Raw genomic sequence first — 55418 nt, 5'->3', positions numbered from 1 at the left:
CCGGCCAGGAGGTCGTCGAGGTCCACGCCGTCGGCTCGGTCGACCCCGACGCCGCCCCGGAGATGTACGCCGACAATGGCGACTTCTCGAGCGTCTCGGCGCTGCTCACCCTCTCCGACGGCACGATCGGCGTGGTGTCCGACACCCGCACCAACGGCGCCGGGTATGACGTCCGCCTCGAGGTGCACGGTGTCCGCGACGCGGTGGCCGCCGGTCTCGACGAGGGTCTGCCCCTGCGCTCGACCCAGCCGGGCATCTCCTGGCCGGGCGGCCCGGCGCACGGGTTCTTCATGGACCGCCTCGCGCAGGCCTTCCGCGTGGAGCTCGGCGTCTTCACCCAGGTCGCGGCCGGGGAGGTCGACAACCCGTGCACCGTCGCGGACGCGATGGGCACGGCGTGGACGGCCGAGGCGGCGACGCTGTCGGCCGCGCAGCGCCGGCCGGTGACGATCGCGGAGGTTCGCGCCGCCGCGGGCGCCTGAGTCACAGCAGCGAGCGAAGGGGGACCCCCGGGTCCTCGAGGTCGCTCACGTCGGGCCTCGCGCCCGCCGCGATGAGCTGCTCCGCGACGCGGATGTCCTTGGCCACCACCGGTCCTCGCCCCAGCGAGGTCGCATCGAGCACGCGCCCGTCGGCGGCCAGGCCGAGGTGGAGGAGCGAGCCGTCCTCGCGCGCGCGGACGACCTCGCGCTCCCCGGGGCCGGGCACCCCGGCGGTCTGCAGCATCTGGTCGTACTGGTCGGACCAGAACCACGCGACGGCTGCGTGCGGCTCGGTCTCGCCGAGCATCGCCGCGGCCGCGCTCGCTGCCTGGTCGTGGGCGCTGCGCCAGGACTCGATCCGCACGCGCCGGCCGCTGCGCGGGTCGGGGTAGGACGCGCAGTCCCCCGCCGCCCAGACGTGCGGGTCGCTCGTGCGCAGCAGCTCGTCGACGACGATCCCGTCCTCGACGAGCAGGCCTGCGGCAGCGGCGATCTCTGTGACCGGCTCGGCGCCGACGCCCGCGACGACGGCGTCGGCCACCACGGTCTCCCCGGTGGAGAGGGTGGCCCGCAGATGGCTCCCTTCGTCCTGCACGGCGGTGACGGTCGTCCGGGTGCGGACCGTGACGCCGTGGTCGGCGTGGAGGGCGACGACACGCTCCGCGACGACCGCGGGGACGGCCCGGGCCAGGGCACGGTCGGCGGCCTCGATGACGGTGACCTCCATGCCCCGCTCGCGCGCCCCGGCAGCGACCTCGAGCCCGACGAACCCCGCCCCGATGACGAGCAGGCGCCCACCCTCGCGGACGACGCCGCGCAGCGCGTCCGCGTCCTCGCGGGTGCGCAGGTAGTGCAGGTGCTCGAGGTCGAGGCGGCGGGCGCGCGAGCCGAGCGCGAGGAGCAACCGGTCGTACGGGAGCGGCCCGGCGTCGGTGACCACGGTCCGCGTCCCGAGGTCGATCGAGGTGACCTCCACCCCGAGACGAAGGGAGATCCCCGCCCCCTCGAGCTCCTCGCGGGTCCATGGGTGGACGAGGTCCGAGGCCTCGGCGGCGAGCGAGGCCTTCGACAGCGGGGGACGCTCGTAGGCGTGCACCGTCTCCCGGCCGATGAGGGTGATGGGGCCGTCGAACCCCTTGTCCCGCAGGGTCATCGCCGCGCGGGTCCCGCACTCGCCGGCCCCGACGACGACGATGCCCGGCTCCAGGGGTGCGCGCTCGCTCATGAACCGACCCTCGCACACGCACCGGATCCCGCGATCGTGCCCACCCGCCGGGACGTGCCTCCCCTTCGCCCACGCGTCACTGCGAGACTGGGTAGGACACGGACGTCACCCAGGAGGACCCATGAGCCCCATCCCGCCCGAGGACATCGAGACCCAGGGCCACGCCGGCCTGCTCATCGGATCGCTGTGGAGCCCACCCGGCGACCCGACCTGGGTCGCGGTCATCGCCCACGGCTACGGGGAGCACATCGGGCGCTACCAGTGGGTGGCCGACCGCCTGACCGCCGACGGGGCCGTCGTCTACGCCCACGACCACGTCGGCCACGGGCGCAGCGAGGGCGAGCGGGTGCTCGTCGGGGACTTCGAGCCGGTGGTCGACGACCTCGACCTGCTCGTCCAACGGGCCCGGGCGGAGAACCCGGGGCTGCCGGTCGTGCTCATCGGTCACTCGCTGGGCGGCATGATCGCCGCGCGCTACACCCAGCGGTACGCCGACCGGCTCACCGCCACCGTGCTCTCCGGCCCGGTCCTGGGGTCGTGGGCGGCCACGGGCCTCGCCGACCTCGAGGAGATCCCGTCCACCCCCATCGACCCCACGACCCTCAGCCGGGACCCCGACGTGGGCCGTGCCTACGAGGAGGACGAGCTCGTCTGGCACGGCGACTTCAAGCGCCCGACGCTGCGCGCCCTCAAGGCCGAGCTCGAGGCGATCACGCTCGGTGGGCGCCTGACGGTCCCGACGATCTGGCTGCACGGCGAGGACGACCAGCTCGTCCCCATCGGCCCGAGCGACGAGGGCTGGGCACACATCGCGCCCGACCAGGCACCGTCCAAGCGCTACCCCGGCGCCCGGCACGAGATCTTCAACGAGGTCAACCGCGAGGAGGTCCTCGACGACGTCCTGGCCTTCGTGCACCAGCACATCCGCTGAGCGCGTTCCAACCCCTCAGGGTGGTCCGCCGCCCCCTTCGTCCCTGACTCGTACTCGCGATCAAGATTCACAGGACGAGTCAGGGGCGAAGTCCGGCGGGGAGCATAGTGCGTGCCGCCGCCGGTCATCAGTCGTTCTGCGGGAACCCCAGGTTCAGCCCACCGTGGCTCGGGTCGAGCCACCGCTGCGTGACCGCCTTGGTCCGGGTGAAGAAGTGCACGCCCTCGATGCCGTGGGCGTGGGTGTCGCCGAAGAGGCTGTTCTTCCACCCGCCGAAGGAGTAGTACGCCATGGGCGTGGGGATCGGCACGTTGATGCCGACCATCCCGACCTCCACCTCGTGCTGGAAGCGCCGCGCGGCCCCGCCGTCATTGGTGAAGATCGTCGTCCCGTTGCCGTACGGGTTGTCGTTGATCAGCTGCAGTCCCTCGTCGTACGAGCCGACGCGCACGACCGAGAGGACCGGCCCGAAGATCTCGTCGGTGTAGATCGTCATGTCCGGCGTGACCCGGTCGAAGAGCGTCGGCGCCAGGAAGAAGCCCGAGCCCAGCTCGCCGGCGCCCTCGCGCCCGTCGATGACCAGCTCGGCACCCGCGGTGACGCCGGCCTCCACGTAGCCCGTCACCTTATCGAGGTGGGCGCGGGTGACGAGCGGGCCCATGTCGGCCTCGCTCATGCCGTCGCCCGTGCGCAACGTGCGGGTGCGCTCGGCGATCTTGGCGACGAGCTCGTCCGCGATCACGTCGCTCGCGAGGACGACGGAGATCGCCATGCACCGCTCGCCGGCCGCGCCGTAGCCCGCCGAGACCGCCGCGTCGGCCGCGAGGTCGAGGTCGGCGTCGGGCAGGACGAGCATGTGGTTCTTCGCCCCGCCGAGCGCCTGGACGCGCTTGCCTGTCGCGACCCCGCGCTCGTAGACGTAGCGCGCGATCGGGGTCGACCCGACGAAGGAGATCGCCTTGACGTCCGGGTGGTCGAGCAGCGCGTCGACGGCCTCCTTGTCGCCGTGGACGACATTCATCACGCCGTCGGGCAGGCCGGCCTCGCGCCACAGGTCGGCGATGAGGTTGACGGCGGTCGGGTCCTTCTCGCTCGGCTTGATGACGACGGCGTTGCCCGTCGCCACGGCGACGGGCACGAACCACAACGGCACCATCGCCGGGAAGTTGAAAGGCGAGATGATCCCGACGACACCGAGCGGCTGCAGGATCGAGTAGGCGTCGATGTCGGTCGAGACGTTCTCCGAGAACCCGCCCTTGAGCAGGTGCGGGATCCCGCAGGCGAACTCGACGACCTCCTGGCCGCGGGAGATCTCCGCCTTGGCGTCCTCGTAGGTCTTCCCGTGCTCCGCGGTGATGGCCCGCGCGATCTCGTCCTTGTGCTGCTCGAGCAGCTGGCGGAAGGCGAAGAGCACCCGGACCCGGCGGGCCAGCGAGACGTGCCGCCACTCCTGCCACGCCCCCTTCGCCCGGGCCACGACCTCGTCGACGACGTCGGCGCTCGCGAGGTCGAGCGCCCCCGTGACCTCGCCCGTCGCGGGGTTGAAGACCTCCGACGTGCGCGCGGCCTCCCCCTCCCACGACGAGTGACCGACGAGGTGGGTGATGCGGCCGGGAGCGGTGCGGGTGGAGACGCTCATCTGTGCCCTCCTTTGGGCAAAGCGGGGTATTTGTCCTGACATGCTAACAAGACAACCCCGGCACGTCACCCCCCGTGGTGCGACTCCTCGTCGGGCCGGGGGATGAGGAAGGACAGCGCGAGCGCGAGGACGAGGAGCACCGCACCCGTGAGGATGCCGGCGCGGTACCCGGCCCCTGCGCCCGCTGCCGAGCCCACCGCGGTGTCGATCCCGAAGAGGAGCGCGAAGCTCAACCCGGCGCCGAGGTTGAAGGCACCGGAGTTCATCCCCGGCAGGTACCCCTGGTTGTCCTTGGGGCTGAGCACGACACCGAGGCCGTTGAGCATGATGTTGCACGTGCCCGCATAGCTGATGCCGACGAGGACGAAGACCGCCAGGAGCAGCGCCGGCGTCAACGACTCCGCGAGGAGCGCCGTCCCGACGAGCGCCCCGATGCTGACGCCGAGCCCGACGCGCAGCACCCGCGCGTATCCGCACCGCGCGGCGAGCTGCCCGGCGACCGGCCCCATGACGAAGCCCGCGAGCGCATACGGCGTGAGCGTCCACCAGGACACCTCGTCCGCCCCGAGGGCGATCCCGCCGTCGGGGTCCTGGGCGATGTTGGGCAGCAGGCCGTTCATCACCGCGAAGACGCCGGACATCGTGAGCAGGGTCGTCCCGAGCAGCGCCCAGGTGCGCCGTTGCCGCAGGTAGCGTGTCGTGACGAGCGGGTGCGCGACCCGCTGCTCGAGCTGCCAGAAGACGGCGAAGGCGACCGCCGCGACCCCGGTCAGGCCGATGACGAGGAGCCAGCTCGCGTCGGCGACCTTGCCCGCCTCGTCGAGGGCGAAGTACAGCGCCGCCAGGACGATGACGAGGGCGGTGACCCCCTTCCAGTCCATGGGCACCGAGCGCTCCGAGCGGGACTCGCGCGTCCCCAGCGCGATCGCCACGAGGGCCAGGACGCCCATGACGGCCATGGCCCAGAAGACCGAACGGAAGCCCCAGGTCGCCGCGAGCCACCCGCCGGCGAGCGCGTCGACGCCGGCGATGCCGCCGTTGACCGCGGTGAGCACCGCCATCAGCCGGGCGTACCGACGCCCGTCCGGCACCTGCACGCGCAACATGATCAGGGCCATGGGCACGATCGGCCCGGAGATCCCCTGCACCACCCGACCGACGCCGAGCGCCCCCACCGTCGGGGCGAGCGCGGAGACGACGGCGCCGACGGTGGTCACGGCGAGCATGCCGAGCATCAGCCGTTTGCGCCCGACGAGGTCGCCCCAGCGCGGCAGGAACAGGGAGAAGAGCGCCGCCGACGCGAAGAAGGCCGTCTGGGTCAGGCCGACCTCGGCCGACGTCGCCCCGAGCTCGCGCTCCATCGTCGCGAGGACGGGCGAGAGCATCGACGCGCTGAGCTGGAAGGCGAAGATCGCCGACAGCAGCGCGGCCATCAGCCCCACCACACCGCTCACGGTCGTCGTGGGGCGGACGTCGGGCGGCATGGTGGTCATGCGGGGAGGGACTCCGGCCCCTCGCTCGCCCCCGGGTGGGCGAGCACGCGCCGGGACAGGGCGTGGCCGGACTCGACCGCCTCCTCCAGGCCTGCCCCGCGGAGCACGGCGGTGAGGAACCCGGCGTTGAAGGCGTCGCCGGCGCCGGTCATGTCACGGACGCCGTCGACGGGTTCGACGGGGACGGTCGCGACGACCTCGGGGCCGCGGATGATGCGGGTCGGGTCCTGGCCGGCTCGGGCCAGCACGACGGTGTCCGGCAGGTCGCGGGCGAGCGGACCCGCGCCGTCCCCCTCCACGAGCTGCAGCAGGGCGGTCTCGTCCTCGTTGGCCGAGATGAAGTCCGGCGCGAGGTCGCGGACGAGGTCGGCGAAGGCGTCCCGCCCGTGGAGCTCGATCATCCCCGTGGACGACAGGTCGATCGAGATGCGGCCACCGGCCGCGCGCACCCGCCGGGCCGCGTCGAGGACGCTCGACGCGGAGGGATCGCTCGCCAGCGAGTAGCCGGTGAGGTGCAGGATCTCCACGCCCTCGAGCCAGGCGTCGTCGACGGGAGCGATGCGGGCCGACTCGCCGCGGGAGGGGAACATCATCCGCTCGCCGCGGTCGTCGATGAGCACCACGATCATGCCGGTGATCTCGCCGACCTGGAGGCGCACGTCGACCCCGCGCTCCTGGAGCTCGCGGCGCACGGCGTCACCGCCGAGGTCGTCGCCGACCCGTCCGATGAACCGCGTCGGGTGCCGCGGCCCGGCGAAGGCGGCGACATTCGCCGCCGACCCGCCGCGCCGCGTGGTGATCTCGGAGAGGGTGTCCGTGGCGGGGCGCAGCGGCTCCTGCATCCACACCACGACGTCCTGCACGACGTCGCCGATGACGCCCAGCACGGCCGGTCAGCCCTGCGTCAGCGCGACGGCGATCTCGGACGCGAGCCGGACGTTGTTGCGGTAGAGCGCGACATTGGCGTCGAGGCTCGCGTCACCCGTCTCGCGGCGGATGAAGTCGAGGAGGAAGGGGGTGACCTGCTGGCCGGAGATGCCCTGCTCGTCGAGCGCGGCCCAGGCCTTCTCGATGACGCCGTCGAGCAGCGCCGGGTCGAGCTGCTCGTCGGCCGGGACGGGGTTGGCGACGAGGAGGGCGGTCGTCAGGTCGAGGGCGCGCTGGGTCGCGTAGATCTTCGCGGCATCCTGCGGGGTCTCGATGCGGTGCGGCACGGGGAACCCGGACTCGCTCGAGTAGAAGCCGGGGTAGGCGTTGGTGCGGTAGCCGACGATCGGCACGCTCAGGCTCTCGAAGCGCTCGAGGGTCGCGTGGACGTCGAGGACCGCCTTGGCGCCGGAGCTGACGAGCACGATCGGGTTGAGCGCGAGAGCGAGCAGGTCGGCGGACTCGTCGAAGTTGGTCGACGCACCGTGGTGCACGCCACCGAGGCCGCCGGTCGCGAAGACCTTGACGCCCGCACGGTGGGCCAGGAGGGAGGTCGCGGCGATGGTCGTGCCGGCGTTCTTGCCGTTGACCGCGCCGATCGGCAGCTCGCGGATGCCGGACTTGAGCACGTCGTCGTCCTGGCTGAGCTCGACGATCTCGTCACGGGTCAGGCCGACGACCGGCTCGCCGTGGACCACACCGATGGTGGCCGGTACGGCGCCCGCGTCACGGACGATCTGCTCGGCCTCCTCGGCGACCTCGACATTGCGCGGGCGGGGCAGTCCGTGGGTGAAGATCGTGGACTCGAGGGCGACGACGGGTGCGCCGGCGGAGACGGCCTCCTGCACCTCGGCGGCGACGCGGACGAAGGGGGTCATGGCTCTCCTGACGATGAGGACGAAGGGGATCTCCCTCCCACGGTAGGAAGACCTGCCCCGGTGAACCAGACCCACGTCGGTATCGCGTCATAGGCTGGCGCCTATGCAGTTCACGCTCCGTCGGCTGACGGTCTTCGCGACGCTCGCGCGGACCGGGCACTTCGGGCGCGCCGCCGACGCCCTGGGGTTGGCCCAGCCGACGGTCAGCGGGGAGATCCGCGGCCTCGAGCGCACCCTCGGCGTCCGGCTCTTCGAGCGCTCGCGCGCCGGGACGACGCTCACCCCTGCGGGCCGGGAGCTGCTGCCCGCGGCGCAGGAGGTCCTCGACGCCGCGCACCGCTTCGAGTCGGCCGTCGACCGGGTCTCCGCGACGCGCGAGGTCGTGCGCCTCGCCGCGTCCCCCAGCCTGGTCAACCGCGTCGTGCCGCAGGCCCTGCGGGCGGTCGGCGCGCTCGACGACGGCCCCCTCGTGGAGGTCGTCGAGGTGCTCACCGGCGGGGTCTCGGCCGCCCTGACCGCCGGCGAGGCCGAGGTCGGTATCGGGCACCTCGTCGACCGGGTGCCCGGCACGAAGCGCGCGACGCTCGGCGCGGACGAGCTGTGCGTGCTCGCCGCCCGGGGCCGCCTCCCCGCGGGCGAGCCCGCCGACCTCGGTGCGCTCGAGGACCTGCGGCTGCTCATCTGGCCGCGGGAGCAGAACCCCGCGTACTACGACCTCGTCCTGCGGGCCTGCGACGCCAACGGCGCCCACCCCCGGGTCGTCGAGTCGACGACCCGGTTCTCCGGGTCCTACTCGTACCTGCTGACCGACGGGCAGGCCTTCGCGCTCGTGCCCATCGACTACGCCCGGGAGGCCCCTGCCAGCCTGGCGTGGGCCCCCCTTCGTCGTCCGGCGCGGCTGCCGCTGCACGTGACCTGGCGCAACGACCCGACCCGCGGCGCGCAGGTGCTGCTCGAGGCCCTCTCGCGCACGAGCCGCGAGGGCGCCTAACCCGCGACCAGATCGACGTCGACGGCCTGCCCGCTCGTCAGGGACTCCATGCCGGCGGTGCACACGACCGTCGAGGCGTAGCCGTCCCAGCTCGTCGGACCGACCCGCTCGCCACGACGGCAGGCATCGACCCAGGCCTGGACCTCGCGGTCGTAGGCCCGCTCGAAGCGCACCCGGTAGTCGGGGTCGATCGGGCCGCCCCACGCGCCGGCGCCGCCGGCCGGGTCCGAGGAGGTCGTGTAGACGCCGCTGGAGGGACGTCCGATGACGGCGCTGCCGTCCTCGCCGACGGCCTCGACCCGCACCTCGTAGCCGGTCCGGCTGTTGACGAAGACCTCGTTGGTCACCACGGCTCCCGAGGCCATCTGGAAGATCGCGACCTGCGGGTCGAGCACCCCGGCGAGCGCGTGGCGCGTCGGCCTCGGGCCGAGCACTTGGATCGAGACGATCTCCTCGCCGAGCAGCCACCGGGCGCAGTCGACCTCGTGGACGAGGCTGTCACGCACGATCATCTCGGAGCGGAAGGCGGGGTTGGGCACGCTGAGGTTGCGGTGCGTCTGGTGCAGCAGGAGCGTGCGACCCATCCGGCCGGAGTCGAGCACGGCCTTCAGGTGCGCGTACTCCGGGTCGAAGCGCCTCATGAACCCCACCTGGACGAGCGGTCGGCCGCCGGCCCGCTCGGCCTCGATGACCCGCAGCGAGGACGCGCTGTCCATCGTCAGCGGCTTCTCGCAGAGCACCGGCAGCCCGCGCCCGATGCAGGCGAGCAGCTGCTCCTCGTGCACGGCCCCCGGAGAGGCGAGCAGCACCGCGTCCACGTCGTCGGCCGCGACGAGGTCGAGGGGGTCGGCGTGGACCGTGACACCGCCGAGCTCCTCGGCGAGGTCCGCCGCCCGCTCGACGTCCGGGTCGGCGACCGCCGCGAGGCTCGCGCCGGCGATCCGGGCAGCGAGCCGGTGGGCGTGGTCGGCCCCCATGAGCCCGACGCCGACCACCCCGACACGCAGCGTGGGGCTCACCCCTCGTCCCGGACCTGCGGCTTGCCGGGCCCGGCCAGCTGCACCTCCGGGTGGGCCGGGTCGACGGTCTTGTCGGGATCGACGTCGCCGAGCTCGTGCTTGAGCTCGGCGAGCTCCTGGCCACCGGCCATCTCCGCGGTCAGCTGGTCGAGGGTCAGCTCGTCGCGTGGTGCGTCGAGGGTGAGCCGACCGAGCTTGAGGATGATGAAGTGGTTGCCCACGAGGTAGGCGTGGTGCGGGTTGTGCGTGATGAAGACGACGCCGAGGCCGGCGTCGCGCGCCTTGGCGATGTACTTCAGCACCACGCCCGACTGCTTGACGCCGAGGGCAGCGGTCGGCTCGTCGAGGATGATCACCTTGGCGCCGAAGTAGATCGCCCGGGCGATGGCGATGCACTGCTTCTGCCCACCCGACAGGCCACCGACCGGACGGTCGAGGTCGCCGATCTGGATGCCCATCTTCTGCAGCTCCTGGTCGGCGATCGTCCTCATCCGCTGGGCGTCGAGGAAGAGCCCCTTGCGGATCTCGTTGCCCATGAAGAAGTTGCGCCACACGGACATGAGCGGCGTCAGGGCCAGGTCCTGGTAGACGGTCGCGATGCCCAGGGCCTGCGCGGCCCGGGGTGAGGCGAGATGGCGCTTGATGCCGTCGACCTCGAAGCTGCCCGAGGTGTGCTCGTGCAGGCCCGCCATGATCTTGATCAGGGTGGACTTGCCGGCGCCGTTGTCGCCGAGGACGCAGGTCACCTCACCGGGGTAGACCTCGAGGTTGACCCCGCGCAGGGCGTGGACGTTGCCGTAGGACTTGCCGACGTCCCTCATGACGACGAGCGGCTCGATCCCCTCCGGCCGGGCGTGGCCGGTCCTGGTGCTGGTCACGGTGCTCATCGCGCATCCGCCTTCTTCTTCACGTAGAGGTTGACCAGGGTCGCGAGCAGGAGCATCACGCCGAGGAAGGTGTAGAACCAGTCGACGTTCCAGCCCGCGTAGTTGATGCCCAGACGGGTCATGCCGAAGATCAGGGCGCCCAGGGCCGCACCGACGACGGAGCCGTAGCCACCCGTGAGCAGGCACCCACCGACGACCGCGGCGATGATGTAGATGAACTCGTTGCCGACGCCCTCTCCGGACTGCATGACGTTGTAGGAGAAGAGCAGGTGCATGCCGAGCATCCACGCGCAGAACCCGACCGTCATGAAGAGACCGATCTTCACCGCCTTGACCGGGACGCCGACGGCCCGGGCCGCGGCCGCGTCACCACCGACGGCGAAGATCCAGTTGCCGACGCGGGTCTTCTGCAGCACGAGCGCGCCGATGACCACCAGGACGACCCAGTAGACGACGAGCGACTTGATGTTGACCGGGCCGACCTGGACGCTCCACGCGAAGACCGACTGCGCCGAGGTGAACCCGGACATGTCGGAGATCGCCGGCGTCGAGACGGTGCCGCCGACGAGGCGGGTCACGGCGAGGTTGGCGCCCTGCAGGACGAAGAAGGTCCCGAGGGTGACGAGGAAGCTCGGCAGCCCCGTCCGCATGAGCAGCCACCCGTTGAAGGCGCCGATGGCCAGCGAGACGACGAGCGCGACGAGCACGCCGACCCAGACGTTGACGCCGAAGTTCCACGCGGTGAGCGCGGCGACGATGCCCGAGCTCGTCGCGGCGACACCGGTCGACAGGTCGAACTCGCCGCCGACCATGAGCAGCGAGACCCCGACGGCCATGATCCCGATGGCCGAGGCCGCGTAGAGGATCGTGCCGGTGTTGCCGAGGCTGCGGAAGGACGGCGCCACGGCCATGAAGAGGACCATGACGGCGAGGGCGCCGATGAGTGCGCCGACCTCGGGCCGGGCGAAGAGGAGTCCCATCCTCCCCTTCGCCGCGACCCGGTCGTCGACCTCGGCGGTGGACGTCTGCGCGGTCATGAGATCACTTCTTGAGCAGCAGGTCGACGTTCTTGTCGTCGACGAAGGCGGGCCCGGTGAACGTGGGCTGGCCACCACCGACGGAGGCACCCTTGTTGGCGCGCAGCCACAGCGCGTCGACGGCCATGTAGCCCTGGACGTAGGGCTGCTGGTCGACGGCCCACTCGATCTTGCCGTCCTTGATCTGCTGCAGGGCCTCGTCGTTGAGGTCGAAGGTCGCGACCTTGGCCTTGCTGCCGGCCTCGCCCACCGACTTCTGGGCGATGAGGGCGAAGGGGGCACCCAGCGTGAGGACGTGGGTGATCGCCGTGTCGTCCTGCAGCTTGGCGGTGATCGTCGACTGGACGTCAGCCGTGTCGGTGCCCTTGACGTAGATCTTCTCCGACTTGTCGAACTTGGAGGCGACGCCCTTGCAGCGGGCCTCGAGGCCGACGTGACCCTGCTCCTGGATGACGCAGAGGGTCTTGCCCGCCTTCTCCTCGGTGAGCCGCTCGCCCGCGGCCTCGCCGGCGAGCTCGTCGTCCTGCCCGAAGAAGGACAGCACGCCCATGTCCTTCCAGTCCTCCATGCCGGCGTTGAGCGCGACCACGGGGATGTCCGCGCCCACGGCGTTCTCGACATTGCCCTTCATCGCCTCGGGCTTGGCGAGGGTGACGGCGATGCCGTCGACCTTCTTGTCGACGGCCTGCTGCACGAGGGTCGCCTGACGGGCCCCGTCGGGGTCGGCGGTGTACTCGAGCTTGATGTTGTCCTTCTTGGCCGCGTCCTCCGCGCCGGCCCGCACCTGGTCCCAGAAGGTGTCCCCGGGAGCGGCGTGGGTGACGAGGGCGACGGTCATCTCGGGGGTGTCGGCCTTGCCGCCGGCGGAGTCCCCGCCGGAGTCCGTCTGCTTGCCCCCCGAGGAGGAGCAGGCGGCGAGCGCGAGCGCAGCCACCGCCGAGGTCGTCATGACGCCGACACGAGTGATGCGTGACATGGGATCTGCCTTTCTCTCGTCCGCCGCGCCGTTGCGGTGGACCGTGGAGGGAGGGTGCCCGGGACGGGCACCTCGTTCAGTTGTGAGTCTGGCCGCTCTCGTCCGGGTGGTGTCGGAGATCGGCAGGTGCGAGATGTGTTCGTTGTGCGGTCTTGGCCTGCTCGTACCCGGTGCGCGCCCCCTGCGTGCTCGCCAGGTGGCTGACCTCCGCCACCGGCACGTCCCACCAGCTGGCGGAGTCCGGGCCGAAGACCATCGGGTCGGTCTCGACGTGGATGACCACCGGCCCGCCGTCGGCCGGCGCGGCCTTGGCCGCGCGGATGGCCGCGGCGAGGCCCTCGCGGTCGTGCACCTCGATGACGTGGCAGCCGAGCGATCGGGCGTTGGCGGCCAGGTCCACCGGCAGCACCTCCCCGTCGAGCCGACCCGACTGCGCACCCCGCGCCCGGTAGGCCGTGCCGTAGCGCTGGGACCCCAGCGACTCCGACAGCGACCCGATGGAGTGGAACCCGTGGTTCTGCACGAGCACGACGATGACCTTGGTCCGCTCCTGCACGGCGGTGACGAGCTCGGTGGGCATCATGAGGTAGCCCCCGTCGCCGACCATCGCGAAGACGTCGCGCGTCGGGTCGGCCCAGCGGACGCCGATGGACGCCGGCACCTCGTAGCCCATGCAGGAGTAGCCGTACTCCACGTGGTACGCCCGCCGCTCGCGCACCCGCCACGCCTTGTGCAGGTCACCGGGCATCGACCCGGCGGCGCAGAGCAGGACGTCGCGCGGGTCGCTCAGCTCGTTGACGAGCCCGAGGACGCTGCCCTGGGTGAGTCGGCCCTCGGCGAGCGCGTCGGTGACCCGGGGCGAAGGGTGGTGGCTCGCCTCGACCTGCGCGTCCCAGTCCGCCCACAGGCGGGCCTGCTCCTCGCGGTACGCGTCGTCGACGGACCAGCCGTCCAGGGCGGCCGCGAGGGCGGTGAGCGCCTCGCGGGCATCACCGACGACGCCCAGGCCGGAGTGCTTGGCCGCGTCGAAGGAGCCGATGTTGAGGTTGACGAACCGCACCCCCTCCGCCGCGAAGGCCGTGCGGGAGGCGGTCGTGAAGTCCTGGTAGCGCGTGCCGACGCCGATGACGACGTCCGCCTGCGCCGCGACGGCGTTGGCCGCGGTCGTCCCCGTGGAGCCGACGGCGCCGAGCAGCTGCGGGTTGCCGTGCAGCAGCGAGCCCTTGCCGGACTGGGTCTCGCCCACGGGGATGCCGGTGGCCGCGCAGAGGGCCGCGAGCGCGTCCTCCGCCCCCGAGTGGTGGACCCCGCCCCCGGCGACGATCATCGGCCGCCGGGACCCGCGGATGATCTGGGCTGCGGCGGCGATGCGCGCCGGCTCGGCCGGCGGCCGGGCGATGTGCCAAGCGCGGTCGGCGAAGAGCTCGACCGGCCAGTCGTGCGCCTCGGCCTGCACGTCCTGCGGCAGGGAGATCGTCACCGCACCCGTCTCGACGGGGTCGGTGAGCACCCGCATCGCCGCGAGCAGGATGCTCGACAGCTGCTCGGGGCGGCGCACCTCGTCGTAGAACCGGGAGAGCGGGCGGAAGGCGTCGTTGACCGTGAGGTCCCCGCCGTGCGGCTGCTCGAGCTCCTGCAGCAGCGGGCCGGCCGCGCGGGTGGCGAAGGTCGAGCTCGGCAGGAGCAGCACCGGCAGCCGGTTGATCGTCGCGAGCGCCGCCCCGGTGAGCATGTTGGTGCTGCCGGGTCCCACGGAGGCGGTGCAGGCCCACGTCTGCAGCCGGTCGCGCTGGCGGGCGTAGGCGACGGCGGTGTGGACCATCGCCTGCTCGTTGCGCGCCAGCACGTAGGGCAGGGGCGGCTCCCCGTCCGCCGCGAGCTCCTCCTGGAGGAGCGCCTGCCCGACGCCGGCGACGTTGCCGTGGCCGAAGATCCCGAGGCAGCCCTCGACGAGCCGCTGCCGCTGCCCGTCCCGCTCGCTCCACTGGTGCCCGAGGAAGCGCACCAGCGCCTGGGCCACCGTCAGCCGCACCGTCTCCCCACGCTCGCTGCTCATCGCTGCCCCTCCCAGGTCTCCCGGATCGCCCCGTGGGCGGGGTCGTCGCAGATCAGCCAGACCCGGTCGGGTCCGGGACCGGCCATGACGTTGAGGTAGTACAGGTCCGCGTCGGGCGCGGCCATCGCCGGGCCGTGCCAGCCGTGCGGGACGAGGACGGTGTCGCCGGTCGCGACCTCGACGAGGACGTCGATGTCGCGCCCCTGCGCGCCGTAGACCTGCTGGTACCCGACGGGCTGGCGGCCGTCCGCGCGGTCGGTGCCCCGGGTGACCGGCGCGGCCTGGTCCCCGGCGGTCTGCGTCTCGAAGTAGTAGATCTCCTCCAGCCGGCTCTCCTGCCCGGGCCGGTCGGTGTCGTGCTTGTGCGGCGGGTAGGAGCTCCATCCGCCGGCGGGCGTGACGACCTCGCAGGCGAGGACCTGCTCCGCACCGGGCAGCGTGCCCGGCATCGCGAAGCCGCGGACCTCGCGGCTGCACGCCCCGGCCCCGCGCAGCTCGACGGGCACGTCCGCGGCCGGCACGAGCACGATCTCGCGGCCGCCGCCGGTCGGGTCGTCGACCCGGGCACCGCACAGGGCGATCCGCGCGGGGGCGGCACCCGGGTTGGTCAGCGTGAGGGCGGTCCCGGCCGGCAGGTAGAGGGTGTCGCTCGGCCCGGCGAAGACGCTGGGGCGCCCTGCGAGCACGTGCTCGGCACCCCCGGCGGTCACGGTGACCCCGCCCACGAGGGGCACGACGACGCCCTCCTCGCCGACGAGCTCGTGGTCGAGGGTGGCGCCCGGCTCGAGCACGGCGACGCGCAGCGAGGTGTGCTGCCAGCCCTCGACGGCGTCGGTGATCTCGACGACCCAGGCTCCCCCCTTCGGCGCGAAGGGGTGGAACCAGCGCTCGTTGTCCGCTCCGGTGCGGGGGGTGTGGTTCACGCGGCACCCCCGTGGACGAGGCCGGCCGCGATGTCGACGGCGCCGGCGACATCGCCGTCCGGCGGGTAGAGCAGCGCGCGCCCGACGACGAGGCCGCGCACCTGCGGGAGGGCGAGCGAGCGGCCCCACGCGGCGTACGTGTCGTGCGGGTCGCCCAGCGGGTCACCGCCGAGGAGGAGCGAAGGGAGGGTCGTCGCGTCCATGACCCGCTCCAGCTCGTCGACGACGGGCAGCTTGAGCCAGGTGTGCGCGCTGCTCGCGCCCAGCCCGGAGGCGACCGCGATGGACCGGATCGTGGAGTCGGGGTCGAGCAGGTTGACCACCTTGCCATCGCGGCGCGCGGACCAGAAGGGCTCGACCATGGCCATCGTCCGCCCCGCAGCCAGCTCGGTGACCGCCCGGGCGCTCGCCTCGAGCGTCGCGGCCGTGGCGGGGTCGTCGAGGGCGATGCGGGTGAGCATCTTGCCGCCGTCGAGCCCGCGGGCGACGATCTCGGCCGCCGTGTAGCCGGTGAAGCGGTCGTCGAGCTCGAACGAGGAGCCTTGCAGGCCACCGCGGTTCATCGAGCCGACGACGACCTTGTCCTCGAGCGCGCCCATGAGGAGCAGGTCGTCGAGGACGTCCGGCGTGCCGAGCACGCCGTCGATCCCGGGCCGCGAGAGGGCGGTCGCCAGTCGGGCGAGCAGGTCGGATCGGGAGCCCATCGCGAAGGCGTCGCCACGCACCCCGAGCGCCCCCCGGGCCGGGTGGTCGGCGGCGACGACGAGCATCCGACCGTCGTCGGCGAGGAGCGGGCGGCGGGTGCGGGCCGCCCAGCGGCGCTCGACGGCGCCCGGGTCGGCGGCACGGACGCCGGTGATCGCGGCCACGTCGACGAAGGGGGTGGTGGCGGAGGTCGGCGTGCTCATGCGGGCGCTCCCTCGGTGGTGCGTCGGGCGAGGGCGTCCTCGACCTCGGCGGTGGTCGGCATCGCGGTGCTGCACTCGAGCCGGGAGGCGACGAGGGCCCCCGCGACATTGGCGAACTCGAGGATGCGTCGCAGCTCCCACCCCGCGAGCAGCCCGTGGACGAGCGCCCCGCCGAAGGCGTCTCCCGCGCCCAGGCCGTTCACGACCTCGACGGGGAAGGGCGGCACCTCGACCCGCTCGTCGGCGGTGGCGGCGAGCACCCCCTTCGGTCCCTGCTTGACGACCGCCAGCTCCAGGCCGCGCTCGAGGAGGGCGTCGGCGGCGCGGTGCGGGTCGGTCTCGCCGACGGCGACCTCGCACTCCTCACGGTTGCCGACGGCGATCGTCACGTGCTCGAGGGCACGGCCGACCTCGGCGCTCGCCTCCTGGGGCGTGGACCAGAACATCGGCCGGTAGTCGAGGTCGAGCACGGTGTGGCGGGCTCGGCCCCGTGCCGCCCAGGCGACGTGGTGGGCCGCGCGGGAGGGCTCGGCGCACAGACCCGTGACGGTGGCCCAGAAGACCCGCGCCCCGCGGATCTCCTCGAGCGGCAGGTCGGCCTCGGTGAGCATGAGGTCCGGCGCGGTCGGCCAGCGGTAGAAGTACAGCGGGAAGTCGTCCGGCGGGTGCACCTCGCAGAAGGTCACCGGCGTCGGCGGGCCGTCACCCTCGATGGGGGTGATGAACTCGCCCGCGACACCGAGCCGCTCGGCCTCGGCGCGCACGTACCGCCCGAAGGCGTCGGCCCCCGTCTTGGTGACGAGCGCGGTCCGCAGCCCGTACCGCGCGGCAGCGACGGCGACATTGGTCGCGGACCCGCCGAGGAACTTCTCGAAGGTGCGCACCTCCTCCAGCGGCACCCCGTGGTCCAGGGGGTAGATGTCCACCCCGGTCCGGCCCATCGTCACGAGGTCGTACATCAGCGCATCCCCTCCGCGATCGACGTCAGGTGCGCGACCGACTCCCGGACGTCCGCGACGGGGTCGGCGGCCCCCTTCGCCGTAGCGGGGTCGGCGGGGTCGCCCGCGAGGACCGTGTCCTGCTCGAGCACGTACCAGCCGTCGTACCCGGCCCCCTCGAGCGAGCGGACGATGGCGGCGATGTCGACGTCGCCGCGTCCGAGGGCCACGTACATGCCGGCCGCGACGGCCTCGGTGTAGCCGGCCCCGCCGTCCTGCACCTTGCGCGCCCAGGCGAGGTCGACGTCCTTGAGGTGGACGTGGGCGATCCGCTCGGGGTGGCCCTGCGCGACGCGGACCGGGTCGCCGCCGCCGATGAGGAGGTGCCCGGTGTCGAGGCACAGCCCGATGCGGGACCCGGCGAGCACGCGGTCGGTCTCCCCGCCGGACTCGACCATCGTGCCGACGTGCGGGTGGAGGGTGGCCGTGAGCCCTTGTGCCGCAGCGGCATCCGCGATCCGGTCGAGGTTGCGCAGCAGCGTCGCCCAGCCGGCGTCGTCGAGCTCGGGCCTGGCGTCGTACCCCTCCGCCCCCGTGGCGGCGGCGATGACGACGGTGGTGGCCCGGGCGGCGACGAGGCCCGCCATCGCGGTCTCCACGGCGGGAAGGGGGTCGACCCCCGGGTCGTGCAGGACGACGGGGACGAACTGGCCGACGGCGGCCAACCCGTACCGGGCGAGCGTCCCCGCCTTGTCGGCCGGCGCGTCGGGCAGGAAGCCGTCGGGGCCGAACTCGGTCGCGGCGATGCCGAGCTCGCGCATCTGCGCCAGGACGGTCGCCGGCTCGTGCTGCCAGCCCCAGCCGGGCACCTCGCAGACGCCCCAGGAGATGGGCGCGGCGGCGATGCGCTCGGTGAGTGGGGTGCGGGTCTGGGTCATCGTCACAGTCCTTCGATCTCGGTCAGGTCGACGGGGCGGCGCTGCGCACGCGAGAGCTCGCAGGCCTCGGCGGTGCGGTACGCCGCGAGGGCGTCGGAGATGGTGCAGGGGCTCGGCACGCGACCGGCGGCCACCTCGCAGAAGGTCGCCAGCTCGGTCCGGTACGCGGGGCGGAAGCGGTCCATGAAGGACCAGTGCTGGGGGCCGCGGGGGAAGTCGACGTCCGCCTCGGCGCTGAACATCGGCAGCGAGTGGTCGAGGCCCACGGCGATCGTGCCGAGCTCCCCCATGACCTCCATGCGCACGTCGTGGCCGCCGCCGTTGTAGCGGGTCGTCGACATGAGCACGATCGTGTCGTCGTCGAGGGTGAGCACCGCGGCGCCGGTGTCGACGTCACCGGCCTCGGCGAAGAAGTCCGCGCCCTTGTTCGAGCCCACGGCGTACACCGAGGCGATCTCGCGCCCGGTGACGAAGCGGATCGCGTCGAAGTCGTGGACGCCGCAGTCGCGGAAGATGCCGCCCGAGGTCGGGATGAACTCCGCCGGCGGCGGGGCCTGGTCGTGGGTCGTGGCGCGGATGGTGTGGACGAAGCCCAGCTCGCCCGAGGCCACCGCCTCGCGCGCCCGGCGGAACCCCGCGTCGAGGCGCCGCTGGTGCCCGATGTGCACCGGGGTGGCGCTGTCGGCCTCCAGGCGGGCCAGCTCGATCGTCTCCCCGAGCGAGGCCGCGACCGGCTTCTCGCAGAAGGTGGGGACGCCTGCGGCGATCCCGGCCCGGATCCACTCGGCGTGCCCCGGGGTCGCCGTCGCGATGACGAGCCCGTCGAGCCCGGCCCCCAGGAGCTCGCCCGGGGTCACGGTCTCCACCGTGGCGTCCGGGTGCCCGACCCGCAGGTCCTCCGCCACCCGCGCGACCGTCGCCGGCCGGGCGTCGCTGATGACGAGGCTCGTCAGGGCCGGGAGGCCGAGCAGGGTGTCGGCATGGAAGGCACCGATCCGGCCGAGGCCGATGAGACCGATCCGCATCGCGGGGGACGCTCCTTTGCGTAGGTGGCCGCGCACCGTGGCGCGAGGTTGCGCGCAACTCTTCCCCACCCTTCGTCCTGCTGTCAATGCTTTGTCAGGACATATGCACGTCATGCCTCGCTGACGTCCTGGGCGTATGCTCCCCGCATGCCAGCGCTGCAGCTCGACGTGGTCATCGACCGCGGGTCGCCCGTCCCGCTGTACCACCAGCTCGCGGAGCAGCTGACCGCGGCGATCGACGACGGCCGGCTCCAGCCCGGGGACCCCTTCGAGAACGAGATCGCCCTCGCCGGACGGCTGGGCCTCTCCCGCCCCACCGTGCGCCGCGCGATCCAGGAGATGGTCGACCAAGGACTGCTCGTGCGGCGCCGGGGGCTCGGCACGACCGTCGCCAACCGCAAGGTGCACCGCCGCGCCCGGCTGTCCTCGCTCTACGACGACCTCGAGGCCGAGGGGCGCGAGCCGCGCACCGAGGTCGTCGAGATCGAGCTGCGCACCGACGAGCGGGCCGCCGCGGCGCTCGACCTCGACGCCGACACCGAGATGCTCTCGATCGTGCGGGTGCGCTCCGCCGGCGACCAGCCGCTCGCCCTCATGCACAACTGGCTGCCGCCGGCGCACGCGGACATCTCGCGGGAGGACCTGCAGGAGCAGGGCCTGTATGCGCTGCTGCGCCGCCGCGGCGTCAAGCCGGTCGTCGCCCGCCAGTCGATCGGGGCCCGGATGCCGACGGCCGCCGAGCGCCGCTCCCTCGGGATGCGCTCGGGCCAGCCGGTGATCACGATGACCCGGATGGCCTTCGACGCCTCCGGCGCCGCCATCGAGTTCGGCGACCACGCCTACCGGGCCGAGGACTACACGATCGACCTCATGCTCGACGAGCGCTGACCGCAGCCCCCTGCATTGCCCTAGGGGAATGCAACTTCTTGACGTCGAGAGAGTGCATTGCCCTAGGGGACTTCAGGTCACCAGGGCTTGTCGACGCCCCCGTCGTTGCCCTTGTCGCGGGCCTCCTTGTCGCGGCGGTTCTCCTCCGACTCCTGCTGGCCGTTCTGGTTGCGCTCCTGCAGCTCCTTCTTCTTCGGGTCCTCCTCCTCGCCCGAGCCGTCCTGCTCGTCCTCACCCTTCTTCGGGTCCTCGCCACCGCCGTCGTCCGGCTGCTTCTGGCCGGTCTGCTCCTCGAGCTTGTCCTTGGCCTCCTGCTGCTTGCGGCCCGCCTCGCCCTCGTTGCCGTCGTCGGACCCGTCGAGGCACCCTTCCGGTCCTTCCTCGATGAGCTTCAGCGCCTCCTGCGCGAAGGCCTTCTCGCCCGCCGGGTCGCCGGCCTCCTTGGCCTTGTCGGCCTGCGCGGAGACGGTCAGCACGAGGTTGGTCCGGACGGTGCAGTCGTCCTGCGGGTCGTCGGTGCGCGAGAGCGCCAGCTCGAGGTCCTCACGACCCCCTTCGAGGTCGCCCTGGACGGACCGTCCGGTGCCCTCGACGAAGGGGGCGCGCCACCGCTCGACGATGTTGAGCACGCCGAGCTTGTCGGCGGCGTCGCGCATGCCCTGCCCGTCGTCGCGGCCGTGGGCGTCCTGGGCCTGCCCGATGAAGACCGGCAGGGTGAGGAAGCGGATCGCGAGGACGATCAGGACGATGGCCGGGAGCACCGTCGCCCAGATGAGGCGCCGCCGTCGTCGCAGTCGGGGTTCGGTGGGTGTGCTCATGCCGTGGCCCTCCGCAGTCGGCCGATCTCACGGGTCGTGATGAAGAGGTCGACGAGGAGCAGCAGGGACATCACCGTGGCGAGGACCCACACGAGCGAGGTGTACGTCTCGATCGCCGCACCGGCGCCCTCGACGGTCGTGCCGGGGTCCGCGTCCTCCAGGGCCGGCCCGATGTCGCCGCCCGTGCGGTGCGTGTAGGGCACGCCGAGCTGGTCGGCGACCTCCTTCAGCCGCTGCTCGTCGATCGTGCTGACACCGGGGTTGCCCTGGGCGTCCTTGACGTCCTCGCCGGGGGTCCCGTCCGCGGACGTCGTCGCCATGCGGCCGCCCTTGTCGCTCCCGTACCCGAGCACGGCGCCACCGTCGACGAGGTCGGGCAGGTCGAAGGGGGCGGGCTCCTGCGCCGCGGTCTGCTCGCCGTCGCCGAGGTAGAAGACGATGCGCGAGCGCTCCGGCTGGCGCTCCTTGGCGCCCTCCAGGGTGGTGCGCAACCGCTCCTGGGCGATCGTGATCGAGGACCCGCCGGAGTACAGGCTGTTCTCCGGGCGCAGGTTCTCGGCGGCGGTCTTCAGCGCCTGGGTGTCCGTCGTGAGCGGCATGACCACGCGGGCCGTGTAGTCGAAGGTGATGATCGAGAAGCGCGCCCCCGGCATCTCCGCCTGGATCTTCGCGATGTCCTCGCGGTAGCCCTCGAGACGCGTGCGCTCGCCGTCGTGGTCGCGGGCCATCGACGAGGTCGTCGTGTCGACGACGAAGAAGACGTTGACGTCCGAGGAGGCCTGCCGCGCGATCGAGCCGCTGACCGCGGGTCCGAGGAGGGCGAGGGCCATGACGAGGGCGGTGACCAGTCGCAGGACCCACCGCGGGCGGTGACGCCCGTCGGCGAGGACGCGCCAGCCGGTGAAGCCGACGAGCAGCAGGCCGGCGACCACGACCAGGGGCCACGGGATGACGGGGTGCAGGCTCATCGGCGCCACCACCACAGGAGCGGGTAGAGCACGACGAGGCCGAGGAGGCCGAAGCTCAACCAGAGCGTCGGCAGGTCGGTGCGCACGTGGACCGGTGCGACGTCGGGCAGGCGGGCAGCCTCGAGCTCCTCGATGTTGCTCGTGACCTCCTCGGTCGCACTGGCCTGGTCGAGCCCCCACGTGCGGCCGCCGGTCCGCTCCGTCGCCGCGGACAGCGTGGAGTGGTTGGCGCCGTAGGGCTGCGGGTTGAGGGCGTAGACGCGCACCTTGCGCTCGACGGCCAGGTCGGTCGCCTCGCCGAGCGAGTACACGCCGTCGCCGTGCACCTCGTTGTCCGTGCCGAGGATGATCGCCCGCGGTCGCTCCTGGTCGAGGTGGTCGAAGTTGAGCACGCAGCTGGCGAGACCGTCGCCGACGAGCGAGCTGGCGAGGATCTTCTGGTTGAAGGTGCCGTCGATCGGGTTGTACTCGCCCTCGCCGCCGAAGAGGCTGAACCCGTCGGCGTAGCCCTTGAGCTGCTCCTCGACGAGCTCGTAGTCGTCGGTGAGGGGGAAGGCGGTCACCGCCTGGTTGTTGAAGAGCACGAGGCCGATCCGCTCCCCGCGGAAGCGGCCGACGATCTCGGCGAAGTCGTTGAGCACCGCCTGGTCGGTCGTGAACATGGACCCGGAGACGTCGAGGCAGAGCATGATGTCGCGGTTGTTCTTCTCCGGGTCGATGATCTCGGTCGTGCCGGGGCGACCGGCGGCGACGGCCAGGGGCAGGACGGTCAGCCCGATGACGGCGGCGATGCCGAGGAGGCGCACCCGTTGGCGGGAGATCGCGGCGCGGTAGGCCGGCAGGCGGGTGAGGCGGGCCGAGTGGGCGACGAGGACGGCGTCCTTGGCCGCTGTGTCACGCCCGGCCAGCCACCAGCCGAGCCCGGCGACGACGAGCAGGACGAGGACGATGAGCAGGGTGAGCCACCACCAGGTCAGACCCATCACGACCACCCCCCGACGACGTCGCGGGCGGCACCGGCCGACCGGGTGAAGCTCGGTGGGTCGGCCTCGTCGGCGCCGAACTGGCGCGGGTAGTACTCCTCGATGAGCGCCGCGAGATGGGCGGGGCCGCGCTCGCGCAGGTCGGCCGCGGTCATGATCTCGGCCTTGAGCCCGCTGGCCCTGCTGACGAATCCGCGCACGATCTTCGACAGCTCGTGGTGCCCCCTTCGTGCCGTGATCTCCTCGGCCCGCACCCTGGCCTCGACCTCGTCGATGCGGGTGAGCGCGTCGCGGCGCAGCTTGGCGAGCGCGGACGGCGGCAGGCTGCCGTGCAGCTCGGGGTCCTCCGGGCGGCGGGTGAGCAGCCAGATGGCGACGGCCCAGATCAGCAGGCCGAAGAGGATGAAGCCTCCGAGGACCGGCCAGGTGACCGCGTAGCCCTGGGGCGCGAGGTAGATCGGGTCAGCGTCCACGGCGTCTCTTCTCGAGCATGCGCACGATCATCGGCACGACCTCGTCGGTGTGGCCGGCGCGCGCGGAGGAGACGTCGGTGCGCCGCAGCATCGCGTCGACGTCGTGCCGACGGGTGCTCTCCGCCTGCCGGAAGGCGGTGGCGAGCGCGCGGTCGGCGGCGAGCAGGTCGGGCAGCGGGTGGTCGGACGCGACATCGCGCACGAGGGTCTCGGGGGCGAGGGCCAGCGGGTCGAGGTCGGCGATGTCGACCCACAGCACCTCGTGCCGCAGGCGGAGGGTGCGGAGGGTGTCCTCGACTGCGGCCGGCTCCACCCCGTCGTCGGCGATGACGAGCACGACCTTGCGCCCCTTGACGTTGCGCGTGATGTGCCGCAGCAGCCCCGGCAGGTCCGACGAAGGGGAGTCGGCCTGGGAGAGCGTGATCGCCTCCTGCAGGAGCAGCTCCAGGTGGCCCTCCGAGCTGCGCGCCCGGGTGGCGTGGATGCGCCCGGGAGCACCGCTGATCATCGACACGTCGTCGCCGTGCCGGACGGCGAGCCAGCCGAGCACCCCGGCGGCGAGGACCGCGACGTCGCGCTTGGGCTCGCCGCCCGCCGCGGTCGCGGCCATCTCGCGGCCGGCGGGCATGACGATGATGAGCGAGAAGTGCCGCTCGGCCACGTACCGCTTGATGAGCATCGAGCCGTGGCGGGCCGACGCCCGCCAGTCGATGTCGCGGATGTCGTCGCCGACGGCATAGGCGCGCAGGTCGTCGAAGTCCATCGAGCGACCCTTGTGGACCGAGGCGTAGCCGCCGTCGAGCAGCGCCACCGAGCGTCGCCGGACGTGGATCGACAGCTTGCCCTTGACCTTGTGGACGAGACGCGTCATGGCGTCCTAGGGGGTGCGGACGGCGCGCACGACGGCGTCGATGATCGTCTCGACGCGCACGTCGTCGGCGGTGGCCTCGTAGGTGAGCAGGACGCGGTGGCGCAGCACGCGATGGGCCAGGTGGCGCACGTCCTCGGGGATGACGTGGTCGCGCCCCTGCAGCAGCGCGGAGGCGCGGGCGGCCTTGGCGAAGGCGATCGAGGCGCGCGGGCTGGCCCCGATCTCGACGTAGCGGGCCAGCTCGGGTGGCATGACCTTGCCGGGGGTGCGGGTCGCCGCGACGATGAAGGTGATGTAGTCGAGGATCGCCTTGTCGAGGTAGACCGACGCGGCCAGGCGCTGCAGCTCGCGGGCGTCGGCGATGTCGATCATCGCCCGCTCGGGCTGGTCGAAGACGCCGGCGTCGATGCGGCGCACGACCTCGACCTCCTCGGCCGGGCTGGGGTAGTCGAGCAGGTCCTTGAGCATGAACCGGTCGAGCTGGGCCTCGGGCAGGACGTAGGTGCCCTCCTGCTCGATGGGGTTCTGCGTCGCGAGGACGAGGAAGGGCTCGGGCACCTTGAAGACCTGGCCGCCGATGGAGGTCTGGCGCTCCTGCATCGCCTCGAGCATCGCCGACTGGGTCTTGGCCGAGCTGCGGTTGATCTCGTCGAGCAGGACGAAGTTGGCGTGCACCGGTCCGAGCTGGGTGACGAACTTGCCCGTGCTCGCGTCGTACACCTGGGTGCCGACGATGTCGCTCGGCAGCAGGTCCGGGGTGCACTGGATGCGCTTGAAGGACCCGCCGATCGCCGTCGCGAGCGCGTGCGCCGCGGTCGTCTTCGCCAGACCGGGGACCGACTCGAGCAGGACGTGGCCGCTCGTCAGCAGACCGATGAGCAGGGTCTCGCGCAGCCGACGCTGGCCGACGACCTTGGACTCGAAGCCCTTGTCGACCAGGGCGACGAGGCTGCGAGCCCGCTCGAGGTGGTCCTGGCTGATCCTGCTCGCTGGCGGCACGTACGTCCCCTTCGATCCTGTGGTCCTGATGTCGCGGTCACTCTACGGACCGCGGGCGGCCACGGCACCGGGGAGCACTCCCCCGAGACTCGGCCCATGGCCGCAATGTGGCCCCGATAGCCGCCCTGGCCCGAGTCTCGCGGGTCGGGGCGACCTAGGGTCGGGGGCATGACCTCCGAGCCCGGCACCCCGATGACGGTGCGGGCCGGGCCGCGAGAGGTCCTCGCCCTGGCCGTGCCAGCCTTCCTCGCGCTCGTCGCCGAGCCGCTCTTCCTCATGGTTGACGCCGCGGTCGTCGGTCGTCTCGGCGTGGTCCCGCTCGCCGGGCTCGGCACCGCGAGCTCCGTGCTCCTTACCGCGGCAGGCGTCTTCGTCTTCCTCGCGTACGGCACGACGAGCGTCGTCGCGCGGCAGTACGGCGCCGGGTCGACGCGCGGCGCGATCGAGCTCGGCACCGGCGGGACCTGGCTCGCGGGAGGCCTGGGGCTCGTCGTCGCGGCGGTCGTCGGTCTCGGGGCCCGGCCGCTCGCCGGTGCCTTCGGCTCATCGCCGCAGGCGCTGGACCAGGCCGTCGTCTACCTGCGCGTCAGCGCGCTCGGCCTGCCCGCGATGCTCCTCGTGCTCGCGGCGACCGGCATCCTGCGCGGCCTGCAGGACACCCGGACCCCGCTCGTCGCCTCGGCGGCGGGCTTCGGCGCCAACGCCGTCCTGTCGGTCCTCCTCGTCCACGGGGTCGGCCTCGGGATCGCCGGCGCCGCGTGGGGCACGGTGATCGCCCAGTGGGGCATGGCCGTGGCGCTGCTCGCGGTCGTGGTGGGCCGGGGACGAGGCGTGGGGGCCTCCCTTCGCCCTCATGTCGGGCGGGTCGTCGACGCCGCGCTCGACGGCGCGCCCCTGCTGGTCCGCACGCTCGCGCTGCGCGCGATCCTGCTGCTCACGGTCTGGGTCGCGGCCGGCTTCGGTGACGTGCCGCTCGCCGCGTACCAGGTCACGACGACCGTCTGGTCGCTGCTCGTCTTCGCCCTCGACGCCCTGGCCATCGCCGGGCAGGCGCTCACCGGGGCCGCGCTCGGCAGCGGTGACGCGAAGGGGGCGCGCGCCGCCACCGCCTTCATGGTCCGGTGGGGCGTCTGGGGCGGGGTGGGCCTCGGGCTCGTCCTCGCGGCGCTGCACCGGGTGCTCCCCGCGCTCTTCACCGACGACCCGCAGGTGCGCGGCGCCATCGCCGCGGGTCTGCTCGTCGTCGCGCTCGCCCAGCCGCTGTCGGGCTACGTCTTCGTCGTCGACGGGGTGCTCATCGGTGCGGGCGACGGCCGTTGGCTCGCCGGGTCGATGGCCCTCGTCCTGCTCGCCTACGTCCCCGTCATCTGGCTGGCCAGGACCCTCGGCGACGGGCACGGGCCCGAGGCCGCCGTCGTCACCCTGTGGCTCGCGTTCACCGCGTTCATGGCGATCCGGGGTGGGTTCATGGCCTACCGGGTCCGCGGCGACGCCTGGGCGGTGACCGGCGCCCGCCGCTGAGTCGAGATATCTCCGGTCGAGGTATCTCGGACCGGACAGACCGTCGCAGATACCTCGAACCGCGGGGTCAGGCGACCGAGGGCCGGGTGCTGTCGGCGTACGAGTACCAGCCGGCGTCGGCGAGCGCCTCGGCGATCCGGCGGCGGCCGGCCGCACCCTCGGCGGTGACGACCGCCAGCTCGGACGGACGAAGGGGGGTCAGCGCCAGCGCCCGGACCCGCCCGCCCTCGACGTCGAAGGCCTGGCCGCGGCCCGGTAGCTCGACGCCCACGAGGGCACCGAGGCGACCCTCGGCCACCCAGTCGGCGGGCGCGTCGCCGGCGGAGAGCTCGAGGGAGAGCAGGTCGTGGCAGGCGAGCGCCTCACCCAGGCTGGTGCCGGCACCGGCGATCGCGCCGGCGGCCTCCTCGAGCGCGGTGGCGAGCCACCGCCCTTCGCCCTCGGGCCCCTCGACCAGCTCGCGGCCCTCGACGTAGACCTCGACCCCGAGGCCGGGCGCGGCGGACTCCCCTTCGTCACCCGAGGGGTCGCTGAGGCCGTCGGTCGCGACGACACCCGAGTGCGCCGTGACGACGTGCAGGTAGGCAGAGGAACCGGTCGGCCACAGCGCCGGCTCGTCGGCGTCGCCCAGGGGACCGCACTGCGCGCCCAGCTGGCCGACGCCGCGCCAGAACTCGTCGCGGCGCTCACGGATCCGGTCGGTCTGCTCCATCGAAGTCACCCCTGCATCCTGCCCGCTGCCCGGCACCGGTGGAAGACCGGGGCCGGGCAGCGGACGAGGTCGAGCGGGTCAGCTCGTCGTCAGGCGGAAGCGGAAGTCCGCGTGGTCGCCCTCGCCCCAGACGGCGAATCCGGCGGACTTCAACGCCCCGAGGTTGGCGCGCTCCTCGTCGCCGAGGTCCTCGCCGAAGAGCTCGACGGCCTTGGCGATGTCGAGGTACCCCACGCTGCCGGCCTTGTCGGCGTCCGGGACCGCGTCCCTGAAGGCGTCGGCGGCCGCGAGACCGGACCCGGTGGCGACCTGGTCGGCGTAGCCGGCATCGGTCGAGACGACCGTCCGGTTGCCGTCGGCATCCTTGACCGTCAGCTGGGGCGTGCCGCCCGTGCCGGTGGTGCTGCTGTTGACGGAGGCGACGAGCTTGTCGATGAGCCCGCGGTCACCGTTGGTCACCAGGGCGACCTTGGGGGTGTCCGCGTCCGGCCCGACAGCGAGGCTCGTCTCGCTCCCGACCGCCTTGGCGAGGTCATCGGGCACGGAGAGACCGGTCTCCTGGGTGAAGGAGTCGATCCCGTCCTGCCAGTCCTCGCCGAGGTTCCCCCGAGCGCCCTTGTCGAACTGGGGCCAGGCCTTGCGGATCGACTCGTCCAGGCCGGAGATCGACAGTGCGGCGAAGGTGTCGGCCGGCAGGTCGCCGACCGCGGTCCCGTCCCCGGCGGGGACGCTGCCGTCGGGCAGGCCGTTGGCGCGGCCGGCGATCTCGAGGGTCGGTCCGTCGAAGCGGATCGCGGCGGCGTAGCGGCCGACCGGCTCGGAGGTGGTGGAGACACCGGTGCCGAGGGCGCCCAGGAGCTGCTGCGCCCTGTTCGCGTCCATCCAGCCGGTGACGAGGCCGTCCTCGCCGAGGTCCTCCATGTCCTGGGTGAAGCGGTCGTCCTCGGCGAGCGGGCTGTCCTGGGCCTCGTCGACCGCCGTGTCGACGACCGACTGCTCCTCGCCGCAGATCGCGAAATCGGGCTGGACGGAGCAGTAGCCACCGGTGCCGGTCACCTTCGACAGGCCCCGGTGGGCGGCGTCCTCGTCGGTGCTCGCCAGTGCCACGACGACACCGGGCTCGCTCGAGCCGTCGGTGGGCGGGAGGACCGCGACGCCGAAGCGCTGGCCGAGCCAGGGCTCGACGTCCTGCGCGTAGTCGACGCCCTCGAGCCCGCCGTCCTCCTTGATGGCGTCGAAGAGCTCCTGGCGCAGGTCGCTGCCCTCGTCGATGTCGGCGAGCTCGTCGCGGGCGCCGGGGAACTTGCGGGCGAAGCGGAAGGCGTCGACCTTCTGGTCGGCGGACGGGTCGAGGTCGACCTTGGCGAAGGCGATGGCGGTCGCCGGCAGGGCCGTCTCCGGCTGGGGGCCGCCGCCGTTGATCTTGCCGTAGGCGAAGAGCGCGCCGCCGCCGAGGAGACCGAGGGAGAGGACACCCGCGACACCGAGGGCGCCCCACCTGAGGGCCCTGCGGGAGCTCGGGGCCGGCTGGGGCGGGAGCTGGTGCCCCCACTGGCCGGGCTGCTGCTGGACGCCGGGGTACTGCGGCGGGACGCCCGGGTACTGGCCGTGGACGGGCTGTCCGAACCCGGGCTGCCCGTACCCGGGAGGCGGTGGGGGTTGGCCGCCGGGCGCGGGTGGCTGGCCGAAGGGCGGCTGGGTCATGATCTCTCCCCGGGTCGTGACGAAGTCTTGGCACGAACCTTACGGTTCGATGACCCTCCGTGGACATGGGGAGGACTACCCACGACGACGGGGGCCCACCGTGATGGTGGGCCCCCCGTCGGGATGTGACCGGACTCAGCCGGCGACGACGTCGAGGCTGACCTTCGCCTGGACCTCGGGGTGCAGGCGCACGAGCGCCTCGGCCGGGCCGACCGACTTGATCGGCGTCGGGATCTCGATCGTGCGACGGTCGAGCTCCGGGCCACCGCCGGCCTTGACGGCCTCGGCGACCTCGCGGCTCGTGACGGCGCCGAAGAGGCGACCGGACTCGCCGGCGTGGGCGGCGATGGTGACCTTCTGCGACTCGAGGTTGCCCTTGATCGAGGTCGCCTCCTCGAGGGACTTCACGGCGCGAGCGGCGCGGCCGGCGGCGAGCGCCTCGACCTGCTTCTGCGCACCCTTGGTCCACGCCTCGGCGAGGCCGCGACGGTAGAGGAAGTTGCGGGCGTAACCCGGCTTGACGTCGACGACGTCACCGGCGGTACCGAGGCCGGAGACCTCGTGGGTGAGGATGACCTTCATGTCTGCTCCTGGATTCTTCGCGGCCGCGGATCAGCGGTTGGACGAGGAGTAGGGCAGCAGGGCCATCTCCCGGGCGTTCTTGACAGCGGTCGCGATGCGGCGCTGCTCCTGGACGGACACGCCGGTGACGCGACGGGCACGGATCTTCCCGCGGTCGGAGATGAACTTGCGCAGCAGGTTCGCGTCCTTGTAGTCGATGTTCTCGACCTTCGCCGCCTTGAGCGGGTTGGCCTTCTTCTTGGGCTTGCGCACTACGGGCTTGGCCATCGTGGTGCTCTCCTTCGGTGTTCACGAGAGCCCGAGGTTGGTCCTCGGGATGGGGGTGTTGTCTGGTGCTCGGGCGGACCCGGGCGTGAGAGATCGATCAGAAGGGGGGCTCGTCGTAGCTGGGCGCGTTGCCCCAGCCACCGCCACCCTGGCCGCCGCCCTGCGGGGCGCCACCCTGGGCGGGAGCCTGCTGGCCGCCGAAGCCGCCACCCTGCGGGGCGCCCCCCTGCTGGCCGCCGGTCGCCCACGGGTCCTCCTGCTGGCCGCCGAAGCCGCCGCCGGAACCACCCTGCTGGCCACCGCCGCCCCAGGAACCGCCGCCGCCCTGGCCGCCGCCACCGCCGCGCTGGGTCTTCGTCACCTTGGCGGTGGCGTAGCGCAGCGACGGGCCGACCTCGTCGACCTGCATCTCCATGACGGAGCGCTTCTGGCCGGTCTCCTTGTCCTCCCACGAGCGGGAGATCAGGCGACCGGTCACGACGACCCGGGTGCCACGGGTCAGGGACTCCGCAACGTTCTCGGCGGCCTCGCGCCACACGGAGCAGCGCATGAAGAGCGTCTCCGCGTCCTTCCACTCGTTCGTCTGGCGATCGAACGTGCGGGGGGTCGAGGCAACGGTGAAGTTGGCCACTGCGGCGCCACTCGGGGTGAACCGGAGCTCCGGGTCAGCCGTGAGGTTGCCGATAACGGTGATGGGGGTCTCGCCTGCCATGGTTTCCTTCTCGATCGGTGATCGTCTCAGGTGAGTCCGTCGGCATGCACCGACGGACCGGGGGTCGAGGCTGTCTCAGGCCTCGATGCGCATGAGCTTGGTCCGCAGGACCTGCTCGGAGAGACCCAGCTGGCGGTCGAGCTCCTTGCTCGTCGCCGGCGTGCAGGTCAGGTTGGCGACGGCGTAGAGGCCCTCTGCCTTCTTGTTGATCTCGTAAGCGAGACGACGACGGCCCCAGTGGTCGATCTTGTCCACGCTGCCGCCGTCCTTGGTGACGACGGTGAGGAACTTGTCGAACAGCGGCTGGACGGCCCGCTCGTCGGTCTCGGGGTCGAAGATGACCATGAGCTCGTACTGACGCATGCTGATAACCCGCCTCCTTCGGTCTGTGCGGTCACGGTCTCTCCGTGACAGGAGGGTTTGTGCATCGGTCCCCGGGCACGCCGTCAGGACGACGACGACACGGGAGACACCCGAGGGTATCGGCTGCACTCCCTTCGCACCAAAGCGTGCACCCGGGCGACGGGCCGCTCAGACGGTGACCGGCTCCTGTGGACGCTCGTCGTCGACCGTCGGGGTCTGGGGACGAAGGGAGGGCGCCGGGTTGTCGACCGGCGTGTACCAGACGCTCCACAGCAGGAAGCCCCACGCCATCGCCCGGCCGAGGACGATGACGGCGTACCACGGTGCGGGCAGGCCCGTGTCCGGGTCGGACGCCGCACCGATGTGCAGCCACAGCGCGGTGGCGTGGACCGCCTCGACGGCGACGAAGCCGAGGTGGGTGCGCCACGAGACGCCCGCGAGGATCGCCAGCGGCAGCACCCACAAGGCCGCCTGCACCGGCACCGAGGCTCCGGTGAGCGCCACGAGCGGGACCGTGAAGGCGGCGACCTGCGCCCACGTCGCCGGTCGCCAGGCGCGGCGGGCCATGAGCACACCCGCCCAGGTCGCCGCGGCCCAGCCGACGAGGGCGAAGAGGGGCGCGACCCGGCTCGGCAGGGGGTGGCCCGCGAGCTCGGGGATCATCAGGACCGAGCCGTAGCCGGGCTTGCCGCCCCACCACGCGCGCAGCGGTCCGGTGGCGATCTCCGGGGAGGCGAGCGCGAGGACGAGACCGACGGCCAGGGCGGTGCCGAGCGCCACCGCGACGGTGCGCACGGCGTCCTCGACGTGCCCGACGCGGCGCGCGGCGACGACCAGCGCGACGGCGACCATGCCGACCCAGGCGTGCCCGAGCAGGGCCACGCCCAGGAGGACGCCCGCGAGGACGGGGCGCCGCGTCCAGTCGGCGAGGATCGCGGCCAGCACGAGGGTGACGACGACCATGTCCGGCGAGAGCAGCGCCGCGACGACGTGGACCGGCGAGAGGGCCAGCTGGGTCGCCAGGTCGAGGCGCTGGGGGCGCATCCGCCCGAGGCACCACACGGCGACGACGAGGCAGATCGCGATGAGCAGCGTCCAGGTCGTCAGGTACCAGCGGGTGTCGGTCAGCCAGCCCCCGGTGTCGGGGATGAGCCCGCCGACGAGGGACATCAGCCCGGACAGGAGCGGCATCTGCTCGAGGCGGATCTCGCCGGCGAGCCACCCGCCGATGCCCCGTTCGAGCCCGCCGAGCTGGTACTGCGCCGGCAGGTCGGAGAAGCACCCGCGCCAGAACTGGTCGTCACCGTTCCAGCCGGTGCCGATGCAGTGGCCTTGGCGCAGCACGGCCCCGGCGAGCGGGACCATGCTCAGCGCCGCGACCAACGGCAGCACCCGTCCCAGTGCGAGCTGCCGCGCAGCGACCCGGCGACCCATGGGCCCGCCGAGCAGCTCGCTCGCGTCCTCGGGCAGCAGGTCCCGCGGGGTCGACTCGCGGGGCACCTACTCCCCCTGCTCCGTCCCGCGGCCACCACCCGTGGGCCGCGGGATGGTCGGCAGCGACGTGGTCGTCGGCGTCGTCGTGGTCGTCGGCGGCGGTGGCGGTGGCGGCGGCGGCGTGGAGGTCGTCGTCGGCGGCGGCGGCGGCGGCGTGGAGGTCGTCGTCGGTGGCGGCGGGGTGGTGCTCGTCGTCGTGCTCGAGGAGGTGCTGGACGAGGAGGAGGAGCTCGTGCTCGTCGAGGACGGCGTCGACGTGGTCGTCGTCGTGGTGGTGCGCGGCGTCTGGGAGGTCGTCGTCGGCACGGGCTCCGGGGCCTGCGTCGTCGTCGTGATCGGCGGCGGCGCGTCGGTGGGCCCGTCGGTCTGCGGCCGGTACTTGACGTTGCCCGGCGGTGGCAGCTTCCTGACCGGCTCGCCCTCGAGGGCGCCGATCATGAAGTCGGTCCACATGCGGGCCGGGACCGTGCCGCCGGTGATCTCGCCGTACCCGCCGAGGTTCACCAGCTGGTTCTTGTCGACGAGCCGCCCGTCGCCCTTGTACATGCCGACGGCAGTGGCCAGCTGCCCCGGGGTGAAGCCGTCGAACCAGGCGGCGTAGTTGTTGGACGTCGTGCCGGTCTTGCCCCCCACCGGGCGGCCCAGGTCGGCCACCGTCGGGTACCCGGTGCCCCCGGGCTGGCCCACCTGGCTCATCGCCTGGATCGCGTCGCGGGCGACGTCCTGCGGGAAGGCGCGGCGCACGTCCTTCTTGACCTTGTAGTCCAGCTCGTACTCGCCGGTGCTCTTCACCGAGGAGATGTAGTACGGGGTGGCCCGTCGTCCCTCGGCCGCGATGGTCGCGTAGGCGTTGGCCATGTCGATGACCCGCACGGCGTCCGTGCCGAAGACATTGCCCGGCCCGGTGGAGATCCCGGTGCGCTTGTCACCGTTCCACGCGACGACGCCGGAGTCCTTGGCCGACTCGGCCGTCGACCTCGCCCCGGCGGCGAGGTTGAGCTGGGCGTAGTACGTGTTGACCGACTTCTGCGTCGCGGTGCGCATGTTGACCGGTCCGTACGACGTGTTGCCGTAGTTGACGACACCCCCGGCGCGTTGGATCGCGGTCGCGTCCTTGCCGTCGTAGATGAACGCCTTGTCGTAGTACGGGCTCGCCCCGCTGTACGTCGTGTAGAGCGGGATCCCCTTGCGCAGGGCGGCGATCATCGTGAAGGGCTTCATCGTCGAGCCGGCCTGCATCTTGCCGTCGACGGCGGAGTTGAAGTAGCCGTAGCGGCCCTTGCCGAAGCGGGAGCCGCCGTACATCGCGCGGACCGCGCCGTCGCCCGGCTGGATGGCCGCGAGGCCGATGTGCAGGTCGGAGGTCCGCTCGCCGGTCGGCCGGTTGTCCTCGACCGCTTCACGGGCGGCGCGCTGCGCCTTCTTGTCGATCGTCGTGACGATCTTGAACCCGCCCCGGTCGATGTCGGCGTCGGAGAGCTCGAGCTTGCTGCGCAGCTCGGTGCGCACCTCCTCGGTGATGAAACCGATGTCGCTCGAGGGCGACTGGGAGCGCTTGGGCGCCTTGACCTTCGGGAACTTCTGCTTCGCGCGCTCGGCGGGCGTCATCCAGCCCTTCTCGACCATGCCGTCGAGGACGTAGGCCCACCTCCCCTTCGCCAGGGTGGTCTGCTCCTGCCCGAGCGAGGGGTCGTAGAGCGAGGGACCGCGGATGACGCTGGCCAGCAGGGCGCCCTCGGAGGCCGAGAGGTCCTCGACGTCCTTGCCGAAGTAGGCCTGCGAGGCGGTCTGGATCCCGTCGGCCCCGCGGCCGAAGTAGATCGTGTTGAGGTAGTTGGCCAGGATCTCGTCCTTGCTCAGCTCGCCGTCGATCTTCACCGAGATGAGGATCTCGCGCGCCTTGCGCTCGATCGTCTGGTCCTGGGTGAGGAAGTAGTTCTTCACGTACTGCTGGGTGATCGTCGAGCCGCCACCGCGGTCCTCCCCGGCCAGGGCCCCGCTCACCGCGCGGAAGATGCCCTTGGGCGAGATGCCCCGGTTGTCGTAGAAGGAGCGGTCCTCGGCGGCGATGAACGCGTGCTGCACGTCGTCGGGGACCGCGTCGAGCTCGACGGCCTCGCGGTTGACGGTGGCGATCCGGTCCATCTCCGTCGTGCCGTCGGAGTAGTAGATGACCGAGGCCTGGGCGACCGCGCGGTCGTTCGGCTTGGGGATGTCGGTCATGAGGTACGCGATGACGACGGCGACGATCCCGAGGGCGACGAGGGCCGCGAGGCCCAGGAGCACCTTGTGCAGGAGCGCGCGGCCTCGTCGTCGTGGGCCGCCGCCACGCGCGGTCGACGAGCGCCGGCGGCGGACCTCGGCGCGGGTACGGGGGGAGTTGGACATGGGGACCTCGTGTACTGCGGGAGCGGGGGGAGACGCGCCACCAGTATGGCTGCTGCTCACGGCGCGTCACGACGAAACTCGATGTATCTCCCCGATACATCGAGTACGATCTCCGTGCACCACCCACCGAGCGGTGCACGGAGATCAGGGACGAAGGGAGGGAACGTGCGCCGCAGGGAGATGCTCGAGTTCGCCGTGCTCGGCCTCCTCCACGAGAGCCCCCTGCACGGGTACGAGCTGCGCCGGCGGCTCAACACCGGCCTCGGCGCCTTCCGCGCCCTGTCCTTCGGCACCCTCTACCCGTGCCTGGCCAGCCTGCAGGGCCAGGGCCTCGTGAGCGTCGACCGCGACGAGCCCCGCGCCACCAGCAGCCGTCGGCAGCGGATCACCTACACGATCACCGACGCCGGGCGCGAGGCCTTCGCCGCGCTCGCCGGCCGCACCGACCCCGGCAGCTGGGCCGACGAGGCCTTCGACGTGCGCGTCGCCTTCTTCGCCCGCACCGAGCGCGAGGTGCGCGTGCGCATCCTCGAGGGCCGCCGGGCGCGCCTCGCCGAGCAGCTCGCCGCGATGCGCGGCGCCGAGGGCCCGAGCCGCGGGGACCGCTGGACCGCCGCCCTTCGTGCCCATGACGAGGACGCCGTCGAGCGCGCGCTGCGCTGGCTCGACGACCTCCTCGACGCCGAGCGCCGCACGCCCCTGGTGCGCCCCGGCTCCCTGAGCGACCCGACCCACCCCGCCTTCAACCCGCCCCCCACCAAGGAGAACCCATGACCGCCATCCGCGTCGCCATCGTCGGCGTCGGCAACTGCGCGAGCTCGCTCGTCCAGGGTGTCGAGTACTACAAGGACGCCGACCCGCAGGGCACCGTCCCCGGTCTCATGCACGTGAAGTTCGGCGATTACCACGTCTCCGACGTCCAGTTCGTCGCCGCCTTCGACGTCGACGACAAGAAGGTCGGCAAGGACCTCTCCGAGGCGATCAACTCCTCGGAGAACAACACGATCAAGATCGCCGACGTCCCGACGTCCGGCGTCACGGTCCAGCGCGGCCCGACCCTCGACGGCATCGGCAAGTACTACGCCCTGACCATCGACGAGTCCCCCGCCGAGCCGGTCGACGTCGTCCAGGCGCTCAAGGACGCCGAGGTCGACGTCCTCGTCAGCTACCTGCCCGTGGGCTCGGAGGAGGCCGACAAGTTCTACGCGCAGTGCGCGATCGATGCGGGTGTCGCCTTCGTCAACGCCCTGCCCGTCTTCATCGCCTCCGACCCCGAGTGGGCCAAGAAGTTCGAGGACGCCGGCGTCCCGATCATCGGCGACGACATCAAGAGCCAGGTCGGCGCGACGATCACGCACCGCGTCATGGCCAAGCTCTTCGAGCAGCGCGGCGTGGTCCTCGACCGCACCTACCAGCTCAACGTCGGCGGCAACATGGACTTCAAGAACATGCTCGAGCGCGAGCGCCTGGAGTCGAAGAAGATCTCCAAGACGCAGGCCGTGACCTCCAACCTCGACGGCCCGCTGGCCGGCGTCGGTGCGGACGACCGCAACGTCCACATCGGCCCGTCCGACTACGTCGCGTGGCTCGACGACCGCAAGTGGGCGTACGTGCGCCTCGAGGGCCGCGCCTTCGGCGACGTCCCGCTCAACCTCGAGTACAAGCTCGAGGTCTGGGACTCGCCGAACAGCGCCGGCATCATCATCGACGCCATCCGCGCGGCCAAGATCGCCAAGGACCGTGGCATCGGGGGCGCCCTGCTCTCCGCGAGCAGCTATCTCATGAAGTCCCCGCCGGAGCAGCGCGAGGACACCGAGGGCCGCGTCAAGCTCGAGGCCTTCATCGCAGGCACCGAGGAGCGCTGATCCGGACCCGGGTACCTGCCGGCCGACCGCTCCACTAACCTCGGTGGCATGGGTCACAGAGTCGAGTCAGAGCTGGTCGCCAACGTCCTCGCCGTACAGGTCGCGGCCGACCAGGTCGTCGCGGTGGGCGACGAGCTCGTGCTCCTCGAGTCGATGAAGATGGAGATCCCCGTGCTGTCCGACCGCTCCGGCCGCGTCCTGGAGGTCAAGGTCTCCCCGGGGGACGTCGTCCAGGAGGGCGAGGTCCTCGTCGTCATCGACGACTGAGCTCGTCCGGGCATGACGAAGGGGGCGGGTCCGACCGCGTGGTCGGGCCCGCCCCCTTGCGTGCGCGTTACGGCGATCAGGCGCCCACGGACTTGGACTTGTCGTCCTGGCGGTCCGCGTTGTTGTTCGCCTTCTGCGAGTACTCCTCGAGCGACTGCTGGGCGTTCTGCAGCTGCCGCGCGGCGTCCTGCCAGTCCTGGCCGAACTGGTCGGAGTCGTGGCCGAGCCAGTTCTCCGCCAGCGTGCCGGCTTGGGTGGTGCCGTTGCTGATGATCTCGTTGACCTTGCCGGCCTCCGTCTTCAGCTTCGCGGCGATGTCCCTGATCCGCTCGACGTCCATCGCGTGATCCATGGCCATGTCAGTTCTCCTTCAAGTCGTGGTGTGTGGGGGGTGTGCTCGGGTGGGTCAGGCGTACTCGTTGGAGGCCGACTCCTGGCCCGCGATGTCCCGGTTGAGCTGCTGCTCCAGCGCCTCGAGGAGACCGACGATCTTCTCCAGGTTGGGACGGTGGTTGCTCTCCCACTCGGTGACGAACTGCTCGGAGTCCGGGCCGTTCCAGTTCTGGTCGGCCTCGTTGACCTGGGTGTTGACCGAGGTGATGACGTTGTTGAGGTCTTCCTTGAGCTGAACCCACTTCGGGAGCTCGCCCTTGACGGTGTCGAGGTTCATACCGAGCCAAGCCATGTTGTCCTCCTGCGATCGGGTGGTGCGTGGTCTGTGGTGGTTCGCGGGCCGTGTCCCTGCCCGACTGCTGCCAACACTAGGGAAGGAACCGCGCCGCGGTACATGGGGAGAACTCCCCCGGCTCATCGCCGCCAGGCGGGCTCCTGCAGGGCGACCTGGACGATGGCGGCGCGTCCGCGACGGACGAGCACGCCCCGGCCCTCGGGCATGACGACACGCGCGAGCGGCGGGAAGTTGGTCTTGAAGACCATCGTCCCCTCGGACCCGTCCGGGGCCAGGGCCATGCCCGAACGCGAGGACTTGATGATCCCCGACATGCCCATGCTCGAGCTGAAGGCCTGGGGGTCCGCCTCCCCGATGACGAAGTGGTCGTTGTCGACGAGCGGCTTGACGACGTCCTGCACCGGGGCCTGGAAGGGCGGCGCGTTGAGGTCGTCGACCTTCTCGAGCACGAGCACCTGCAGCGGCGAGGACTCGTCGAGCGCCCGTTCCTTGAGCCGGGCGCACAGCTCCTTGACCGCCTCCTCGCGTGTGGCCGTCGTGTCGAACTCGGGCATGTCCAGCAGCTCGGAGTTGCGCCGCGCGGTGATGAGGTGCGCCTGGGCCGCGGGGTTCCAGCGCTTGACCGCCCGCACCATCGCCGCGACCGTCGTCGTCCGGCCGCTGCCGGGCGGGCCGGTGACGACGAAGCCACCCCTGGGGTCGAAGGCGACCGGGGCCAGCTCGTCGGAGTCCATGCCGATCACCGGCAGGCCGCCGACCTCCGCCGGCAGGTCGCTCGCGGGGACGACCTCGGGCAGCGACGCGATCGGCGGTGCCGGCGTCCGTCCGGACTTGGCCATCGTCTCGGCGAAGCCGCGCACCATGCGCGACTGCTCGGACGCGTCCTGGCTCCCGCCGAGCACGGCCACCTGGACCTCGCGCTTCTTGAAGATGCCCCGCCCCGGGGGCGACTCGGGCGTCAGCACGTCCGAGGGCACACCGAGGAACCCGTAGTCCTCGTCCGTGGCCATGCGCAGCGCGAAGCGGGACTGCACCGACGAGCCCATCGACACCGGCAGGCCGTTGCGCGCGTCGACGGAGAGCACGAAGTGCACCCCCACGGGGCGGCCGTCCCCGAGCAGCGCGGTGAAGGCGTCGAGCCACCTCATGAGGGCACCGGAGGACTCGTAGGCGTTGCGGAAGGCGGTCAGGCCGTCGACGAGCACGAAGATGCGCGGCTCGTCGGTGTCGCCGGTGAGCCTGCGGTACTGCGTGATCGTCGTGGCGCTGCTCCTGGAGTAGCGGATCGCCCGCTCGTCGATGGTCTCGCGGAGCATCGTGATGAGCCGCTTGACCCGCTCCTCGTCCTGGCCCGAGATGATGCTGCCGACGTGCGGCAGGTCCTCGAGCATCGACAGGCCGCGGTTGCCGAAGTCGAGCCCGTAGACGTGGCAGGGGCCGCCGCGCACGGTGAACCCCGCGGTGATGGCGATCGTCCGCAGGAAGGAGCTCTTGCCCGCACCCGAGGCGCCGTAGACGGCGAGGTTGCCCTCGGCGTCGGGGCGGAAGCTGATCGTCGGCTGCGCCTGCCGGTCGGGGTCGTCGGCGACACCGATGACGAGCTCGTCGTCGCGACGCTCGGTCGGGAGCTTGGCCAGGTCGTACACCTCGCCGAGCTCGGGCAGCCAGGGCTTGCGCGGGAGGGGGATCTCGGACTCGACCCGCGCCCGCTCGACGGTCTCGACGACGCGCTGGATGTCGGTGGGCCCGAGGTCGGGGTCCTCGTCCCCCTTCGGCTTGGCGGGCAGCTCCCAGGTCACCGGTGCGCCGAAGGCGAGCGTCGAGACGAGCATGTCCGGCGGCGGGGGGGTGTCGCTCGTCCACCCACCGGCGTACCCGGTCTGGAAGGGCACCAGCCGGCCCGGGCCGGACTTGGCCATCGCGCGGCCGGGCAGGGCCGGGTCGAACCAGGCGGCGTCCTTGGTCCCGAGGACATCGCTCGAGTCGGCCTCGTCGGCCATGCGCAGCGCCATGCGCAGGTTGGTGTTGGCGCGCAGGTTGTCCTTGATGACACCCGCCGGACGCTGCGTCGCGAGGATCAGGTGGATCCCGAGCGAGCGACCCCGCTGGGCGATGTTGACGACCCCGTCGACGAAGTCGGGGACCTCCTGGACGAGGGCGGCGAACTCGTCGACGATGATGATCAGGCTCGGCGGTGCCTCGACCTCGCCGCGCCGCTCCAGCTCGACGAGGTCCTTGGCCTTGAAGCGCGCCAGCAGGTGCTCGCGGTAGTGCAGCTCGGCCGACAGCGAGGCCAGCGCGCGGCGCACGAGGTGCGGCGAGAGGTCGGTGACCATGCCGACGGTGTGCGGCAGCTGGACGCAGTCACGGAAGGCCGAGCCGCCCTTGTAGTCGACGAGCAGGAAGGTCACCCGCTGCGGGCTGTTGGCCGTGGCCATGCCGAGGATCCACGCCTGCAGCAGCTCGGACTTGCCGGCGCCGGTGGTGCCGCCGACGAGCGCGTGCGGCCCGTCGGAACGCAGGTCGATGCTGTACGTGCCCATAGCGGACTGGCCGATGACGGCGCGAAGGGAGCCGGGCCGGCGGCTCGGGGTCGGGGGGGCATGGCGGCCGGTGAGGATGGAGCGGTTCTCGTTCCACCGCTCGATGACGGCCGTCTCGGAGGTGGCCAGCTCGGTGCCGACGAGCGCGAGGTAGGAGACCGAGCGCGGGATGTCGGAGTCGTCCTGGGAGAGGGCGCTCGAGTCGGTGATCGGGGCGAGCCGGCGCGCCGTCGTCGCTGCGTCGCTCGCCGGGAGCAGGTCGGCGGAGACATCGGTCGCGACCTGTGCCGGGCCGACCCAGCCGACCTGGCAGGCACCGGTCTCGGAGACCTCGACGAAGGTGCGGCACGCCGCGGGCAGCTGCTCGGTCACGGGGGCGACCCAGATGACGACGACGGCCTCCCGCCACCCGGCCTCGGCGAGCTGCACGAGCCGCGCCCGCTCGACGGGGGCGTCGTTCTCGACGAGCACGACGACGGCCGGGGCCTTTCTCGCCTTCTCCCCCTGCGCAGCGCGCGTGCTGACGAGCGTCTCGAGCTGCTCCATCATCGCCGAGCAGCCCGGCCCGGAGCTCGCCGTGTGCTGCACGTCCAGCGGGCTCTGCGGCGACGAGGTGTGCGGCGTCCACTTCAGCCAGTCCCAGTCGCGCCCGGACGTCGTCGACGCCAGGGCGCACAGGACGACCTCGGCGGGCGAGTGCGCGGCGATCGTCTGGGCGACGAGGGAGCGGGCCAGGCCCAGGGCCGCGTCGCGCGGACCGGAGACACCGATCGCGCCGTCGAGGAGCGGGTGGGCGGTGACCGGCACGTCGGCGACGACCCCGAGGCCCTGCATGAGCTTGGAGACCTCGAGCCAGGCCTCGGCGCGGGTGCGGCCCATCTTGGGCAGCTTGATCTCGCTGCGGCTCGGCCGCACCCCCAGGCCGAGGCGGTACTCGAGGAAGCCCGGCTCCCCCGGGCGGCGGGTCCACATGAGCGGGTGGTGCACGGCGACGGCCCGGGCGAACTCCGAGACCGCCGGGTGCTCCTGGCGCCGGATGTCGTGCTCGCGGTCCAGCTCGACCTCGATGTCCTCGACGAGGTAGCCGACGTCCTCGCGGAAGTCCGCCATCGCCTCCTCGAAGTCCAGCCGGACCCGACGCCGCGACTCCCACGCGTTGGCGAGCATCATCATCGGCATCATGAGCATGAACATGATGGTGAAGCGCGAGCGCGTGATGGCGAAGAGCGTCGCGCCCATGAAGATCGGCACGAGCATCATCGCGAGCGGCATCCGCTGGGGCTTGCCGCGCTCCGGGAGCTCGGGCACCTCGAACTGCAGCCCCTGGTAGACGGGCGCGATCCGCGGCGAGCGGGTGAAGGCCATGTCTCCCGCCTCGGTCGTCGTCACCCCCGCGGCACGGGTCCTGGCCGAGATCTCGAAGGTCGTGTCGCCGATCGTGAAGGTCTCGCCCTCGCGCAGGATCGCCCGGTCGACCTGCTCGTCGCCCACGACGACGCCGTTGGAGCTGCCGAGGTCGGTCACCTCGACGACGTCGGCCACGAGCAGCTTGGCGTGCCGGCGGGAGACCGACGCGTCGTTGATCTGCACCTCGCAGTCACGGCCGCGGCCGACGTGGGAGGTGCCCCGCTGCAGCGCGTACTCCCGGCCGGCGTCGGGCCCGGCGACGACCCGGGCCACGGCGACGGGCGCGGCGGTGTCCTTGTAGCCCGAGGAGCGCCGGGTCACCGCGAGGTGGGCACCGGAGCGCAGGCCGGACTCCTGGACCGTGGTGTTGGGGTCGACGGCGCGGTGGTTCTCGTCGACGAGGGCGAGGGTGTGCTCGCCGAGGTCGGAGCGGTCGTAGTGGCTGCCGCTGCGCTGGCGCTCGGGGTCGGCGAGGACGAGGTGCTCCGCGAGGTCACCGACCGTCGTGCGTCCGTCGACCGTGGCGACGAGGTCGGTGTCCTCGTTGCCGGAGCCTCGGAGGGTGAACATCAGCTTCATCGGAGCGCCTTCCGGGCGGGGGCGGTGGTGGAGTCGTGCAGGCCGATGTCCTCCTGGTGGGAGAAGAGCGGCCGGGGGTCGAAGGTCGCACGCAGGCGCCTGCCGACGGGGGCCCGGCGGCGCAGCCGGCGACGGACCTGACGCAGCTCGCGCTGCCAGTCGGCGACGGCGGCCGGGTGGGGCGGGGCCTCGCCGAAGACGATCGCGTCGGCCCGCATCGCCGCGGGGACGGCGTCGACGGCCGGTCCGAGCGCGACCGCCTGCTCGAGGCGGGTCCCGCCGGCGGGGAGCACCAGGCCGAGGGCGCGGGCCTCCTCGACGAGGTCGTTCCACGCGCGACCGACCCGGCGGTCGGGGGTGCCCCCGCGCAGCCGCAGGGCCCGCCGCAGCATCGTGACGAAGGGGGTGAGCGCCAGCAGGAGCAGCGGCAGCGCCCCGAAGACGGCGAGCAGCTGGGCCCACAGCGGCCACGTCGAGGGGGCCGACCAGTCGACCACCTCCGCGGGCGGGGGCGGCGGCTCCGCCGGCGGGGGCGGGGGCGGCTCGGTCTCGGTCGGCGTCCAGGGCTGCGGCTCGGTGCCGGCCGGCGTCCCCCCGGTCGGGACGAAGGTCTGCGGGAGCACCTGGAACCAGCTGCCGTCGGCCTGCTGCACCTCGACCCAGGCGTGGATGTCGCGCCCGCGGACGATCCCGTCGTCGGTCGCGGTGGCGCCGACGACCACCCGGGTCGGGATGCCCAGCCGGTTGCCGATGAGCCCGAGGGTCGACGCGTACTGCTCGTCGTTGCCGGCGAGCGGCTGCGAGTTGAGGAAGCGGTCGAGCACGCCCAGGCCGTGCCCTGCGGGGAAGCGCTGCACGTCGGTGGCGGCGGCACTGCGCTCGGCCTCGGTCGGCGAGCGCCGACCGGTGGACGGGCTGCCGTCGGTGTAGGTGCCCTGCTCGCGCATCGTGGTCGCGATCGCACGGAACTGGCCCCACGGGTCGCGCGCCTCCCCCTTCCACGCGTTGATCCGACCGTCGACGAAGGAGGTGTCGCCCGGGATCGGCATGCTCCCCCGCGCCACCGGCAGCTGCTCCGGCAGTGCGCCCTCGCCCGGCGGGGGCAGCTCGGTGCGCAGCTCGTAGACGTCGCCGGGACGCAGCTCGGGCGGGGCGAGGACGGTGTTGGTGCTCAGGTTGAGCCAGACGCTCTCGTCGAGGCGCTCCCTCGCGTCACCCGTGAACTCGATGCCCTCGACCCGACCGGTCGTGAGCACCCAGGACCCCGAGTAGCCGCCCTCGGGGATCGTCACCGTGACCCGGCTCGGGTCGCTGCTCTCGAGCACCCCGACGCGCCGGCCGAACTGCTGGAAGGAGCGGCCGGCGTCGGCCCGGGAGTCGCCACGACCGGCGATGCCCCACGTCGAGCCGTCCCAGGTGTCGAGCGTCGCGAGCCGCATCGGGGTGGTCGGCGGGACCCCGTCGACCCGCATGAGCTCCTTGTCGTAGAGCCCGCTCGGGCTGGACTCGGTGAACTCGCGGTAGCGGCCGAGCGGCGAGGCCAGGACATTGGTGTCGTGCCCCGGGACGACCCCCGTGCGCGCGACCCGACGGTCGCTCTCGACCCCGGGCAGGTGCGGCCCGAGCAGGCCCCCGACGAGGGTCGCGACGCCGAGGAGCAGCAGCCCGGAGAGGACCCGCGACGGGGCCGGTCGCCGGGTGCCGGGACGGGCGATGCCGACGCCGGGGTCGAGGTGGTCGCGCACGACGAGCCAGGCGATGAGGAGGGTGCCGAGCAGCAGACCCTGCACCCAGCGGGCGGCCGGCTCCTGGGTGCCGAGCGCGATGGTCACCGCCAGCAGGGCGAAGGGGGGCAGGACGAGCCGCAGCCGCGACCGGGTGACGCGGGCGGTCGCGTAGGTCACCGCGGTCCCCACGAGCGCGAGGAAGAGGGGGATCGCCAGGAAGCGGCCCCGGGCGTCGACCGGGGGCACGAGCGTCAGCAGGTCCATCCAGCCCGTGACCGGACCGGCGACGAGGTCCTTGAAGGTCTGCCCCACGGGCAGGAAGCCCCACCTCACGTCGTCGCGGACCGCGAGCGGACCGCCGAGGAGCAGGTGGAGCACGGCCCCGAGGGCGGTGATCGCCACGAGCGGCCAGCGGTAGGTGCCCTGGACGTGCCCCACGACGAGGCCGAGGACGATGCCGACCGCCGCGGCCCGCCAGGCCTCCCAGCCGAAGAGCGCGGTCCGCAGCCCGACGAGCGCACAGGCCACGACCGCCACGGTGAAGACGATGTCGACCCAGTGCCCGGTCCCCGGGCGCATCCGGCCGAGCGTCGCGCGGACCTTGTCCCGCCCGGTGAGCTCGGGCTTGATCATCCCCGGCCGGGGTGCGCCGACGAGGCTCATCGCGTGCTCCCCTCGTGGCTCATGCGGGCACCAGACCCGCGCGCACGCGCGCGAGGTCGGCGAGGTCCGTGATCGTCACGATGCTCAGGCCGCGCACGCGCCGCAGGCCGGTCCGGGCGCGGGGGTCGACGACGACCGCCACCTTGTGCACCTCGGTCTCGAACTCGCCGAGGCACTGCTGGATCTCGAGGAAGGCGCGGCCGGGCCCGGTGCACAGGACCGCGACCGAGGAGTCCGGCGCGGCGGTCACGACCGCGCGGGCCGAGCGCACGAGGTCGGTGCGCCCCGTGCCCGCCGTCGTCAGGGTGTCGAGCACGAGCGGCACGGTCGTGCGGGTGGCGAAGGCGTCCTTGCACACGACCGTGGCCTCCTGCTCGTCCTTGATCGAGGCGACCATGAGCGACGCCGCGACGGCGATGGCGGTCTCCACGTCCCCTTCGCCCCCCGGGTACATCGCCGGGTCGGGGTCGACGACGACGCCGAGGTGCGAGCGCCGCGTCTCCTGGAACTGCCGCACGAGGAGGCGGCCGTGCTTGGCCGAGGAGCGCCAGTGCACGTAGCGCCGGTCGTCGCCGGGCTCGTACTCGCGCAGCGCGTGGAAGGAGATGTCGGCCATCGACAGCTCGGGCGTCACCTCGCCCTCGAGGTCACGCAGCAGGCCGTGGGCGCCGGACTCGAGCGCGACGTGCCGCGGGTGCACATGCATGAGCTGCTGCCCGCCGAAGGTCGCCGTGCGACGGGTGATGCCGAGCGGGTCACCGACGACCGTCGTCGGGGGGCCGACCGGGATGACGCCGCGCCTCGGCGTGCCGATCGGGAAGGAGATCCGGTGCTGGGCGCCCTTGCGCAGCAACGGAACCGCGATGACCTCTTCGGCGTCCCCGACCGGCAGGCGCACGAGCGAAGGGAGCATCGTGCGCCTCGACGCATTGGTCAGGACGACGTGGCCCTGGGCGAGGTCACCGATCTCCGCCCGCAGCGGCTCGACGACCAGGTCGACGTCCGCACGGTGCCGGCCGAGGGAGACCAGGACACCGAGCGCGACGAGCACGAGGGCGGTGACCGCCATGATCGCCAGCTCGACCCAGCCGAGCAGCACGGCGAGCACCCCGAGCAGCACGCCGACGCCCAGGAGGCTCCAGCCGAGCGAGGTCACCCAGTCAAGCCGGCCGCCGAACCACCGGCGGCGCAGCCGCTCGTCGCTCGCGTGGGCCCCCCTGCGCACGGCGCGGGTGGCTCCCTTCGACGCCTCGAGGACGGCGGCGCCGGGCAGGGTGACGGTCCGACGGTTGCCGGACGCCCGCTGCTGGCTGGCCTGCGCCATCCGCTCCAGCCGCGCGTCGCTCGACGGGACGTCGGGTGCGGCCGTGGAGGCGCCCACGCGGCCGCGCCCGCGGGGGCGCTCCGGCGGGGGTGTGGGCAGTCCTGTCGTCATCGTCGGCTCGTCCTCGCGGTCAGGCGACCCGCTCGGTCGGCGGGGCGACCTCGCCGAGGATGCGGCCGATGACGTCGCTCGTGCGGACCCCGGCGAACTCGGCCTCGGCGGTGAGCAGGAGCCGGTGGCTCATCACCGGCTCGGCGAGCGCCTTGATGTCGTCGGGCACGACGTGGGCACGCCCCTGGGACACCGCCCAGGTCTTGGCGCAACGGACGAAGGCGAGGCAGCCGCGGACGGACAGCCCGAGGCGCACGTCGGAGTGCCGGCGCGACTCCTCGGCGAGGCGCGAGACGTAGGCGAGGATCGCGGCGTCGACGTGGACCTGGTCGGCGAGCCCGGCCATGTCGCTCACGACCTGCGCGGTGACGACGGGCCGCAGACCCTTCGTGCGGTCGCGGCGGGCCGCGTCGGACAGGACGGCGACGGTGGCCTCGTGGTCGGGGTAGCCGATCGAGGTCTTCATGAGGAAGCGGTCGAGCTGGGCCTCCGGCAGGCGGTAGGTGCCGGCCTGCTCGATGGGGTTCTGCGTCGCGACGACCATGAAGGGCCGCCCGACGTCGTGGGTCGTGCCGTCGACGGTGACCCGCCCCTCCTCCATGACCTCCAGGAGCGCGGACTGCGTCTTGGGCGAGGCCCGGTTGATCTCGTCCGCGAGCACGATGGTCGCGAAGACCGGGCCCCGGTGGAAGTCGAAGGTCTTGGTGCGCTCGTCGTAGATCGTCACGCCCGTGACATCGCTCGGCAGCAGGTCGGGGGTGAACTGGATGCGGCTGCTGCTGCCCTGCACGGTCGCGGCGAGCGCGCGGGCGAGCTGGGTCTTGCCGGTGCCCGGGTAGTCCTCGAGCAGGAGGTGTCCCTCGGAGAGCAGGCAGGTGAGAGCCAGCCGCACCACGTGCTGCTTGCCGAGGATGACCTGGTCGATGTTGCCGACCATCTGCTGGAAGGCCTGGTTGAACCAACCGGCCTGCTCCTGGGAGATGCTCATCTGTCCTGCTTCCTCATCCGGTCTTCGTTGTCGAGGTGGTCGTGGGCGGCGTCGGGCGGTCCCGCTGCACCGGGGAGATCCACCGCTCCGGCTCGCTGCGCGGGGCGCCGCCGGGCCAGGTGTCGATGCGCACGTCCCCGGTGAGGGCGATGTCGAAGACCCGCCCCGTGTCGAGGTCGTTGAGGAGGATCTGCCCCCGGTTGGTCCGGAAGACGACGCCCTCCCTGCGGGTGGTGTTGCCGACGAGCTCCAGCGCCGAGGTGCCCTCCGCCCTGCCGCCGCAGGAGCGACCCCACCGGATGGTGCTGCGGTCCCCCCAGGCGGCGTAGAGGCAGTCGCCGTTGATCGCGGGACGGGAGATCTTCTGGAAGCGGTCCCGCGTGCGCTTCTGGTCGATGCCCGACACGACCTGGTCCTGGGGCACCTGGTCGAGGTCGTCACGGATCGGCACGAGGCCGGCGTCATCGATCGTCTGGTAGGCGACGACATCGGCCTCGGGCCCGGCCTGCTGGAGCAGCGCCAGCGACAGGGTGACACCCGGCGTCTCCTGGGTGCCGTCGGGCAGGGACTGCGGCTCGGGCAGGCCCTCGGCGTGGATCCGGCCGGTCTCGAGGTCGAGGACGACCCAGGTGTCGCCGACCGCGGTGATGTCCGCGGCCCGGCTGCCGGAGAAGCCGGCGTCGGCGCGCCTCGGGGGGCCGAAGCCCTCCCCCTTCGCCGGGATCTCGACGACCGTGCCGCTCTCCGCCGAGACGGCCATGATGTCGCCGTCCACGGAGACGGTGATCGCGGCCCCGGGGCCGACGGTGTCGACGAGGCCCGTCTCGAGCAGGTCGGTGATCGGGGTGCCGCCCTTGGGGTCGAGCCGCTTGGCCCAGATGCGGCCGGTGTCGTGGTCGACGGCCGCGATCGTGTTGCCCTGCAGGGCGACGAGGTCGGGACGCTCGAAGGGGGTCCCGGACGGGTAGTGCGGCTGCGGCAGCTGGACCTCTCCCTCCAGGGGCTCGCCGGTGCGCGAGTCGACGGCGACGAGGCGGCGGTCCCCGGTGATGCCGACCGCGTTGCGCCCGTCCTGGAGGATGTCCGGGCGCAGGTCCTCGGCGTCCTTCTCCCCCGCGCCGTGGAGGATGAGGTCGAGGCTGTGGGCCCCGGTGTTGACCCGGCCCCAGTACCCCGTCGTGCCGCCGGAGACCCAGACGCTGCCGTCGGTGAGGGCCACGTCGTGCACGGGGCGGCCCTCGGCCCGCAGGGCGAAGATCCCGGCGACGGCGAGCGCGAGCGCGACGACGCCGCCGGAGACGACGCGCAGCCACGTCGCTCGACGACGTGGCTCGCTCCCGGCAGTCCCCTCGGCCGCTCTTGCCCCCTGCTCGGTCATCCGGGCTCAGGCCTCGATGCTCTCCGGGTCGTCCAGCAGCACGAGGTCGTCCTCGGTCACCATGCGCGTCGACAGCGCGTGCTCGACGAGCCGCGACTTGCGGTTGCTCGCGAGCCTGCCCGGTCCGCCGTGGAGCCCGCGGATCCCCGCGTCGGCGAGCTTCTGGCAGACGTTGTCGAGCTTGCGGTTGAACTTCGTGACCTTCCAGCCGAGCCGCTGCGCGGCCACGGCCGAGCTCGGGATGGCGCCCTGCCCCGCGCCCGCGCGGCGCAGGAAGTCCTCGCACAGGGCGACGACGAGCAGCTTCTGGTCGGGGGTGAAGGCGACGCGCCCGACGGTGGTCTCGCCGCCCTGCTGCGGCAGCAGCACCTCGTGGTCGACGGAGGTGAAGCTCGGGTTGCCGACGAGGACGTCGAAGTCGTACGTCGTCGGGCCGGCCGTGAACCACACGGTGACCTTCTCGAAGGCGAGCGGGATGCGCGCGCCGGGGTTGAGCCAGGCCTGGAAGAGGCCCTTCTTGTCGGCGACGGTCGCCGTGAGGGTGGAGCCGATGTTGGTCAGCCACCACCAGCCGCCCTCGTGGCTGATCTGGAGGAAGTGCCGGTGGAGGAAGGGGTTGTCGTCGATCTCGACGTCCCCCTCGCGCCCGATGGTGAGCGTGCCCTCCGTCGGTGCCTCGTGCAGCTCACCGCAGAAGTCGACCGTCACCACGCTGTCACTCATTGCTGTCCCACCCTCTCGCACTGGACGTCGGACCACCCGGATCGTTGGGAGCCTCGCACGACCTGGACCATCCCACACCGCTGCTCGCCCGGCGAGACGCCCTGCTCGAGGGTCGTGCCGTCGACGCGTACCGGTTCCCCGGTCACCGCGTCGGGGTCGGGGCCGGTGGAGAGCATGAAGACGTCCCCCTCCTGCAGCCCCTCGAAGTCCATGGTCCACACCAGTGTCGTGCCGTCCGGCTCGACCTGCAGCGTGGGGCGCCCGGAGAGTGCCCCGCCGGGCTGCGTCGGGTCGGTGTGCGTGGTCGCGACGGGGTCGGCACCGTCGCGGGTGGCCCACAGCACCCCGCCGATGATCCCGGCGACGAGGAGGATCCCGATGATGCTCGCGACGAAGGGGAGGAGCCCCACCTCGATCCCCCGGCGCGGCGGCTCCGGCGGGGCGGGGTGCTGGCGGGTCGGCGGCACGTGGTGGCTCATCAGCCCTCCTTGTCCATGCACTTCGTCTCGCTCCACGGCCCGTACTGGTCGCCGCGCTGGATGCGCACGTGGGCGCACAGTCGCGTCGCGCTGCCGAACTCCTGCTCGAAGGTCCCCGTCCTGGTCTCCGGGTCGACCTTGACGCCGGAGGGGGTGACCCGCGAGAGCTCCTCGGCGACGGGCGTGGAGCTGATCTGGTAGTAGTCGCCGTCCTGGTAGGCGTCCGAGGTGATCGTGTACTGCGCCGAGGTGCCCACGACCTTGCTCGTGAAGGTCGGTGCCGCGAGGCCGGCGCCGCTCCCACCGCTCGAGGTCGCCGCCGAGCCGCTGCCGCCGTCGAGGGAGAGGGCGACACCGACCACGGCGACGACGAGCAGGATGCCGGCGATGCCGGCCGCGATCGGCCACCAGGTGCGCCTGGTCGTCGAGGGCGCGGCGCTCGGCCGGGGCCCGGAGGCCTGCGGCAGTCGGGGCCCGGAGGCCTGCGGCGGGCGCGGACCGGTCGACTGCGGCGGTGGCGGGCCCGAGGGGCCGGTGGCGGTCCGGGCAGAGATCCCTTGCGCGATGGGGACGGCTCCGGCGGCACCGATCCCCCGACCGCCGCTCAGCTGGCCGCCGATGACGGGCTGGCCGAGGGGTGGCGGCGGGGCGCCCGTGGTCGGGCGCGGGCCGGAGCCGGAGGCCGGGCCGGAGTTCGCGCGCAGCCGCGTGCGGTCCTGGGTGTGGGCGGGCAGCGACCTCGAGTCGCCGGTGTGGCCGAGCTCGTCGAGCACGACGATGGCGGTGCGGGAGAAGCGCTCGTCCTGCTCGATGGCCTGCAGGCTGCGCGCGAACTCGATGGCGCTGGCGGGGCGGGCGAGCGGGTTCTTGCTCATCGCCTGGGCGAGCAACCGCTCCAGCGACTGCGGCACGTCCGCGCGGCCGGTGCTCGGCGGCGGGTTGGAGCGGATGCGCGGCATGAGCGCGTACGCGGAGTTGTCGCCCCCCGGCACCTCGAAGGGGGACCGGCCGACGAGCAGCTGCCACAGCGTCGCCGAGAGCGCGTAGACGTCGGCGCGGGCGTCGCCGTTGCTCTGGCCGAAGAGCACCTCGGGCGGCGCCCACGGGATCGAGACGCCGACGTCGTCGTCGAGCTCCTCGAGCGCCCCGCCGCGGCCGGCGATGCCGAAGTCGGTCAGGCCCGGCGAGCCGTACTGGCTGACGAGCACGTTGGCGGGCTTGATGTCGCGGTGGATGACGCCGGCACGGTGGGCGGTCTCGACGGCGCTCGAGAGCTGGATGCCGGTGCGCAGCACCTCCTCGACGGAGAAGCGCGCCGTCCGCGCCCGCTGGGCGAGGTTGGGCGGCGGGTAGTACTTCATGACGAGGAAGGGACGACCGTCCTCGCTCGTGCCCGACCGGAAGACCTGGACGATGTAGGGGTGGTCGGCGAGCTGGGCCATGGTGTTGGCCTCGTCGATGAACTGCTGCTTGATCGCCGGCGTGAGCCCCTCGGTCCTCAGCACCTTGACCGCGACCTTCATCCGCGGCATCTGCTGCTCGTAGAGGAAGACGTCGGCGTAGCCACCGGAGCCGAGCGGTTGGACGTAGTCGAGACCATCGAGGTCGGGAGGGAGGGTGGTGCTCACTCAGGCATCATCCCGTGACCTCGAAGACCATCGAGACCTGGTCGGCGAGGGTGATCGTCGTGCCGGGCTCGATCGTCTGCTGGTCACCGGGCCGCACCCGCACGGGCGATGACCCGGGCAGCGCGACGGTCGTGCCGTTGGTGGAGCCCAGGTCGCGCACGAGGACGTGCCACCCGTCGAGCACGATCTCGACGTGGTTGCGCGAGATCTCGTTGTCGGGGCTGGAGATGCGCACGAGGTGCGGTGCGCGCGCCCCGCTGGCCCCGGTGGCCGCGCGGGGCGCACGGCCGATGAGGACCCCTCGGTCGAGGGTGACGACGTCGCCCGTGGACAGGCGGAGCAGGCCGAGCGCGGGGCGCGGGGTCTGCTCGGGCTGCTGGGTCGGCAGGTCCTGGCCGCACACCCGGCACCGGGTCGCGTGCGGGGGGTTGTGGTGGCCGACGCTGCACCGCACCGCGAGCACCATCGGGCCGGCCGGGACCTCCCCGGTGTCCGCGGCGGGCTCCTCGCGGTCGTCCACCGGCTGGGCCGGGCCGAGGTCCTGCACCGGCAGGCCGGGCAGGCCGCCGGGCAGCCCCGGGAGGCCTCCGATCGACGGCCCGACGGGCGCACCCGGGCCCCACGGCACGGCGGAGATGATCCCGGGGTCCTGGTCCGCGGACGAAGGGGGCTCCCCGCCGGTGCCCGCTCCGGCACCCGCCTCGTCGGGCACCGCACGCAGCACGCGCGAGCCGACGAGGTGGCCGTCGGCGAACTGCGGTCGCCCGCCTCCCGGCTCGTGACCGGGGGCGTCGTCGCGGGCGGCCTGCACCCGCAGGGCAGGGCCGTCGGCGGGCGGGGTGGAGTACGAGGGACCCGGCATCGAGGGCGCCGCCGGTGCCTGCTCCGGGTCGGCCGCGGGCACGCTGCCGGGCATCGGCGGCAGGCCGCCCGGCAGGGCGCCGAGGCTCGGACCGGACGGGGCCGGGTCGACGGACGCGTGCTCCTCGTCGTCCGAGGGCGGCGCGAGGGTGGCGCCCGCCCGGTCCTGCGACGGCTGGAAGCCCCCGGCGGCGGCGACCGGACCTGAGTCGATCTGCTCCTGGTGCTCGTGGTCCTCGAGGGCGGAGACCAGCGAGCTGCGGTGGTGGCTGGTGTTGCCGAAGAGGAAGTCGAAGCTCGGCAGCTCCTCGTCCTCGCCCTCGTCGGCCTCGCCCTCGCCGGCCACGTCCTCGCCGGCCACGTCCTCGTCGACGAGGTCCTGGCCCTGCGGGGCCGGGGTCTCGACGACCCGGCCCTCCTCGATCGGCTGGGCCGGGTCGGGCACGACGCTCAGGGCGGGGCGCTCGGCCGCGGGCGCACCGAAGACCGACGGGACGGCCCAGCCGCCCGCCGCCGGGGGCGTCGCGGGCGCAGCCGGCGCCTCGGGATCGGGCTCGGGCTCGGGTTGCTGCTCGGGCTCGGCAGCCGGCTCGGCCTCGCCGGTCACGAGCACCACCTCGGCGGCCTCGTCGAGGTCCTCGTCGGCCCACGGCCCACGGCGGGGCGCGAGGACCTCGCGGGTCCCCCCTTCGCCGTCGACGAGACGGACCACGGCGGTGCCGCGCACGAGGACGCGACCGGCGGCCGTGTCGACCAGGGCGAAGTCCGGCGCACGGCGCACGCCGTCCGCGCTCAGCTCGTCGGTGACGACGTCGGCGAGCTCCTCGCCCTCCTCGGCGGAGTCGAGCGCCGTGGTGAGGCGCGCGGCGAGGTCCGGGTCGCCCTTCGCGAGCACGGTCAGCCCGTCACGGGTGACCTCGACCCAGTCGGCGTGGCCCTCGATCCTCGTGCGCATGGTCACTCCTTCTCGTCCAGGCCGCCCCGGGGCGAGGTGACCTCCCCCGACTCCCGCGGACTCGTCTCCGACAGGTCGTCGCCCACGTCGCCGTCGAGGTTGACGACGACGACCGTCACATTGTCACGCCCGCCGGCCTCCACGGCCGCGCGGACGAGCTCCTCGGCGGCGACCTGCGGATCACCGTGGGCCTGCAGGATCTCATGCAGCCGCTCGTCGTCGATCTCGTTGGTCAGACCGTCGCTGCAGATGACGAAGCGCTCCCCCGCGTACGGCGGCAGCACCCAGATGTCGGACTGGTAGGCGTAGTCGGTGCCGAGCGATCGGGTGACGACATTGCGCGAGGGGTGGACCCGCGCCTCCGCGGCCGTGATGACTCCCGCGTCGACGAGCTCCTGGACCTCCGAGTGGTCGACGGTGACCTGCGTGAGCGTCCCGTTGATGTGCCGGTAGACGCGCGAGTCGCCGACGTTGAAGACGGCCCAGTGGTCGGCTCCGCCGGCCGTGACGAGCGCGATGCCGGTCGCGGTCGTGCCCATGCCCCGCTGGTCGGGGTGGGCGGCGACGGCGTCGAGGATCCGCTGGTTGGCGGCGAGCAGCTGCTTGCCGACGTCGTCGGAGGTGAGGTCCCGGACGGCCACGAGCTCCCGCATCGTCTCCACGACGATGCCGCTCGCGACCTCTCCCGCGGCGTGCCCGCCCATGCCGTCGGCCACGACGAAGATGCCGCCCTCGGCAAGCGCGGAGTCCTCGTTGTGCTCACGCACGCGCCCGGTGTCGGTGGCGGCGCCGACGCGCAGCACGAGTCGGGGGATCTGGTCGGGGTCGGCCACGGCGGTCACTTCGTCACTCGGAGGGTCTGGAGGATCTGCTGCACCTCGGCGTAGGAGCTCTGCGCGTCGTCGCCGCCGACGGAGCCCGTCGCCTGGACCAGGTCGACGATGCGGCCGCGCCGGGAGCCGGCGAAGAGGTGGATCTGCACGACGGTCCCGATCTCGGGGTCCTTCCACGAGACGTTGACCCCGAGGAAGGGGACCCCCGCGAGCTCGAGCTCGAAGGGCTCGTCGACGTGCCCCTCGGCCTGGTCGGCGACGAAGCTGCGCAGCTCCTCGAGGGCGTGGCGCATGGTGAAGTCGGAGGTGCGCTGGAACCCGCGGACGACGACATTGGGCGCGAAGTCCTGCTCGCTCTCCACGCGCCGGCAGGACAGCAGCGTCCCCCCGACCCGCACCGGTGCCCAGGTGTCGGGCACGTCGATCGTCACTCCGGGAGGTCCCGGGAAGACCTCACTCGGATAGGTCAGCTCTGGCATGTGTGGTGGTACCTCCCTGGTCCACGTCCATCATGTCCGATCCGTCAGGGGTTGACCCGGATGGAGTCGACGACGCGGTCGATGATGGCGTAGTCGGTCTCCCGGCGCGAGCCCGCGTACGAGCCGGTCACCTGGATGACGTCGAGCACGTCGTGGGTCTGCTGGGCGGTGAACCAGTGCGCCTGCCCGACGGTCCCCGCCTGGTCGTCGACGAAGGCGAGCTCGGCACCGAGCCACTCGCGGTCCCCGACGGTCTGCGACCTGAGCGGGCTGAGCTCGCCGTCGCGGCGCGCGTCGACGTACTCCTGCAGCTCGGCGTGGATCTCCTCGCCGCCGAAGGGAGCCATCCGCTGGTAGTAGCGGACGACGACGTTGGCGAGGAAGTGGTCGACACCCTGGGCGTCGTCGCGGATGGCGATCAGCGTCTCGGGTGCCCACACGTGGGTCCAGCCGTCCGGCATCTCGAGCCGGATCGGCGGCGGGCCGGGGACGACCTCGCTCGGGTACGTGACGGTCGTGGTCATGCTGCACTCCTGGGGTTCATGGGGTGGTCATGGGCGAGCAGGTCCGGTGCCAGCCTGCCACCCGGTGGACGAAGGGGGGTCACCACCAGTTGGCGGGGTTGAGCTCGGAGTCGGCGATGGCCTGGCCGGCGTCCCCGAGCCCGTCGACGATCTCCTTCGGCGAGACGGAGACGTCGAACTTCACGCCGCCACCGATGCCGAGGGTGGCGCCCACGTCGACCTCGACGCCGACCTTGTCCCAGCCCGCCTCCGCGTCGAGGTCGGCGTGGGCCCCGATGCCGTACGACAGCTCGCCGGCCACACCGACCTCCGCGGGCCCGAGGTCCTGGTTGACGCCCCCTTCGATCTTGCCGCCGGCGAAGGCCTCGACGCCGAGGTCG

52 protein-coding genes (2 of these 52 cut by a window edge) are annotated in these 55418 nt (G+C 72.6%); 8 read left to right on the top strand and 44 right to left on the bottom strand.

The genetic code is table 11. From position 1 onward, the window contains the following. A protein-coding gene (locus tag ABC138_RS09465; protein WP_345913496.1) for a Gfo/Idh/MocA family oxidoreductase crosses the window boundary here: on the top strand, positions 1-482 show its 3' end. 544 nt of this gene lie to the left of the window's left edge; 482 of the gene's 1026 nt are visible here — the last part of the coding sequence; its start codon lies off the left edge, out of view; the stop codon is at positions 480-482. A gap of 1 nt (position 483) precedes the next feature. Here ABC138_RS09465 and ABC138_RS09460 read toward each other — a convergent pair whose 3' ends face one another. Beyond that, positions 484-1707 (bottom strand): FAD-dependent oxidoreductase, encoded by a 1224-nt coding sequence (locus tag ABC138_RS09460; protein ID WP_345913495.1) that lies wholly within the window; start codon positions 1705-1707, stop codon positions 484-486. 121 nt (positions 1708-1828) lie between these two features. Here ABC138_RS09460 and ABC138_RS09455 point away from each other — a divergent pair, with 121 nt between their 5' ends. After that, positions 1829-2638: a lysophospholipase gene (locus tag ABC138_RS09455; RefSeq protein ID WP_345913494.1), complete on the top strand. Its 810-nt coding sequence runs from the start codon at positions 1829-1831 to the stop codon at positions 2636-2638. Between the two features lie 127 nt (positions 2639-2765). Here the strand turns inward: ABC138_RS09455 and ABC138_RS09450 are convergent, their stop codons facing one another. The 4 genes from ABC138_RS09450 to ABC138_RS09435 form a co-directional block, all read right to left on the bottom strand. Then, complete coding sequence (locus ABC138_RS09450; RefSeq protein ID WP_345913493.1) at positions 2766-4277, bottom strand: CoA-acylating methylmalonate-semialdehyde dehydrogenase; 1512 nt, start codon at positions 4275-4277, stop codon at positions 2766-2768. Positions 4278-4342: 65 nt separating this feature from the next. After that, entirely contained in the window at positions 4343-5770 is a 1428-nt protein-coding gene (locus ABC138_RS09445; protein WP_345913492.1) for an MFS transporter, read from the bottom strand. Continuing rightward, complete coding sequence (locus tag ABC138_RS09440; protein ID WP_068327817.1) at positions 5767-6657, bottom strand: PfkB family carbohydrate kinase; 891 nt, start codon at positions 6655-6657, stop codon at positions 5767-5769. Before ABC138_RS09440 ends, ABC138_RS09445 begins: the two co-directional genes overlap by 4 nt. Positions 6658-6663: 6 nt before the next feature. Beyond that, on the bottom strand, positions 6664-7575 hold the full coding sequence (locus ABC138_RS09435) for a pseudouridine-5'-phosphate glycosidase (protein ID WP_068425964.1): 912 nt from the start codon (positions 7573-7575) through the stop codon (positions 6664-6666). A 103-nt stretch (positions 7576-7678) separates the two neighbouring features. Here ABC138_RS09435 and ABC138_RS09430 point away from each other — a divergent pair, with 103 nt between their 5' ends. Further along, positions 7679-8566, top strand: coding sequence for a LysR family transcriptional regulator (locus ABC138_RS09430; protein WP_345913491.1), 888 nt, complete (start codon positions 7679-7681; stop codon positions 8564-8566). Here ABC138_RS09430 and ABC138_RS09425 read toward each other — a convergent pair. The 10 genes from ABC138_RS09425 to ABC138_RS09380 form a co-directional block, all read right to left on the bottom strand. Beyond that, entirely contained in the window at positions 8563-9585 is a 1023-nt protein-coding gene (locus tag ABC138_RS09425) for a Gfo/Idh/MocA family oxidoreductase (RefSeq protein ID WP_345913490.1), read from the bottom strand. The genes ABC138_RS09430 and ABC138_RS09425 overlap by 4 nt on opposite strands. Continuing rightward, positions 9582-10472: an ATP-binding cassette domain-containing protein gene (locus tag ABC138_RS09420; protein ID WP_345913489.1), complete on the bottom strand. Its 891-nt coding sequence runs from the start codon at positions 10470-10472 to the stop codon at positions 9582-9584. Before ABC138_RS09420 ends, ABC138_RS09425 begins: the two co-directional genes overlap by 4 nt. Then, positions 10469-11509, bottom strand: a complete 1041-nt coding sequence (locus ABC138_RS09415; protein ID WP_068327806.1) for an ABC transporter permease — start codon at positions 11507-11509, stop codon at positions 10469-10471. The genes ABC138_RS09420 and ABC138_RS09415 overlap by 4 nt, the downstream gene beginning before the upstream one ends. A gap of 4 nt (positions 11510-11513) precedes the next feature. Beyond that, positions 11514-12485, bottom strand: a complete 972-nt coding sequence (locus tag ABC138_RS09410; RefSeq protein ID WP_338539126.1) for a substrate-binding domain-containing protein — start codon at positions 12483-12485, stop codon at positions 11514-11516. Positions 12486-12561: 76 nt separating this feature from the next. Beyond that, on the bottom strand, positions 12562-14541 hold the full coding sequence (iolD, locus tag ABC138_RS09405) for a 3D-(3,5/4)-trihydroxycyclohexane-1,2-dione acylhydrolase (decyclizing) (protein ID WP_345913486.1): 1980 nt from the start codon (positions 14539-14541) through the stop codon (positions 12562-12564). After that, positions 14538-15464, bottom strand: coding sequence for a 5-deoxy-glucuronate isomerase (iolB, locus tag ABC138_RS09400; RefSeq protein WP_068327800.1), 927 nt, complete (start codon positions 15462-15464; stop codon positions 14538-14540). The genes iolD and iolB overlap by 4 nt, the downstream gene beginning before the upstream one ends. Beyond that, complete coding sequence (locus ABC138_RS09395) at positions 15461-16372, bottom strand: deoxyribose-phosphate aldolase (protein ID WP_345913484.1); 912 nt, start codon at positions 16370-16372, stop codon at positions 15461-15463. The genes iolB and ABC138_RS09395 overlap by 4 nt, the downstream gene beginning before the upstream one ends. After that, positions 16369-17331 (bottom strand): 5-dehydro-2-deoxygluconokinase, encoded by a 963-nt coding sequence (gene iolC / locus ABC138_RS09390; RefSeq protein ID WP_345913483.1) that lies wholly within the window; start codon positions 17329-17331, stop codon positions 16369-16371. Before iolC ends, ABC138_RS09395 begins: the two co-directional genes overlap by 4 nt. Continuing rightward, positions 17331-18248, bottom strand: a complete 918-nt coding sequence (locus ABC138_RS09385; RefSeq protein ID WP_345913482.1) for a TIM barrel protein — start codon at positions 18246-18248, stop codon at positions 17331-17333. The genes iolC and ABC138_RS09385 overlap by 1 nt, the downstream gene beginning before the upstream one ends. Positions 18249-18250: 2 nt before the next feature. Continuing rightward, positions 18251-19273: a Gfo/Idh/MocA family oxidoreductase gene (locus ABC138_RS09380; protein ID WP_068327788.1), complete on the bottom strand. Its 1023-nt coding sequence runs from the start codon at positions 19271-19273 to the stop codon at positions 18251-18253. Between the two features lie 147 nt (positions 19274-19420). Here ABC138_RS09380 and ABC138_RS09375 point away from each other — a divergent pair, with 147 nt between their 5' ends. Beyond that, positions 19421-20161: a GntR family transcriptional regulator gene (locus ABC138_RS09375; RefSeq protein ID WP_068327785.1), complete on the top strand. Its 741-nt coding sequence runs from the start codon at positions 19421-19423 to the stop codon at positions 20159-20161. Between the two features lie 77 nt (positions 20162-20238). Here ABC138_RS09375 and ABC138_RS09370 read toward each other — a convergent pair whose 3' ends face one another. Genes ABC138_RS09370 through ABC138_RS09345 form a run of 6 tightly spaced genes read right to left on the bottom strand, consistent with a single transcriptional unit; the run spans position 20239 to position 25273 of the window. Continuing rightward, the gene (locus ABC138_RS09370; RefSeq protein ID WP_338539119.1) at positions 20239-20979 is read right to left on the bottom strand and encodes a hypothetical protein; all 741 of its coding nucleotides are present in this window, start codon (positions 20977-20979) and stop codon (positions 20239-20241) included. Further along, positions 20976-21947 (bottom strand): VWA domain-containing protein, encoded by a 972-nt coding sequence (locus ABC138_RS09365; protein WP_345913481.1) that lies wholly within the window; start codon positions 21945-21947, stop codon positions 20976-20978. The genes ABC138_RS09370 and ABC138_RS09365 overlap by 4 nt, the downstream gene beginning before the upstream one ends. Beyond that, positions 21944-22930, bottom strand: coding sequence for a VWA domain-containing protein (locus tag ABC138_RS09360; RefSeq protein ID WP_345913480.1), 987 nt, complete (start codon positions 22928-22930; stop codon positions 21944-21946). Before ABC138_RS09360 ends, ABC138_RS09365 begins: the two co-directional genes overlap by 4 nt. Next, on the bottom strand, positions 22930-23403 hold the full coding sequence (locus ABC138_RS09355) for a hypothetical protein (protein WP_068327772.1): 474 nt from the start codon (positions 23401-23403) through the stop codon (positions 22930-22932). The genes ABC138_RS09360 and ABC138_RS09355 overlap by 1 nt, the downstream gene beginning before the upstream one ends. Next, the gene (locus ABC138_RS09350) at positions 23393-24274 is read right to left on the bottom strand and encodes a DUF58 domain-containing protein (RefSeq protein ID WP_345913478.1); all 882 of its coding nucleotides are present in this window, start codon (positions 24272-24274) and stop codon (positions 23393-23395) included. Before ABC138_RS09350 ends, ABC138_RS09355 begins: the two co-directional genes overlap by 11 nt. A 6-nt stretch (positions 24275-24280) precedes the next feature. After that, positions 24281-25273, bottom strand: coding sequence for an AAA family ATPase (locus ABC138_RS09345; protein WP_068327766.1), 993 nt, complete (start codon positions 25271-25273; stop codon positions 24281-24283). A gap of 168 nt (positions 25274-25441) precedes the next feature. On the opposite strand from ABC138_RS09345, the gene ABC138_RS09340 reads away from it, so the two are divergent. Continuing rightward, entirely contained in the window at positions 25442-26794 is a 1353-nt protein-coding gene (locus tag ABC138_RS09340) for an MATE family efflux transporter (RefSeq protein WP_345913477.1), read from the top strand. A 67-nt stretch (positions 26795-26861) separates the two neighbouring features. Here the strand turns inward: ABC138_RS09340 and ABC138_RS09335 are convergent, their stop codons facing one another. The 8 genes from ABC138_RS09335 to ABC138_RS09300 all read right to left on the bottom strand — a co-directional run bounded on the left by ABC138_RS09335 (position 26862) and on the right by ABC138_RS09300 (position 35016). Next, positions 26862-27506 carry a hypothetical protein gene (locus tag ABC138_RS09335; protein WP_345913476.1) on the bottom strand — a complete coding sequence of 215 codons (645 nt, stop codon included), beginning with the start codon at positions 27504-27506 and terminating at the stop codon, positions 26862-26864. Positions 27507-27584: 78 nt separating this feature from the next. Next, a complete protein-coding gene (locus ABC138_RS09330; protein ID WP_345913475.1) occupies positions 27585-29210 on the bottom strand; it encodes a DUF3352 domain-containing protein in 1626 nt (541 codons plus the stop codon). A 135-nt stretch (positions 29211-29345) separates the two neighbouring features. Continuing rightward, positions 29346-29792 carry a 50S ribosomal protein L9 gene (gene rplI / locus ABC138_RS09325; RefSeq protein WP_068327754.1) on the bottom strand — a complete coding sequence of 149 codons (447 nt, stop codon included), beginning with the start codon at positions 29790-29792 and terminating at the stop codon, positions 29346-29348. A 30-nt stretch (positions 29793-29822) separates the two neighbouring features. After that, positions 29823-30059, bottom strand: a complete 237-nt coding sequence (gene rpsR, locus ABC138_RS09320) for a 30S ribosomal protein S18 (protein WP_007925814.1) — start codon at positions 30057-30059, stop codon at positions 29823-29825. Positions 30060-30156: 97 nt separating this feature from the next. Then, positions 30157-30771 (bottom strand): single-stranded DNA-binding protein, encoded by a 615-nt coding sequence (locus ABC138_RS09315; RefSeq protein ID WP_068327750.1) that lies wholly within the window; start codon positions 30769-30771, stop codon positions 30157-30159. Positions 30772-30846: 75 nt separating this feature from the next. Further along, a complete protein-coding gene (gene rpsF / locus ABC138_RS09310; RefSeq protein ID WP_068327747.1) occupies positions 30847-31134 on the bottom strand; it encodes a 30S ribosomal protein S6 in 288 nt (95 codons plus the stop codon). Between the two features lie 168 nt (positions 31135-31302). Beyond that, positions 31303-32634, bottom strand: coding sequence for a hypothetical protein (locus ABC138_RS09305; protein WP_345913472.1), 1332 nt, complete (start codon positions 32632-32634; stop codon positions 31303-31305). Then, the gene (locus ABC138_RS09300; protein ID WP_345913471.1) at positions 32635-35016 is read right to left on the bottom strand and encodes a transglycosylase domain-containing protein; all 2382 of its coding nucleotides are present in this window, start codon (positions 35014-35016) and stop codon (positions 32635-32637) included. A 165-nt stretch (positions 35017-35181) separates the two neighbouring features. On the opposite strand from ABC138_RS09300, the gene ABC138_RS09295 reads away from it, so the two are divergent. Genes ABC138_RS09295 through ABC138_RS09285 form a run of 3 tightly spaced genes read left to right on the top strand, consistent with a single transcriptional unit; the run spans position 35182 to position 37148 of the window. Further along, positions 35182-35790, top strand: a complete 609-nt coding sequence (locus ABC138_RS09295; protein WP_245634838.1) for a PadR family transcriptional regulator — start codon at positions 35182-35184, stop codon at positions 35788-35790. Then, on the top strand, positions 35787-36881 hold the full coding sequence (locus ABC138_RS09290; RefSeq protein WP_068425903.1) for an inositol-3-phosphate synthase: 1095 nt from the start codon (positions 35787-35789) through the stop codon (positions 36879-36881). Before ABC138_RS09295 ends, ABC138_RS09290 begins: the two co-directional genes overlap by 4 nt. Positions 36882-36929: 48 nt before the next feature. Then, positions 36930-37148, top strand: a complete 219-nt coding sequence (locus ABC138_RS09285; RefSeq protein WP_068327732.1) for a biotin/lipoyl-binding carrier protein — start codon at positions 36930-36932, stop codon at positions 37146-37148. Positions 37149-37224: 76 nt separating this feature from the next. Here ABC138_RS09285 and ABC138_RS09280 read toward each other — a convergent pair whose 3' ends face one another. The 15 genes from ABC138_RS09280 to ABC138_RS09210 all read right to left on the bottom strand — a co-directional run. Further along, the gene (locus tag ABC138_RS09280) at positions 37225-37506 is read right to left on the bottom strand and encodes a WXG100 family type VII secretion target (protein ID WP_068327729.1); all 282 of its coding nucleotides are present in this window, start codon (positions 37504-37506) and stop codon (positions 37225-37227) included. A gap of 48 nt (positions 37507-37554) precedes the next feature. Next, a complete protein-coding gene (locus ABC138_RS09275; RefSeq protein WP_169702017.1) occupies positions 37555-37833 on the bottom strand; it encodes a hypothetical protein in 279 nt (92 codons plus the stop codon). A gap of 122 nt (positions 37834-37955) precedes the next feature. Continuing rightward, positions 37956-42356, bottom strand: a complete 4401-nt coding sequence (locus tag ABC138_RS09270) for an FtsK/SpoIIIE domain-containing protein (RefSeq protein WP_345913469.1) — start codon at positions 42354-42356, stop codon at positions 37956-37958. A gap of 5 nt (positions 42357-42361) precedes the next feature. Further along, positions 42362-44755 carry a transglutaminaseTgpA domain-containing protein gene (locus ABC138_RS09265; protein WP_338539110.1) on the bottom strand — a complete coding sequence of 798 codons (2394 nt, stop codon included), beginning with the start codon at positions 44753-44755 and terminating at the stop codon, positions 42362-42364. A gap of 19 nt (positions 44756-44774) precedes the next feature. Then, on the bottom strand, positions 44775-46190 hold the full coding sequence (locus ABC138_RS09260) for a DUF58 domain-containing protein (protein WP_169702015.1): 1416 nt from the start codon (positions 46188-46190) through the stop codon (positions 44775-44777). Positions 46191-46209: 19 nt separating this feature from the next. Next, entirely contained in the window at positions 46210-47178 is a 969-nt protein-coding gene (locus tag ABC138_RS09255) for a MoxR family ATPase (RefSeq protein WP_068327711.1), read from the bottom strand. A 13-nt stretch (positions 47179-47191) separates the two neighbouring features. Further along, positions 47192-48556 (bottom strand): hypothetical protein, encoded by a 1365-nt coding sequence (locus ABC138_RS09250; RefSeq protein ID WP_345913467.1) that lies wholly within the window; start codon positions 48554-48556, stop codon positions 47192-47194. 6 nt (positions 48557-48562) lie between these two features. Then, positions 48563-49279, bottom strand: a complete 717-nt coding sequence (locus ABC138_RS09245; RefSeq protein ID WP_338539107.1) for a hypothetical protein — start codon at positions 49277-49279, stop codon at positions 48563-48565. Continuing rightward, on the bottom strand, positions 49276-49758 hold the full coding sequence (locus ABC138_RS09240; RefSeq protein ID WP_345913465.1) for a hypothetical protein: 483 nt from the start codon (positions 49756-49758) through the stop codon (positions 49276-49278). Before ABC138_RS09240 ends, ABC138_RS09245 begins: the two co-directional genes overlap by 4 nt. After that, positions 49758-51386 (bottom strand): serine/threonine-protein kinase, encoded by a 1629-nt coding sequence (locus ABC138_RS09235; RefSeq protein ID WP_345913463.1) that lies wholly within the window; start codon positions 51384-51386, stop codon positions 49758-49760. The genes ABC138_RS09240 and ABC138_RS09235 overlap by 1 nt, the downstream gene beginning before the upstream one ends. A gap of 7 nt (positions 51387-51393) precedes the next feature. Further along, the gene (locus tag ABC138_RS09230) at positions 51394-53202 is read right to left on the bottom strand and encodes an FHA domain-containing protein (protein WP_345913462.1); all 1809 of its coding nucleotides are present in this window, start codon (positions 53200-53202) and stop codon (positions 51394-51396) included. 2 nt (positions 53203-53204) lie between these two features. Beyond that, a complete protein-coding gene (locus ABC138_RS09225; protein WP_245634837.1) occupies positions 53205-54035 on the bottom strand; it encodes a PP2C family serine/threonine-protein phosphatase in 831 nt (276 codons plus the stop codon). Between the two features lie 5 nt (positions 54036-54040). Further along, a complete protein-coding gene (locus ABC138_RS09220; RefSeq protein ID WP_169702014.1) occupies positions 54041-54514 on the bottom strand; it encodes a hypothetical protein in 474 nt (157 codons plus the stop codon). A 44-nt stretch (positions 54515-54558) separates the two neighbouring features. After that, complete coding sequence (locus ABC138_RS09215; protein ID WP_068327691.1) at positions 54559-55038, bottom strand: hypothetical protein; 480 nt, start codon at positions 55036-55038, stop codon at positions 54559-54561. Between the two features lie 79 nt (positions 55039-55117). Then, positions 55118-55418, bottom strand: the 3' end of a protein-coding gene (locus tag ABC138_RS09210) for a hypothetical protein (RefSeq protein ID WP_345913460.1). It continues 1043 nt past the right edge of the window; 301 of the gene's 1344 nt are visible here — the last part of the coding sequence; its start codon lies off the right edge, out of view; its stop codon occupies positions 55118-55120.

Origin of the sequence: Janibacter sp. LM (assembly GCF_039631275.1) — a bacterium.
Lineage (GTDB): Bacteria > Actinomycetota > Actinomycetes > Actinomycetales > Dermatophilaceae > Janibacter > Janibacter terrae.
The sequence above is the reverse complement of the archived record's forward strand: the minus strand, read 5'-3'. Positions and strand labels throughout refer to the sequence as shown.

Excerpts from the sequence above, each read along its gene's own strand:
- iolC (WP_345913483.1), bottom strand. The coding sequence starts at position 17,331 with ATGTACGACCTCGTGACGATGGGCCGGACCGGGGTGGACATCTACCCC.
- ABC138_RS09445 (WP_345913492.1), bottom strand. The coding sequence starts at position 5,770 with ATGACCACCATGCCGCCCGACGTCCGCCCCACGACGACCGTGAGCGGT.
- ABC138_RS09375 (WP_068327785.1), top strand. The coding sequence starts at position 19,421 with ATGCCAGCGCTGCAGCTCGACGTGGTCATCGACCGCGGGTCGCCCGTC.
- ABC138_RS09370 (WP_338539119.1), bottom strand. The coding sequence starts at position 20,979 with ATGAGCACACCCACCGAACCCCGACTGCGACGACGGCGGCGCCTCATC.
- ABC138_RS09420 (WP_345913489.1), bottom strand. The coding sequence starts at position 10,472 with ATGAGCACCGTGACCAGCACCAGGACCGGCCACGCCCGGCCGGAGGGG.
- ABC138_RS09300 (WP_345913471.1), bottom strand. The coding sequence starts at position 35,016 with ATGTCCAACTCCCCCCGTACCCGCGCCGAGGTCCGCCGCCGGCGCTCG.
- ABC138_RS09335 (WP_345913476.1), bottom strand. The coding sequence starts at position 27,506 with ATGGAGCAGACCGACCGGATCCGTGAGCGCCGCGACGAGTTCTGGCGC.
- iolD (WP_345913486.1), bottom strand. The coding sequence starts at position 14,541 with ATGAGCAGCGAGCGTGGGGAGACGGTGCGGCTGACGGTGGCCCAGGCG.
- ABC138_RS09330 (WP_345913475.1), bottom strand. The coding sequence starts at position 29,210 with ATGACCCAGCCGCCCTTCGGCCAGCCACCCGCGCCCGGCGGCCAACCC.
- ABC138_RS09230 (WP_345913462.1), bottom strand. The coding sequence starts at position 53,202 with ATGCGCACGAGGATCGAGGGCCACGCCGACTGGGTCGAGGTCACCCGT.
- ABC138_RS09365 (WP_345913481.1), bottom strand. The coding sequence starts at position 21,947 with ATGAGCCTGCACCCCGTCATCCCGTGGCCCCTGGTCGTGGTCGCCGGC.
- ABC138_RS09245 (WP_338539107.1), bottom strand. The coding sequence starts at position 49,279 with ATGAGTGACAGCGTGGTGACGGTCGACTTCTGCGGTGAGCTGCACGAG.
- ABC138_RS09430 (WP_345913491.1), top strand. The coding sequence starts at position 7,679 with ATGCAGTTCACGCTCCGTCGGCTGACGGTCTTCGCGACGCTCGCGCGG.
- rpsF (WP_068327747.1), bottom strand. The coding sequence starts at position 31,134 with ATGCGTCAGTACGAGCTCATGGTCATCTTCGACCCCGAGACCGACGAG.
- ABC138_RS09380 (WP_068327788.1), bottom strand. The coding sequence starts at position 19,273 with ATGCGGATCGGTCTCATCGGCCTCGGCCGGATCGGTGCCTTCCATGCC.
- ABC138_RS09270 (WP_345913469.1), bottom strand. The coding sequence starts at position 42,356 with ATGTTCACCCTCCGAGGCTCCGGCAACGAGGACACCGACCTCGTCGCC.
- ABC138_RS09350 (WP_345913478.1), bottom strand. The coding sequence starts at position 24,274 with ATGACGCGTCTCGTCCACAAGGTCAAGGGCAAGCTGTCGATCCACGTC.
- ABC138_RS09280 (WP_068327729.1), bottom strand. The coding sequence starts at position 37,506 with ATGGCCATGGATCACGCGATGGACGTCGAGCGGATCAGGGACATCGCC.
- rpsR (WP_007925814.1), bottom strand. The coding sequence starts at position 30,059 with ATGGCCAAGCCCGTAGTGCGCAAGCCCAAGAAGAAGGCCAACCCGCTC.
- ABC138_RS09255 (WP_068327711.1), bottom strand. The coding sequence starts at position 47,178 with ATGAGCATCTCCCAGGAGCAGGCCGGTTGGTTCAACCAGGCCTTCCAG.
- ABC138_RS09435 (WP_068425964.1), bottom strand. The coding sequence starts at position 7,575 with ATGACCCCCTTCGTCCGCGTCGCCGCCGAGGTGCAGGAGGCCGTCTCC.
- ABC138_RS09460 (WP_345913495.1), bottom strand. The coding sequence starts at position 1,707 with ATGAGCGAGCGCGCACCCCTGGAGCCGGGCATCGTCGTCGTCGGGGCC.
- ABC138_RS09285 (WP_068327732.1), top strand. The coding sequence starts at position 36,930 with ATGGGTCACAGAGTCGAGTCAGAGCTGGTCGCCAACGTCCTCGCCGTA.
- ABC138_RS09220 (WP_169702014.1), bottom strand. The coding sequence starts at position 54,514 with ATGCCAGAGCTGACCTATCCGAGTGAGGTCTTCCCGGGACCTCCCGGA.
- ABC138_RS09340 (WP_345913477.1), top strand. The coding sequence starts at position 25,442 with ATGACCTCCGAGCCCGGCACCCCGATGACGGTGCGGGCCGGGCCGCGA.
- ABC138_RS09275 (WP_169702017.1), bottom strand. The coding sequence starts at position 37,833 with ATGGCTTGGCTCGGTATGAACCTCGACACCGTCAAGGGCGAGCTCCCG.
- ABC138_RS09395 (WP_345913484.1), bottom strand. The coding sequence starts at position 16,372 with ATGAGCACGCCGACCTCCGCCACCACCCCCTTCGTCGACGTGGCCGCG.
- rplI (WP_068327754.1), bottom strand. The coding sequence starts at position 29,792 with ATGAAGGTCATCCTCACCCACGAGGTCTCCGGCCTCGGTACCGCCGGT.
- ABC138_RS09410 (WP_338539126.1), bottom strand. The coding sequence starts at position 12,485 with ATGTCACGCATCACTCGTGTCGGCGTCATGACGACCTCGGCGGTGGCT.
- ABC138_RS09290 (WP_068425903.1), top strand. The coding sequence starts at position 35,787 with ATGACCGCCATCCGCGTCGCCATCGTCGGCGTCGGCAACTGCGCGAGC.
- ABC138_RS09260 (WP_169702015.1), bottom strand. The coding sequence starts at position 46,190 with ATGACGACAGGACTGCCCACACCCCCGCCGGAGCGCCCCCGCGGGCGC.
- ABC138_RS09315 (WP_068327750.1), bottom strand. The coding sequence starts at position 30,771 with ATGGCAGGCGAGACCCCCATCACCGTTATCGGCAACCTCACGGCTGAC.
- ABC138_RS09360 (WP_345913480.1), bottom strand. The coding sequence starts at position 22,930 with ATGGGTCTGACCTGGTGGTGGCTCACCCTGCTCATCGTCCTCGTCCTG.
- ABC138_RS09455 (WP_345913494.1), top strand. The coding sequence starts at position 1,829 with ATGAGCCCCATCCCGCCCGAGGACATCGAGACCCAGGGCCACGCCGGC.
- ABC138_RS09385 (WP_345913482.1), bottom strand. The coding sequence starts at position 18,248 with ATGACCCAGACCCGCACCCCACTCACCGAGCGCATCGCCGCCGCGCCC.
- ABC138_RS09240 (WP_345913465.1), bottom strand. The coding sequence starts at position 49,758 with ATGAGCCACCACGTGCCGCCGACCCGCCAGCACCCCGCCCCGCCGGAG.
- ABC138_RS09450 (WP_345913493.1), bottom strand. The coding sequence starts at position 4,277 with ATGAGCGTCTCCACCCGCACCGCTCCCGGCCGCATCACCCACCTCGTC.
- ABC138_RS09415 (WP_068327806.1), bottom strand. The coding sequence starts at position 11,509 with ATGACCGCGCAGACGTCCACCGCCGAGGTCGACGACCGGGTCGCGGCG.
- ABC138_RS09250 (WP_345913467.1), bottom strand. The coding sequence starts at position 48,556 with ATGACCGAGCAGGGGGCAAGAGCGGCCGAGGGGACTGCCGGGAGCGAG.
- ABC138_RS09215 (WP_068327691.1), bottom strand. The coding sequence starts at position 55,038 with ATGACCACGACCGTCACGTACCCGAGCGAGGTCGTCCCCGGCCCGCCG.
- ABC138_RS09265 (WP_338539110.1), bottom strand. The coding sequence starts at position 44,755 with ATGAGCCTCGTCGGCGCACCCCGGCCGGGGATGATCAAGCCCGAGCTC.